Annotated in this window: 49 protein-coding genes and 1 pseudogene (2 of these 50 cut by a window edge); 11 read left to right on the top strand and 39 right to left on the bottom strand. The window is 27.4% G+C overall.

All coding sequences use genetic code 11. The features are described 5' to 3' along the window. From ACYUET_RS11440 to ACYUET_RS11415, 6 genes are all read right to left on the bottom strand, one after another. A protein-coding gene (locus tag ACYUET_RS11440) for a flavin reductase family protein (protein ID WP_460279727.1) crosses the window boundary here: on the bottom strand, positions 1-158 show its 5' end (the start). Its footprint begins 346 nt before the window's first position; the window shows 158 of its 504 coding nt (coding positions 1-158); its start codon is at positions 156-158; the stop codon falls past the left edge of the window. A gap of 51 nt (positions 159-209) precedes the next feature. After that, positions 210-707: a GNAT family N-acetyltransferase gene (locus ACYUET_RS11435; protein ID WP_460279725.1), complete on the bottom strand. Its 498-nt coding sequence runs from the start codon at positions 705-707 to the stop codon at positions 210-212. A gap of 33 nt (positions 708-740) precedes the next feature. Then, positions 741-1,670 (bottom strand): tetratricopeptide repeat protein, encoded by a 930-nt coding sequence (locus ACYUET_RS11430; RefSeq protein ID WP_460279723.1) that lies wholly within the window; start codon positions 1,668-1,670, stop codon positions 741-743. Between the two features lie 374 nt (positions 1,671-2,044). Then, positions 2,045-2,467, bottom strand: coding sequence for a MarR family winged helix-turn-helix transcriptional regulator (locus tag ACYUET_RS11425; RefSeq protein WP_460279722.1), 423 nt, complete (start codon positions 2,465-2,467; stop codon positions 2,045-2,047). Positions 2,468-2,730: 263 nt separating this feature from the next. Then, positions 2,731-3,660: a 2-dehydropantoate 2-reductase gene (locus tag ACYUET_RS11420; protein WP_460279720.1), complete on the bottom strand. Its 930-nt coding sequence runs from the start codon at positions 3,658-3,660 to the stop codon at positions 2,731-2,733. Between the two features lie 35 nt (positions 3,661-3,695). After that, positions 3,696-4,745 (bottom strand): PTS sugar transporter subunit IIC, encoded by a 1,050-nt coding sequence (locus tag ACYUET_RS11415; protein ID WP_460279718.1) that lies wholly within the window; start codon positions 4,743-4,745, stop codon positions 3,696-3,698. A gap of 919 nt (positions 4,746-5,664) precedes the next feature. Here ACYUET_RS11415 and ACYUET_RS11410 point away from each other — a divergent pair. Beyond that, complete coding sequence (locus tag ACYUET_RS11410; RefSeq protein ID WP_460279716.1) at positions 5,665-6,129, top strand: hypothetical protein; 465 nt, start codon at positions 5,665-5,667, stop codon at positions 6,127-6,129. A gap of 172 nt (positions 6,130-6,301) precedes the next feature. Here ACYUET_RS11410 and ACYUET_RS11405 read toward each other — a convergent pair whose 3' ends face one another. Next, positions 6,302-6,553 (bottom strand): hypothetical protein, encoded by a 252-nt coding sequence (locus ACYUET_RS11405; protein ID WP_460279714.1) that lies wholly within the window; start codon positions 6,551-6,553, stop codon positions 6,302-6,304. Between the two features lie 302 nt (positions 6,554-6,855). On the opposite strand from ACYUET_RS11405, the gene ACYUET_RS11400 reads away from it, so the two are divergent. Further along, on the top strand, positions 6,856-7,659 hold the full coding sequence (locus ACYUET_RS11400; protein WP_460279712.1) for a hypothetical protein: 804 nt from the start codon (positions 6,856-6,858) through the stop codon (positions 7,657-7,659). A gap of 83 nt (positions 7,660-7,742) precedes the next feature. Here ACYUET_RS11400 and ACYUET_RS11395 read toward each other — a convergent pair whose 3' ends face one another. The 16 genes and pseudogenes from ACYUET_RS11395 to ACYUET_RS11320 form a co-directional block, all read right to left on the bottom strand. Then, positions 7,743-9,161 carry an acetate--CoA ligase family protein gene (locus ACYUET_RS11395; RefSeq protein WP_460279710.1) on the bottom strand — a complete coding sequence of 473 codons (1,419 nt, stop codon included), beginning with the start codon at positions 9,159-9,161 and terminating at the stop codon, positions 7,743-7,745. Further along, complete coding sequence (locus tag ACYUET_RS11390) at positions 9,162-10,376, bottom strand: AsnC family transcriptional regulator (protein WP_460279708.1); 1,215 nt, start codon at positions 10,374-10,376, stop codon at positions 9,162-9,164. Between the two features lie 288 nt (positions 10,377-10,664). Further along, the gene (gene purD, locus ACYUET_RS11385; RefSeq protein ID WP_460279706.1) at positions 10,665-11,915 is read right to left on the bottom strand and encodes a phosphoribosylamine--glycine ligase; all 1,251 of its coding nucleotides are present in this window, start codon (positions 11,913-11,915) and stop codon (positions 10,665-10,667) included. Between the two features lie 151 nt (positions 11,916-12,066). Further along, positions 12,067-13,572, bottom strand: a complete 1,506-nt coding sequence (gene purH / locus ACYUET_RS11380) for a bifunctional phosphoribosylaminoimidazolecarboxamide formyltransferase/IMP cyclohydrolase (RefSeq protein ID WP_460279704.1) — start codon at positions 13,570-13,572, stop codon at positions 12,067-12,069. A gap of 39 nt (positions 13,573-13,611) precedes the next feature. Further along, positions 13,612-14,226, bottom strand: coding sequence for a phosphoribosylglycinamide formyltransferase (gene purN, locus ACYUET_RS11375; RefSeq protein ID WP_460279702.1), 615 nt, complete (start codon positions 14,224-14,226; stop codon positions 13,612-13,614). Continuing rightward, on the bottom strand, positions 14,214-15,215 hold the full coding sequence (gene purM, locus ACYUET_RS11370; RefSeq protein WP_460279700.1) for a phosphoribosylformylglycinamidine cyclo-ligase: 1,002 nt from the start codon (positions 15,213-15,215) through the stop codon (positions 14,214-14,216). Before purM ends, purN begins: the two co-directional genes overlap by 13 nt. A gap of 9 nt (positions 15,216-15,224) precedes the next feature. Beyond that, positions 15,225-16,652, bottom strand: coding sequence for an amidophosphoribosyltransferase (gene purF, locus ACYUET_RS11365; protein WP_460279699.1), 1,428 nt, complete (start codon positions 16,650-16,652; stop codon positions 15,225-15,227). 94 nt (positions 16,653-16,746) lie between these two features. Beyond that, a complete protein-coding gene (gene purC, locus ACYUET_RS11360; protein ID WP_460279697.1) occupies positions 16,747-17,454 on the bottom strand; it encodes a phosphoribosylaminoimidazolesuccinocarboxamide synthase in 708 nt (235 codons plus the stop codon). Next, positions 17,454-17,918 (bottom strand): annotated as a pseudogene (gene purE / locus ACYUET_RS11355) (5-(carboxyamino)imidazole ribonucleotide mutase); the annotation flags it as partial. The pseudogene purE and the gene purC, both read right to left, overlap by 1 nt. A 252-nt stretch (positions 17,919-18,170) precedes the next feature. Continuing rightward, positions 18,171-21,917 (bottom strand): phosphoribosylformylglycinamidine synthase, encoded by a 3,747-nt coding sequence (locus tag ACYUET_RS11350; RefSeq protein ID WP_460279696.1) that lies wholly within the window; start codon positions 21,915-21,917, stop codon positions 18,171-18,173. Positions 21,918-22,511: 594 nt separating this feature from the next. Further along, the gene (locus ACYUET_RS11345) at positions 22,512-23,786 is read right to left on the bottom strand and encodes a chloride channel protein (RefSeq protein ID WP_460279694.1); all 1,275 of its coding nucleotides are present in this window, start codon (positions 23,784-23,786) and stop codon (positions 22,512-22,514) included. A gap of 93 nt (positions 23,787-23,879) precedes the next feature. Further along, positions 23,880-24,044 carry a zinc-ribbon domain-containing protein gene (locus ACYUET_RS11340; protein WP_219778932.1) on the bottom strand — a complete coding sequence of 55 codons (165 nt, stop codon included), beginning with the start codon at positions 24,042-24,044 and terminating at the stop codon, positions 23,880-23,882. A gap of 144 nt (positions 24,045-24,188) precedes the next feature. Then, on the bottom strand, positions 24,189-24,872 hold the full coding sequence (locus ACYUET_RS11335; RefSeq protein ID WP_460279693.1) for an amino acid ABC transporter ATP-binding protein: 684 nt from the start codon (positions 24,870-24,872) through the stop codon (positions 24,189-24,191). 15 nt (positions 24,873-24,887) lie between these two features. Continuing rightward, complete coding sequence (locus ACYUET_RS11330) at positions 24,888-25,529, bottom strand: amino acid ABC transporter permease (protein ID WP_460279691.1); 642 nt, start codon at positions 25,527-25,529, stop codon at positions 24,888-24,890. 17 nt (positions 25,530-25,546) lie between these two features. Then, positions 25,547-26,356 (bottom strand): amino acid ABC transporter substrate-binding protein, encoded by an 810-nt coding sequence (locus ACYUET_RS11325; protein ID WP_460279690.1) that lies wholly within the window; start codon positions 26,354-26,356, stop codon positions 25,547-25,549. 225 nt (positions 26,357-26,581) lie between these two features. Further along, the gene (locus ACYUET_RS11320) at positions 26,582-27,100 is read right to left on the bottom strand and encodes a hypothetical protein (protein ID WP_460279688.1); all 519 of its coding nucleotides are present in this window, start codon (positions 27,098-27,100) and stop codon (positions 26,582-26,584) included. Positions 27,101-27,335: 235 nt separating this feature from the next. Here ACYUET_RS11320 and ptsG point away from each other — a divergent pair, with 235 nt between their 5' ends. Then, positions 27,336-29,384, top strand: coding sequence for a glucose-specific PTS transporter subunit IIBC (gene ptsG, locus ACYUET_RS11315; RefSeq protein WP_460279686.1), 2,049 nt, complete (start codon positions 27,336-27,338; stop codon positions 29,382-29,384). Between the two features lie 103 nt (positions 29,385-29,487). On the opposite strand, the gene ACYUET_RS11310 is transcribed toward ptsG, so the two are convergent. Then, positions 29,488-30,429, bottom strand: coding sequence for an SPFH domain-containing protein (locus ACYUET_RS11310; RefSeq protein ID WP_460279684.1), 942 nt, complete (start codon positions 30,427-30,429; stop codon positions 29,488-29,490). Then, positions 30,429-30,866, bottom strand: a complete 438-nt coding sequence (locus ACYUET_RS11305) for an NfeD family protein (RefSeq protein ID WP_460279683.1) — start codon at positions 30,864-30,866, stop codon at positions 30,429-30,431. The genes ACYUET_RS11310 and ACYUET_RS11305 overlap by 1 nt, the downstream gene beginning before the upstream one ends. Before the next feature lie 279 nt (positions 30,867-31,145). On the opposite strand from ACYUET_RS11305, the gene ACYUET_RS11300 reads away from it, so the two are divergent. Beyond that, entirely contained in the window at positions 31,146-33,044 is a 1,899-nt protein-coding gene (locus ACYUET_RS11300; RefSeq protein ID WP_460279681.1) for an NAD(+) synthase, read from the top strand. 159 nt (positions 33,045-33,203) lie between these two features. Then, entirely contained in the window at positions 33,204-34,232 is a 1,029-nt protein-coding gene (locus ACYUET_RS11295) for a branched-chain amino acid aminotransferase (protein ID WP_460279679.1), read from the top strand. A gap of 139 nt (positions 34,233-34,371) precedes the next feature. Here the strand turns inward: ACYUET_RS11295 and ymfI are convergent, their stop codons facing one another. From ymfI to glyA, 9 genes are all read right to left on the bottom strand, one after another. Further along, complete coding sequence (gene ymfI, locus ACYUET_RS11290; protein WP_460279677.1) at positions 34,372-35,115, bottom strand: elongation factor P 5-aminopentanone reductase; 744 nt, start codon at positions 35,113-35,115, stop codon at positions 34,372-34,374. Between the two features lie 144 nt (positions 35,116-35,259). Next, the gene (locus tag ACYUET_RS11285; protein WP_460279676.1) at positions 35,260-36,195 is read right to left on the bottom strand and encodes a dipeptidase; all 936 of its coding nucleotides are present in this window, start codon (positions 36,193-36,195) and stop codon (positions 35,260-35,262) included. Between the two features lie 191 nt (positions 36,196-36,386). Beyond that, positions 36,387-37,307 (bottom strand): metallophosphoesterase, encoded by a 921-nt coding sequence (locus tag ACYUET_RS11280; protein ID WP_460279674.1) that lies wholly within the window; start codon positions 37,305-37,307, stop codon positions 36,387-36,389. Positions 37,308-37,855: 548 nt separating this feature from the next. Continuing rightward, positions 37,856-38,566 (bottom strand): ABC transporter ATP-binding protein, encoded by a 711-nt coding sequence (locus ACYUET_RS11275; protein ID WP_460279673.1) that lies wholly within the window; start codon positions 38,564-38,566, stop codon positions 37,856-37,858. Next, a complete protein-coding gene (locus ACYUET_RS11270) occupies positions 38,559-39,329 on the bottom strand; it encodes an ABC transporter ATP-binding protein (protein WP_460279671.1) in 771 nt (256 codons plus the stop codon). The genes ACYUET_RS11275 and ACYUET_RS11270 overlap by 8 nt, the downstream gene beginning before the upstream one ends. Before the next feature lie 3 nt (positions 39,330-39,332). Then, the gene (locus ACYUET_RS11265; RefSeq protein WP_460279670.1) at positions 39,333-40,388 is read right to left on the bottom strand and encodes a branched-chain amino acid ABC transporter permease; all 1,056 of its coding nucleotides are present in this window, start codon (positions 40,386-40,388) and stop codon (positions 39,333-39,335) included. A 3-nt stretch (positions 40,389-40,391) separates the two neighbouring features. Further along, a complete protein-coding gene (locus ACYUET_RS11260) occupies positions 40,392-41,285 on the bottom strand; it encodes a branched-chain amino acid ABC transporter permease (RefSeq protein WP_460279668.1) in 894 nt (297 codons plus the stop codon). A gap of 15 nt (positions 41,286-41,300) precedes the next feature. Further along, a complete protein-coding gene (locus ACYUET_RS11255) occupies positions 41,301-42,470 on the bottom strand; it encodes an ABC transporter substrate-binding protein (RefSeq protein ID WP_460279666.1) in 1,170 nt (389 codons plus the stop codon). Between the two features lie 719 nt (positions 42,471-43,189). Beyond that, on the bottom strand, positions 43,190-44,425 hold the full coding sequence (gene glyA / locus ACYUET_RS11250; protein WP_460279664.1) for a serine hydroxymethyltransferase: 1,236 nt from the start codon (positions 44,423-44,425) through the stop codon (positions 43,190-43,192). 332 nt (positions 44,426-44,757) lie between these two features. On the opposite strand from glyA, the gene ACYUET_RS11245 reads away from it, so the two are divergent. Both ACYUET_RS11245 and ACYUET_RS11240 read left to right on the top strand, forming a co-directional pair. Continuing rightward, entirely contained in the window at positions 44,758-45,522 is a 765-nt protein-coding gene (locus tag ACYUET_RS11245) for a threonine/serine exporter family protein (RefSeq protein ID WP_460279662.1), read from the top strand. Between the two features lie 4 nt (positions 45,523-45,526). After that, complete coding sequence (locus ACYUET_RS11240) at positions 45,527-45,976, top strand: threonine/serine exporter family protein (protein ID WP_460279660.1); 450 nt, start codon at positions 45,527-45,529, stop codon at positions 45,974-45,976. Between the two features lie 146 nt (positions 45,977-46,122). Here ACYUET_RS11240 and ACYUET_RS11235 read toward each other — a convergent pair whose 3' ends face one another. Next, on the bottom strand, positions 46,123-46,539 hold the full coding sequence (locus tag ACYUET_RS11235) for a GNAT family N-acetyltransferase (RefSeq protein ID WP_460280052.1): 417 nt from the start codon (positions 46,537-46,539) through the stop codon (positions 46,123-46,125). 916 nt (positions 46,540-47,455) lie between these two features. Between ACYUET_RS11235 and ACYUET_RS11230 the strand changes: the two genes are divergently transcribed. Both ACYUET_RS11230 and ACYUET_RS11225 read left to right on the top strand, forming a co-directional pair. Further along, complete coding sequence (locus ACYUET_RS11230) at positions 47,456-49,012, top strand: ABC-F family ATP-binding cassette domain-containing protein (RefSeq protein ID WP_460279659.1); 1,557 nt, start codon at positions 47,456-47,458, stop codon at positions 49,010-49,012. Between the two features lie 409 nt (positions 49,013-49,421). Next, entirely contained in the window at positions 49,422-50,699 is a 1,278-nt protein-coding gene (locus ACYUET_RS11225; RefSeq protein WP_460279658.1) for an N-acetylmuramoyl-L-alanine amidase family protein, read from the top strand. 38 nt (positions 50,700-50,737) lie between these two features. Here ACYUET_RS11225 and ACYUET_RS11220 read toward each other — a convergent pair whose 3' ends face one another. Further along, positions 50,738-52,198 (bottom strand): hypothetical protein, encoded by a 1,461-nt coding sequence (locus tag ACYUET_RS11220; RefSeq protein WP_460279656.1) that lies wholly within the window; start codon positions 52,196-52,198, stop codon positions 50,738-50,740. Between the two features lie 161 nt (positions 52,199-52,359). Here ACYUET_RS11220 and ACYUET_RS11215 point away from each other — a divergent pair, with 161 nt between their 5' ends. Together ACYUET_RS11215 and ilvA are read left to right on the top strand one after the other, a co-directional pair. Continuing rightward, positions 52,360-53,058, top strand: a complete 699-nt coding sequence (locus ACYUET_RS11215; RefSeq protein ID WP_460279655.1) for a hypothetical protein — start codon at positions 52,360-52,362, stop codon at positions 53,056-53,058. Positions 53,059-53,467: 409 nt separating this feature from the next. Beyond that, positions 53,468-54,688 (top strand): threonine ammonia-lyase, encoded by a 1,221-nt coding sequence (gene ilvA / locus ACYUET_RS11210; protein ID WP_460279654.1) that lies wholly within the window; start codon positions 53,468-53,470, stop codon positions 54,686-54,688. A gap of 156 nt (positions 54,689-54,844) precedes the next feature. On the opposite strand, the gene ACYUET_RS11205 is transcribed toward ilvA, so the two are convergent. From ACYUET_RS11205 to ACYUET_RS11195, 3 genes are all read right to left on the bottom strand, one after another. After that, positions 54,845-55,150 (bottom strand): hypothetical protein, encoded by a 306-nt coding sequence (locus ACYUET_RS11205; RefSeq protein ID WP_460279653.1) that lies wholly within the window; start codon positions 55,148-55,150, stop codon positions 54,845-54,847. Positions 55,151-55,325: 175 nt separating this feature from the next. Continuing rightward, positions 55,326-55,652: a thioredoxin family protein gene (locus ACYUET_RS11200; protein WP_460279651.1), complete on the bottom strand. Its 327-nt coding sequence runs from the start codon at positions 55,650-55,652 to the stop codon at positions 55,326-55,328. A gap of 345 nt (positions 55,653-55,997) precedes the next feature. Continuing rightward, positions 55,998-57,671, bottom strand: the 3' portion of a protein-coding gene (locus ACYUET_RS11195) for a methyl-accepting chemotaxis protein (protein WP_460279649.1). The gene runs 387 nt beyond the window's last position; 1,674 of the gene's 2,061 nt are visible here — the last part of the coding sequence; its start codon lies off the right edge, out of view; it ends in the stop codon at positions 55,998-56,000.

The following is a 57,671-nucleotide window of genomic DNA, read 5'->3' as shown; positions in this document are numbered from 1 at the left end:
AAAGCCATAAATATTGGTCTTCTCCAAATATATCCTATTGTTCCCCAACTTATAGTCATCGCATTAGCTTTTTTCTCATCTCCTGCTGTTAAAAATGCTCCTGTCTTATAAAGATTATCCATTGATATTTCTAATCCATCTGTAAAAGTATTTTTCATATTTATACCTCCCAATTGTTCTTATATATTATTAAAATAATATTTATTATTTTATATTCCAACTTTTTTACTTCTTCTTTCCATCACTACTACATCGTGCCAAATTCCATCTTTCATTTTCCCTGCTTTTTCCCAATACCCAACCTTTCTAAACCCACACTTACTATGTAAATTTATACTTGCTTCATTTGTTGAAATTATTAAAGATTGAAGAGACCAGATTCCTTCCCGTTCTGATTCTTCTATAACACTATTTAATAACTTTCTTCCAATTCCATTTCCCTTATAACCTTCTTTAATATATATACTTAATTCTAAAAATCCATTATATACTTCCCTTGTAAAAATCTTAGATAATGCTACCCACCCTACTATTTTTTCATCACTTTTAGCAATTAATCTACAGGTTTTTATATGCCCTTCATTCCATTGATTGTATGATGGAAGCTCTGTTTGAAATGTTGAAATTCCTGTTTTTATTCCTTCATTATATATATTCATCATTTCATTAAAATCTTCTTTTTTCATTTTATCAATTATAATGTTCATTGCCCCTCCAAATAATAAAAATTATCTTATTGCTTATTCATATACTACATCAAATAAATCTTTATACTCTTTTAACTCTCTTATTGAATCTAGCTCAGTATCTTCTTTCATATATTCTAAAAATAAATCATTTAATTCTATACTTTTTTGTACATCTTTTAAAGCTTTTAATTGTTCTCCTATATTAACATAAAAACAAGCCCTATTATAATACAAGAAACCTTCATCTAAATTTTCTTTTATCCCTTCATTTATTATATTTATTGCACTAGTAAAATCATTATCTTCTCTATAAATAACAGCCAAATTTAAAAAACTGTAAGGATATTTAGGATTACTTAATATAGATTTTTTATAATATTCTACACTTTCTTCTCTTCTGTTTAATTTATTTAATATTACCCCTTTATTAAACAATATTCTATAATGATATGAATCAATTTCTAATGCTTTATTAATATATCTTAATGCCTCTTCATTTTTATCTAATTCTTCTAAAATACATGCTATATTTGCATATCCCCATAAATCCTTTGGATTTAATTCAATAGATTTATTATAATATTCTATTGCCTTATACATCTCTCCTAATTCATCATATATATTAGCTAAGAAAAAATACGCCTTATCATAAGATGCATCTTTTTGTATTGCCTTTTTATAATACTTCTTAGCATTTTCTAAATCTCCCAACTCATCATATATTGTTCCCAAACCATAATAAGCTCTCGAATCATTTCCATCTAAATTTATTACCTCAAAATATTTTTCTTTTGCTTCACTTTTAAGGCCTATTTCATCACATAACAATGCCATATCAAGCAAAAATTCTATATCTTTTTTCCCTATATTTAATGAATAAGCTTTCTTGTAAAATTTAAGAGCTTTTAATAAGTTTCTTTCACTTTTTAAATTTCTAGCCATATTTAAATAATTATCATACAAATAATTCTTATTTTCCATTCAAAATTCATCCTTGCCATAAAAGTTTTCTAATAACTCAGGCACATGAAATAAAAAAATAGACAAAATATACGTGAATACTAATCTATTATTTTCTTGAATGTGCCTAAAAATAAGTATATCACTTAAAAATTTAAAAATAAAATGCTTTTATAATAATTTATTTCTTCATTATAAAAGCATTTATATTAACTGTATTTTTAAATCCTGCTATTAAATATTTTTCAACATCTTACATTTAACAGTTCTATTTTTTACAATATTCTTTATCTTACATATATTTTACCTTGTACATTATTGATTGTTGATATTAACATTTAATATTCTTACTAAATACAAATTAAATACTTGTTAATTATATTAAATATGCATAATTACTTAGATTCTAATATTCTTGCAGACTCATTTGTTATCTTAGTTAACAAATTATACTCTTCTCCTAATATTTCTCTATAACGATTATGTAACTTTAATCTATATTTTTGTATATCTTTTTGTATTTTTTCACCTTCATCAGTTAAACATATATGAGATAGTTTTCCTTCAGTTTTTCTCTCAACCAAACCATTTATAACTAATTTATCTATAAGTCTAGTTATTGTAGATGGTTTTAAATGTAATTCTTCACTCAATTCCTTTTGTGTTATTCCTGGTTTAAACTTTACACCAAGAAGTATGTATACATATGTAGGAGACAATCCTAATGGTTTCAATTCATCTTCAGCTATTTTAGCTGCTATCTTTTTTAATCTAGTTGCAGTGAAAAATAAACATTCGCAGAAATTTTGTTCAAGCATTATGTCCTCCGTTCTAAATTCTTATAATTTAATATGTTATAAATAATATATTAAAGATAATTTGTAAAATTTGCAACTAAATTGATTCCAGTATTTTATATAAGGTATAATCAAAAAAACAACAAGTCCATCTGCTAAGCCTATTTTTCTTCATATTCCTAAAAATATTTCTTTATCCTATATTTATGTTATTAAAATGCTTTATTACTTATATAATAAAAAAGTTGATTACTATTTAAATAATCAACTTTTTTAACTTCTATTTATTTAACAAGTAATTGTTCCTTTGCGTGAACCATTGATGTAAATAAATCATTATATTGTGTATTTATATTAAATTCTTTTCCTTTTCTAGATACGTATCCATTTATATAATCAATTTCTGTAAGACGGTGATTTTGAATTAAATCTTGGTGCATTGATGGATAGTGTTCTCCAGCTTGACTTGGATCATATATTGCTTCTATTCCATTTGCAACTTTTTCAACATTTAATTCTACTCCATATTTAGTAGCAACGTCTGAAAATTCTTTTATTATATTACGAATAAGTTGAGGTGCTTGTTTTAATTCTCCAAACTCTTTGATATTACAATCTAAAATTGTACAACAACTATTTAAAGTTCCATTTACACAAGCTTTACGCCAAATTGAAAATATAACATCTTCACTATAATGCGCTTTTAATCCTGCTTTATTTAATACATCACAAATTTCTTTTGCTTCTACTTCCATACTTGGATCAATGTTTTGTACTTCTAAACTTCCATCTCCTGATAATACAACATGTCCAGGTCCAGCTAATCCCGCTGTCCATAAAGTTACTCCCATAAGTATATTTTTGCTATCAACATATTTTTCAAGAGTTTCATTATGACCTAGTCCATTTAATAAACATAATACTTTAGTATTTTTTCCTAAAATATTTTTCACAGATTTTAGCATAGGTTCTAATCCCATTGATTTTGTAAATAAAATTGCTAAATCCGGAATTTCTACAGCATCTTCTGGTAACATTGCTGGTATTTTTACCTTCTTAAGTTGTCCATTTTCTTCTACTATCAATCCTTGATTATTTATGTTATTAATATGATCCTTCCACCCATCTATTAAAAAAACTTCATTTCCAGTCTCATGCAACATATATCCATAACGTGAGCCCATAGCTCCAGCTCCAACAATTGCAATTTTCATTTTAATCCACTCTCCTCTTTTGCATATATTACAAATTAAATATATTTATAAATATTTTCATCATATAAATGTAGAACTTTTCTACAGAACCAGTCAATAACAAATGCACCTACAAAAGGTATAACAACAAATGCTACTAAGACTCCAATAATTGATCCTGTTGAACCATTTATAGCAGCTAAAGGACCAACTAATCCTACTAATCCAAATCCAGCACTATTAGGTGTACCTACAATATTAAATATATAACAACCTACTCCACTTAAGATACCATTTGCAATAATAGGTACGGCTATTATCGGGTATTTAACTAAATTTGGCATCATCATTTTCATGGCTCCTAACAATACTGATAACGTAACTCCACTTTCATTTACTCTCTTTGATCCAATTACCAAAACAGCTGTACAAGCAGTAACACCAATAGCTGCCGCTCCAGCACCTAACCCTGTTATACCTATTGCAATACCTATTGCTACAGTTGAAATTGGTGAAATAATTAAAATTGAGAATGAAATACTAATTAAAATACACATTAACAATGGTTGTAATACTGCAAAGTTATTAATTAAACTTCCTATTATTGCAGTAATTTGTCTTACATATGGAAGCATAAGCATTCCAACGACACCAACGCCTGCTCCAATAATTGGTAATAATAATATTGTTAATGATCCTAGTTTATTTCCTATTAGTCTGACAACATATACAGCTATACATGCAACTAACATTATATTTATCAGATCACCTATACCAACCATTTGTACCCCATGTTCAGTAACCTTATAAGCACCTGATCCCAAAAATACCGCTGCTCCAACAATAACTGATTGCATAGGATTAAGATTGAATTGTAATCCTACTAACACACCTACAATAACCGGCACTATGAATTGCATAATGTTTACAGCATTATAAAGAGTAGCAAATATTGGAGAAACATCTATTAACCCTTTAAATATTGAACCTAAAATTGCATTTGGAATTAAGCCAACAACAATTCCAGTTGCAGTTCCAGCCAAAACTTTATTTAAATAATCTTTAGGTGTTAATTTAACTTTTTCTATACTATTCTTTTGTTTCATATTTCTCCTCTTCCTATTTATAAATTTTTAAAACTATTGTTTATTTTTTATCATTCTAATTTTTACTTTTTTAAAGTTATGTATTGGATAAATTACTAGTAATTCATTAAAAGTTAGTTATATTGATTTAAAACTTAATGTATAATTTCTCATTTGTATGTACAACTAACTTTGCGAAAGTAAATATATCATATTTGAAAACAAATTTCAACAAAGCAAAATTATAAAAGTTAAAAAAATAACAATATATTATATAAATCAACAATATTAGAACACTTTTATAAATAAATGTTAAAAATTTCTCAATATTTTTTTATATTTAAATAAAAAAACTAAAAATTAAATGCTTTTCTAATAACTTATTTTGTCATTAAAAAAGCATTTATTATAATATCTATTAATAATTTTTATAATTCTTAAATTTTACTTTATTTTTTTATTAATCCAATTAATAATAGTATAAGAAAAGATTAAATTCTTCTTTTTATAAACAATTCACATATTGATAATAATACTACAATTATTTCTATATAATTACTCAATAACTATTTTAATTCTTTATATAATAATTTTCCTTTAACTTTAAACTTAAAATAATTCATTCATATTTTCTTCTATTTAATTATTCAACATTATACTTATTTAGTTCATTAATAAAATTATAAATTTCATTATAATACATAAAAAAAATATTTTAATATTTAATTCTTTTATATCAATAATTATTCTTATATTTTTTGACATATATCTCATAATAATATTGGTTAAGCTTGGGTTAATAAGAAAAAAATATATTAATTGATAAAAAATATAAAGAAATATATATAATTAGTCGATAATAAATATGTTTTTATATTTATGTTGGAATTATAATTAATAAATTTTAAAAAACACATTTTAAAAATTTGGAGGAAATAGAATGAGAAACTGGAAAGTAGACGTTGATGGCATAAGCCATACTATAGAATATAAGAAAGGATTCAAAAATAAAGTTATTATAGACGGTGAAGTACAAAAGTTAAAATCATCTAGTTCTTTAATTAATTTAATTGACTATGAAATATGTTTTGGTGATACAAAATGTAATTTAGTGGCAATAGGAGGTAAAGTTGATTTAGCTGTAAATGGAGTGTTTTTAAATAAAGGAACCAAATATGAACCAGTAAGTGGTTTACCTTCTTGGATATGGGCACTTTTAGCTATAAATGTAATAGGAGGATTTCTTTTAGCAGGAGTATTATGTATGTGTATAGGATTAATATTTAGTATGCTATATATACAAGCTGCACTAGAAAAGAAAAAAAGTTCTGTTATAATGTGGTTTATCCTTAGCTGTATTTTACAAGTAATACTAGCATTTGGAATAGCAGCAATGCTTTTTTAATTTATAAATTAACAATATTGTGTTATCAATCATAAAAATTTAAATAAAACAATAACTAATAAAAACTTTAAAGCTAAAAAAACTGTATAAGTATTTTTTAGCTTTAAAGATAATTATATGTTATTTAAATTATTTTAAATATATGTATGCATCATAATGCCTTTAAAACATTTTATATCAAATCTATCGGATTATGAACATACCATCTTTTAGCCATTCTATCGGTAAATTCATCTGTCACTAATTCAAATTTACTATTTTCTTCTTCTAATTCTTTTTCTATACCATATTGAACTTTTTCTCTCATTAAAGCAATACTCATCATACCTTCTATATCTTCTAAAGAAAGCTTATCTTGCTCATCTTTTATAGATAAATTTAATTTACCTACATATTTAATAAATTTTGGTTTTAATTCATCCAATATTATCCTTACTTAGTTTATTAATAAAATCATAAATTTCCTTATACTAATATATTTTAATTTAACATTATTAAGTTATATCTAAGAATAACTTTAAAGTATAATCTTTTTATACATCATTTAAAAATTAAGATTAAGTTTCTTGATCTTAATTATAAAAGTAAAGAAAAAGTTGCTTTAATCCTAAAAATTTACTTTTTGTTTATTTTTCTTTATTTACATTTTATTGTATATTTTTCTTTTTTATGGTATAATTCAAAATGTTTCGAGTCAAATATTTGTTTTAAAGGAGATATATGTAAATGAAAAAATTTAAAAAAGCACTGAGTATGTTAATGTCTGTATGCATTTTCACTGGTATGCTAATAATAAGTGGTTTTACTCAAAATGTACAGGCTGTTGAAACTAATCAAACTAATGTGGTAAATAATGATGTAACAAAAGAAGATAATCCAGTAGAATTATACTATGCAAAATTTGAATTCATAGGGTATTATGCTGGTAGCACACATGGCTATATACGTGTAAAAAATCTTGCATATGATAAAAAAGTTATAGTACATTATGCTGAAAATTATGGTAAATCATGGCAAGATAAAAATGCAGAATATGTAAAAACAAATCCAGATGGTTCGGAAATTTGGCGTTTTAATATAACTACAAAATATCAAGGATCCGAATTCGCAATAAAATATGAAGTAAATGGTAAAACTTACTGGGATAATAACAATGGTAAAAATTATAGTGTTGGTCTAACATACCACGACGTTCAATTAGGTAGAAATAATATCTGTGTAAAACTGTCAAGCTTTTCTCCAGATAGTGAATATGAAAAACTTTCAGCAAAAATCTGTGTACGAAATACTGGTAAGAAACCAACTAATGTAAAACTTCGTTATAGTCAAGATAACTGGAAAACTTATAAAGAAGTAGATGCTGAACCAGCACAAAGCTATGGTAATGAAGTTTTAGATTACATTGCTCGTACAAATGATGTTGATAAAACTTCAAAAGATATTAAATATGCAGTATATGCTGTAATAGACGGTGTCGAATATTGCGATGACAACTTTGGTTCTTATTATTCTGAAGATGTACGTTATTAATACAAATCCTTATAAATAAAGAAATAGAGATCAATTGCTTGCATAATGTTGCTAAATAATTGACCTCTATTTTTTTATAATTATTATTTAATATCTCCTTTAATCTTTCCGTATTTCCATAATGCTAACATTGCATTTACTGATTGTTCTGCTGTTGAATAAGCTGGTATACCATGATCTCTTAATTTCATTATTGCTCTATGACATTCTTCTCCACCTTGGCATTCCATAATAAATGGTTTATTTAAATGTTTATAAGTCTCATGAATTTCAATTACAATATCAACTACTGCATCAACATCAGTTACCGCTGTTGGACAAATTGATCCTAAAATGCCATTAACATTTGGATCTCGCATTGCTTGAGTAAATGCACCTTTATATTGTATAGGAGATGCTGTTCCAGAAATATCTACTGGATTTAATGGAGAACCAAACATAGGCATATATGCTTTAATTCTTTCCCCTAATCCTTCTGAGATATCTTTTAATTCTCTAAGTGGCATTCCACATCTTTCAAAATGATCACAACTTAATAAGCCTGAACCTCCACCATTAGTTATCATAACAATATTTTCACCTTTTAATGATGGTTGACTTCCTAATGCTAGAGAAATATCTAAAAACTCCTGCCATGTTGTAGCTCTTATTGCACCTGCTTTTTTAAATATTTCATCATAATATGAATCATCTGTTCCCTCATTTTCTGATGCAGTATGAGCAAATGCAGCTTTAATTCCAATTTGAGAGCCTCCAACCTTTATTGTAACTATTGGTTTTATAGGATTAATTTTTTTACATATATCTATAAATGCTTCAGGACTATCTAATCCTTCAATATATACAGATACACATTTAGTGTTATCATCCCTACCGGCATAGCTTATAAATTCACAAAAATCTACATCTGCTTTATTTCCTAATCCTACAAAGAAACTCATCCCAAAATGATCTTTTTGAGAAGTTCCAAGTGCTGCTAAAAGATTAGCACCTGATTGTGATATCATAGCCACAGGCCCCTTTATAGGTAAATAAGGTATAAATCCACAATTAAAATTTAAGTATGGACTTCCCATTCCAACAAGATTTGGCCCTATTAATGGTAATTCATTATCTCTACAATATTGAGTTAATTCATTTTGAAGCTCTCCTCTTCCAATTTCTTTAAAAGCACTAGTTGCTATAACTACTATTTTAACCTTTTTTTCTACACATTGTTTAAGTATCATTTTTACAATATGGGCTGGAACTGCTACAAACACCAAATCTATTCCATCAGGAATATCAATTACTCTTTTATATGATTTTAATCCACATACATAATCTGCTCTTGGGTTTACTGGATATATTTCCCCTTTATATCCCCAATTATTTAAACCTTCAATTACTTTATATCCAACTTTAGTATTATATCTACTAGCTCCTACAACAGCTATTGATTTAGGATTTAAAGCATACTTTAAATTATTGACTACATATTCACGAGTAAATTCAACCTTCATTTATTTTCCCTCCTTTGAACTATTACAACACTTAACATTATTTACATGTGTTCTATCTTGAAGGAAATCATCAGTAAATACACATTCTTCCCAATATCCATTTTCATCATCTAAGCGACATACCCATCTTCTATACTGCCTCTTAGTATCAGCTTCTTTAATCTCTTCAATCTCTCCATATCCATCTAATATCTTTCTTATTTTATTCAAATCAGTTAATTCATTATAAGCCGTAATCATAATGTCATATAAAGAATCACTAAATTCAAACACATTATTTAACTCTGATATTTCTGATAATTCATCAACAATTGCAGCTTTTCTAGCACTAGGTATTATTTGGAACAATCTTATTAAATACATCTTCATACTCAAACCTAAAGCTCTAAAGTTTAAATAAATCATTGGAAGTATTATTCTCTTTTCATCCACTATTTTCATAAAATCTTTTTTCATAGTTTCACTATCTAATCCTGATAATTCAGCTAAAACATCATAATCTAGCATATCACTAACTGATTTTGTGCTATTTATAGCATCTATTATTGAAAAATCTATTTCATTTATCCTATCTTGAACTTTAAATAATTTTTCTATTTGTTCTTTTCCCCATACATGCTTTCTATAACCATCACCTGGTGCATCCCACATGTTCACATTTGATTCTCTTACGTCTCTTCTTATAGGACATAAATTAACATAATCAACATAATAACTATTTTTCCATGGAGCTATTACATCTGATAATAAATTATCTAATACTCTCATATGATTTCCATTAAAAAAGTCAAAATCTCCACTTGTTTCATATCCTGTACAAATATCATCTTTATTTTGGAACCACTTAGAAAGAACTTCTTTTTGCTCCTTAGTTGTACATTCTTTTAATTTAACTACCCAATAATAAAGCCCCCAACCATAAACTTGGGTAGCTGGATTCATAACAAACATAATTAAATGCTCATCATACATTCTTTTAAGTCTATTTTTTATTTCTTCTTCCTCTACTCCAGTAACTTGTGAAATATAATTTAAATTAAAAACTTCAGGATATATTTGATAGCAAGACTTAGCAATATTGTACGCGCTCATTTCTGCACTATCTAAAGGTACGGTACCATTTTCAGTAAATCCAATGCCTCTAGGCTTAAAAAAGTAATTATCCATCCAACCTTGTCTTCCTTCAGTGCCTAATTCATAATTTTTATCTGACATACCTTCAACTCCTTATTTTTTTATAAAACAGCTGATTAATAACTTATACATTTAATAAATTTCGCTATGTTTTAAATGTATATATAATTAGATAAAGTAAGATAATCAACACGCTCCTAAAACATAGCTTATATTGAATATAACTTATTAATAACTGATATATTAATTTTTAATATTTTTTTAATATTCATACAGTATATACATACTATTAATAAAAAAAAATATGCAGTTGATTTTTTTACTAATCAACTGCATTATTCTATACTTTACTATTTTTATAATTATTATTTAATAAGATATTCCTATATCTTTTCTATAATAAGCATCTTTAAATGTAACACCTTTAATATTTGAGTAAGCATTTTCTCTAGCTTCCTCTACATTATTGCCAGTTCCAATTACAGATAATACTCTTCCACCATCAGTTTTTAAAATATTGTCTTCTAATTTAGCTCCAGCTAAAAATACTTTATCTTTTACATTTTCATCTATTTCTATTTTATATCCTTTAGTAAATTTTCCTGGATATCCATTTGAAGCTAAAACTACATTTATACATACACCAGTATTCCATTTTATATCTATATTAGCTAGTTCTTCACTTAAAGCTGCTTGAATAACTTCTAAAAGATCACTTTCCATTAAATAAAGTACTGATTGTGTTTCTGGATCTCCCATTCTAACATTATATTCTAAAAGATATGTTCCTTTTTTAGTAATCATAAGACCAAAAAATATGATTCCTTTAAAATCAAATCCTTCTTCTCTAATACCAATTAAAGTTTTATCCATTATATTTTCTTTAAAATCTTTTAAAATTTCTTCAGTCACATATGGATTTGGTGCTAACACCCCCATGCCTCCTGTATTAGGCCCTTTTCCACCATCAAAGATTTGTTTATGATCTTTAGCAGATATAAATGGAATTATTGTCTTTCCATCAGTTATTGATAGTATTGATGCCTCAACACCTTCTAAAAATTCTTCAATTACTATTTTTTGTCCTGCTCCATTAAATATATCATCTAACATATATGAGTTTACTGCTTTAACTGCATCTTCTTTAGTTTCACATATAGCTACACCTTTACCAGCTGCTAATCCATCAGCTTTAATTACTGTTGGATAAGAACACTTTTCTAAATATTTTAACGCCTCTTCTGCATTATTAAATGTTTCATATTCAGCAGTTTTAACTCCATATTTTTTCATAAATTCTTTAGAAAAACTTTTACTACCTTCAAGCATTGCTCCATTTTGTGCTGGCCCAAATATTTTTAATCCCTCTTTTTGAAACTTATTAACAATTCCTTTTGTTAAAGGTTCTTCTGGACCTACTATTGTGATATCTATAGCTTCTTTTTTTGCAAAATTAATTAATTCTTCTATGTCAGTTATATTTATATTTTCACATTTATTTTCTATCGCAGTTCCTCCATTGCCCGGTGCTACAAAAATTTTTTTAACTTTTGGACTTTTTGCAAGCTTCCACGCTAATGCATGTTCTCTACCACCTGAACCAATTAAAAGTAATTTCATATATGTTTCCTCCCAAAATTCAAAAGTTAGATATTTAATTTACGCTATGTTTTAACTGAATGTTGATATTTTAGTATAAGGTTGAACTAGAATGCAAATTTCTCTATCTATGACCTTATACTACAATATCAACACGGTTTAAAAAAATAGTTTAATGTTTAAAGTGTCTAAGCCCTGTAAACACCATTGCAATTCCATGTTCATTACAAGCATCTATTGATTCTTGATCTCTCATGGAACCACTAGGTTGAATTATCGCTTTGATTCCAGCCTTAGCAGCTTGATCAACTACATCTCTAAATGGAAAGAATGCATCTGATGCAAGTATTGTAGCACCTTTTCCTCTTCTCAAAGCATCTTCTGTTGGCCAAATTCTATTAACTTGACCTCCTCCAATTCCAAGTGCTATTCCATCTTTAGCAACGACTATAGCATTAGATTTAACATATTTAACTACTCTCATTCCAAATAATAAATCTTCCATTTCCTCTTCAGTAGGTTTAACTTCAGTTACAACTTTTATTTCATCAACTAATTTATTATCCTCTTGTTGTACTAGCATTGCTCCATCTACTGTAACCATGTACTTTTCTGACTTTGGAATACTATTAAATTTAAGAACTCTTAAGTTCTTTTTAGTTTTTAATACTTCTAAAGCATCTTCATCATAACCTGGAGCTGCTATAACCTCTAAGAAAATTTTAACCATTTCTTCTGCGGTTTTCTTATCTACCTTTCTATTAAATGCAACTATTCCTCCAAATATAGAAGTTGGATCAACTTCATATGCTTTCATATATGCTTCATAAGCATCTTTTCCTATAGCCACACCACAAGGAGTATTATGTTTTAATGCACAACATGATGCTTTATCAAACTCATTTGCACACTTCCAAGCTATATCAACATCTTTAAAGTTATTATAAGACAACTCTTTACCGTTTAATGTATCAAAAGTATTCATAGCACCATCAAGCATTGTTGAAGAATAAACAGCTGCACTTTGATGAGAATTTTCACCATATCTTAATCCTTGCATTTTCTTATATGAAACTGAAAGATATTCTGGATACTCTTCTTCATCTTCTAATAAAAAGTTTGAAATAGCTCCATCATAAGCGCTCATAAGATTAAATACTTTGCCAGCTAATTTTTTCTTAGTCTTTAAGGAAGCCTCTCCATTTTCTTTTATTTCATCCATTACAGTCTTATAGTCATTCTTATCTGAAATTACAATAACATCTTGGAAATTCTTAGCAGCAGCTCTAAGCATTGTAGGGCCACCAATGTCTATGAATTCCACCTTTTCTTGAAAATCTAAATCTTCATTAACTTTTTCAAAGAATGGATAAAGATTTACAATTACATAATCTATTGTATGAATTTCTCTTTTCTTTAAAGTATTCATATGTTCTTCATTATCTCTTATAGCAAGTATTCCTGCATGTACTAATGGATGAAGTGTTTTAACCCTTCCATCTAACATTTCTGGAAAATTAGTAACTTCATTTATTTCAATTACATTTACTCCATTTTCCTTTAAATATCTATAAGTACCCCCTGTTGATACTATCTCAACATCTTTAGAAATTAAAAATTCAGCAAAATCTAAAACTCCATCCTTATCAAATACACTTATTAAAGCTCTCTTTTTCACTAGAATACCTCCCATTATTTAATTAATAATTGTGGATTATTAATTTTCAATTATCTTAGCTTTTCCATCTATAAATTCAACCTTATTTTCACTAATTAATTTAATTGCTTTAGGTAAAATAATATGTTCTTTTTCTAATACCCTTTTTTGAAGAGTTGCTGAATCATCCTCAAAATAAACTGGAACAACCTCTTGAAGAAGTATTGCTCCCCCATCAACTTCTGAATTTACAAAATGTACTGTACATCCTGAAAATTTTACTCCACTCTTAATTGCTGCTTCATGAACTTTTAATCCATACATACCAGCTCCACAAAAAGATGGAATTAATGATGGGTGTATGTTTATTATCTTATTATTAAATTCTTCTAAAATTTTTCCTTCCAAAATTGATAAAAATCCTGCAAGTACTATTAAGTCAACTCTTCCTTTGGTTAACTCTAAAATCTTATCTGAAAACTTTTCTCCATATATCTTTTTATTAACAACAAAAGTATCTATATTATGCTTTTTAGCTCTTTCAAATCCATAAATACTTTCTCTGCTTCCAATAACCATTTCAATTTTACAATTAATTTGTTTACTTTCAATTGCATTTATTATTGATTGAAGATTTGTTCCTCCTCCAGAAATCAAAACTGCTATTTTAAACAAACACCCTCACCTCCAGAGGTTACATAACCTATTTCATAAGCCTTTTCTCCCATTTCTATTAAAGTTTTTATAATAGGCTCAGCATCCTCTTCTTTAACAGCAAGTACAAATCCAATTCCCATATTAAAAGTATTATACATATGTTCTTTATCTACACCTTTTTCAATGATTCTTTCAAATATAGCTGGCAATGGGTAAGAATCTTTATTTATTACAGCTGTAAAATCCCCTCCATTAAACATTCTTGGAACATTTTCAATAAATCCTCCACCTGTAATATGAGACATTCCCTTAATTTCAAAATTCTCTAAAAGTTTAAGTATTGGTTTAACATATATTTTAGTTGGAGTAATCAGTGTTTTCCAAACTTCCTCTCCATTAAACTCTTCATTTAAATCTGGGAATATTTTTCTTATTAATGAGTATCCATTAGAATGTATTCCTGAAGAAGCAATACCAATTAATTTATCTCCCTCTTTAATAGCTTTTCCATTAATAATCTTATCTTTATCAACAATACCAACTGCAAAACCTGCCATATCATATTCGCCTTCATCATAAAAACCTGGCATTTCTGCAGTTTCCCCTCCTATTAATGCACTTTTCGCTTCAATACAACCATCAGCTATACCTTTAACTAAATCAGAGGCAACTTCTGCTTCTAATTTTCCACATGCAATATAGTCTAAGAAAAATAATGGTTTTGCACCATGACATAGAATGTCATTAACACACATAGCAACACAATCAATTCCAACTGTATCATACTTTTTATTTTTAAATGCTATTTCAAGCTTAGTTCCAACTCCATCTGTTCCTGAAACAAGTACTGGTTTTTCATATCCAGATGGAAGTTCAACCATTCCGGCAAAACTTCCAAGACCATTTAAAACATATTTACTCATAGTTTTAGCTGCATACTCTTTTATTAATTTAACTGATTTGTATCCTTCTTCTATATTAACTCCAGCTTCTTTGTAAGTAATCATTTATTAATCCTACCTTTCAAGATCTTTTGATATTTCTATAGGTGTAGCTACTGGATAAACTCCATTAAAACACCCCATACAAAATCCTTTTTTACCTTCACAACTTCTATAAATTCCTTCTTCACTTAAATATCCTAAATAATCTGCTCCAATCATATCTTTTATTTCTTCTACTGTATTAGTTGAAGCGATAAGTTCACTTCTATACGGAGTATCAATTCCAAAATAACAAGGATATTTTACACTTGGAGAAGCGATTAAAAAACTGATTTCTTTAACTCCAGCTTTCCTTAATGATTCAACTAAATGTTTTGATGTTGTACCTCTTACAATTGAATCATCTATTAGTATTACTCTTTTACCTTGAAGATTTACTTTTAATGGATTTAATTTTACTGCAACTGCTCTCTCTCTTATTTCTTGAGATGGTGATATAAATGTTCTTCCAACATATCTATTTTTAATAAATCCTGTGTCATAAGGAATTCCTGATGCTTTTGCATATCCTATTGCTGCTGGTATTCCTGAATCTGGAACAGCAATAACTAAATCTGCATCTATTGGATGTTCCCTAAATAATTCTTCTCCAGCTCTTACTCTTGTTGTATGTACTTCTAACCCGTCAATTCTTGAATCTGGTCTTGCAAAATAAATATATTCAAATGCACAAGTTTGACATTGAGTATTTTCAGAGTACCTATATGAATTTATTCCTTTATCATCTATTACAACAATTTCACCTGGTTCTATATCCCTTATAAATTCAGCGCCTATTGCATCTAAAGCACAACTTTCAGAAGTTAATATATATCCTTCTTCAATTTTCCCCAAAGAAAGTGGTCTAATTCCGTGTGGATCCCTTGCTCCTATCAATTTATTTTTTGACATAATAACTAGTGCAAATGATCCTCTTATAGCTTGCATTGCATCTACTACTGCTTTTGCAATCCCCTTTTTAGCACTTCTTGCTATAAGGCAAGCTATTACTTCAGAATCACTTGAAGTATGAAATATATGCCCCGCATCTTCAAGTAATTCCTTTATTACATCATCATTTACCAAATTTCCATTATGAGCCATAGCTATTGAACCCACTTTTGAAGTGCTCAATATCGGTTGAGCATTTTCTATTCCTTTGCCCCCTGCAGTTGAATATCTTACATGACCTATAGCAATATGCCCCTTTAATTTTTTTAAATCCTCTTCCTCAAATGCTTCTGTAATTAACCCTAAACCTTTGTGTATATCAATTTCTTTTCCATCAGCTACTGCTATTCCTGCACTTTCTTGCCCCCTGTGTTGTAGTGCATAAAGTCCATAATAAGTCATAGTTGCAACATCTATAGGTGAATTTGCATAAACACCAAAAACTCCACATTCATCTTTAAATTTATCCATACTTGGATCCAGTATTAATTCAAAATTTGGATTACTCATATACACAATCCTTTCATACTTGATTTTTATTAAACACTTGCAAATAAATAATAAGTCCAAAGTTGCAATAGACTTGTTATTTTTTGATTGTGCCTTATTTAGAAATTCTCTTTAATATTTCAACATATGCATCTTTAACATTACCTAAATCTCTTCTAAATCTATCTTTATCTAGTTTTTCTCCTGTAGTTGCATCCCAAAATCTACAAGTATCTGGTGAAATTTCATCAGCTAAAACTATTGTTCCATCTTCACATTTACCAAATTCAATCTTAAAATCAATTAGATTAATATTTTGTGCTAAAAATACTTCTTTTAATACATTATTTATTTCTGCTGTCATTTTAAGAATTGTATCTATTTCTTCAAATGTAGCTGCACCAATTGCTACAGCATGATAACTATTTATTAGTGGATCTCCTAATTCATCATCTTTATAAGAAAATTCAAATACTGTAGTTTTAAGCTTAAACCCTTCTTCAAGACCTAATCTTTTTGCCATACTTCCGGCTGCTATATTTCTTACAATTACTTCAAGCGGAATTATTTCTACTTTTTTACATAATTGTTCTCTATCATTTAATTTCTTAATAAAATGAGTATTTATACCTTTCTTTTCTAGTAATTCGAATAAAATTGAAGTAATTTCATTATTCATAACACCTTTATCTTCAATTTGACCCTTTTTTTCTCCATTAAATGCTGTAGCATCATCTTTGTAATATACTATTACCTCATCTGATTTATCTGTTGCATAAATTTTTTTAGCTTTTCCTTCATATAGCATTTGTAATTTTTCCATTATAGTTCTACCCCTTCCCCATTTTCCTCTATAAATTTTTTCTTCATATTTAATCTAAAGTCAATTAATTTATCTTTTAACTTTTCATCTTTAAGTGCTAACATTTGTAATGCTAGCATTCCAGCATTATAGCTATTATTTATTCCAACTGTTGCTACAGGAATTGCTTTAGGCATTTGTACTATTGAATATAATGAATCTAATCCTTGAATAGCTGCATTAATAGGAACTCCTATTACAGGAAGTATTGTTTTTGATGCAATTACTCCTGGTAAATGTGCTGCAAGTCCTGCTCCTGCAATTATTACTTCACAGCCCTCTTTTTCTACCATTTTTAATGTTTCATATAATTTTTCTGGTACTCTATGAGCTGAAAGAATAAATGCTTTATAGTCTATATTAAATTCTTTTAATGCATTTGCTGCTCCTCTCATTACCTCGGTATCAGATTTACTTCCAAAAAATTCTTAAATTCTTAAATTCTTAAATTCTTAAATTCTTAAATTCTTAAATTCTTAAATTCTTAAATTCTTAAATTCTTAAATTCTTAAATTCTTAAATTCTTAAATTCTTAAATTCTTAAATTCTTAAATTCTGGGTATTTTATCATTCTTTATTAGTTAATACCTAAAAATTTTTAATTTTTATTTATAAAACTTAATTTATATTCTTCTATTAAATTAAGTGATTCACAGAAAATCATAGATTTAAATTTACTACTTGAAGTAATTAACTCCTGATTTAAATATTTTTTGATCAAAGTCTCCTGGTATATTTTTGTATAGATTTTCTCCTATTCTTTCTGAATGAGCCATCTTACCTAATACTCTTCCATCTGGACTTGTTATGCCTTCTATGCCATACATTGATCCATTTGGATTAAATGGCATATTAAGAGCAACCTTTCCATCAAAGTCAACATATTGAGTTGCTACTTGCCCATTTTCTATCAACTCTTTAATTAATTTTTCTGGAGCAACAAATCGTCCTTCACCATGTGAAATTGCTACTGAATGAATATCTCCTAAATTCGCTTCACTAAACCATGGTGATTTCTTTGAAACAACCTTTGTGTTAATTATTGAAGACATATGTCTATTTATATTGTTATAAGTTAATGTTGCCATATCTTCTTTAATATCTACTATCTCTCCATAAGGTACCAACCCTAATTTAATTAAAGCTTGGAAGCCATTACAAATACCTAACATTAATCCATCTTTATTTTTTAATAATTCCATAACAGCTTCTTTAATTTTTTCATTTCTAAATACAGTTGCTATAAATTTTCCTGATCCATCTGGTTCATCACCTGCTGAAAATCCTCCTGGAATCATAATTATTTGAGATTTATTTATTTCATTTTTAAGACTTTCTATTGATTCTAATAAAGCTTCTTTTGTAATATTTCTAAATACTACTTCTGATACTTCAGCTCCTTCTTTTTCAAAAGCTCTCTTGCAATCATATTCGCAATTATTTCCTGGGAAAATTGGAATAACAACTCTAGGCTTACTAACTTTAATAACAGGAGAACTATACCCTTTTTTATCATATAATGATGTTTCTATTTTTTCTAAAACATCATTAGTCTTAATTTTAAATACACTATTTAATTTTTTCTCATAAACTTCTTCTAAAACTTTTATTGATAATTTAAAATCAAATTCTTCTGAAACTATAGCTAAATCTTCTATTGTTTTACCTACTTCTTTATAAAAACAATCCTTAAATTCTTCGTTTATATTTACATTTGATTTTACTTCTAATAATATACTTCCATAACTAAGTCCAAATAATTCTTCTTCAGTTAGATTTTCAAATTCAACACCAATTTTATTACCAAATGACATTTTAGTAATAGCTTCTGAAACTCCTCCGAATTTAATAGTACATGCGGAAACTACTTTTTCCTCTCCTATTAATTTATAAAGAACTTCTAAATTATTTTTAAACTTATCTATGTTAATAGTTTTATCTTCTAACTCTTCAGTTTTAAGTAAAACTAATTTTGAACCTACTTCTTTAAATTCAGGTGATATAATTTTACTTGCTTTTTCAACCCCAACAGCAAATGAAATTAACGTTGGAGGAACATCTAAATCTCCAAAACTTCCTGACATAGAGTCCTTGCCCCCAATTGCAGGAATTTCAAGTTGCATTTGAGCTTCATAAGCTCCAAGCAATGCAGCAAAAGGTTTGCCCCATCTTGTTTCATCCTTACCTAGTCTTTCGAAATATTCTTGAAATGTTAATCTTGCCCTTTTATAATTTCCACCCATAGCTGAAAGTTTTGCGATTGATTCTATTACTGAGTAATAAGCCATATGATATTGACTCCAAGTACCTAAGTTTGGATTAAATCCAAATGTCATTAATGTTGCATCCTTGCTTTCTCCTCCAAGCACTGGAATTTTCGCTGCCATTCCTTCTGCTGGTGTATTGGCATATTTTCCGCCAAATGGCATTAGTACTGTTCCAGCACCAATTGTTGAATCAAATCTTTCAACTAAGCCTTTTTGAGATGTTACATTTAATTTTTTTAAATTATTAATCCACTCATCTTTAACATTCACATTAGATATCTTATATGGATATTCACATGGTGCTTTAACCTTAACATTTGTTTTTTGAGTTGCTCCATTTGTGTCTAAAAAGCTTCTCTTTAAATCAACAATGTTTTTACCTCTCCAATACATTCTTAACCTATCAGTATCAGTAACATTTGCTACTAAAGTTGCCTCTAAATTCTCTTTATTTGAAAGTTTTATAAATTCATTTGCATTTTCTTTTTTTACAACTACTGCCATTCTTTCTTGTGATTCTGATACTGAAAGTTCTGTTCCATCTAATCCCTCATACTTTTTAGGAACTTTATCTAAATCTATATCTAATCCTCTACAAAGTTCTCCGATAGCAACTGCAACTCCACCTGCACCAAAATCATTACATCTTTTAATCATTTTAGCTACTTTAGGATTTCTAAATAATCTTTGGATTTTTCTTTCAGTAGGTGCATTACCCTTTTGAACTTCTGCACCACATTCATTTATTGAGTCTACAGTATGTTCCTTAGAAGACCCTGTTGCACCACCAACTCCGTCTCTCCCAGTTCTACCACCTAATAGTATTATTGCATCTCCAAGTTCTGGTTCTTCACGTACAACATTTTCTTTTGGCGCTGCTGCAATAACGGCCCCAACTTCCATTCTTTTTGCCGCATAATTTGGATGATAAACCTCTTGAACTTGACCTGTTGCAAGACCAATTTGATTTCCATATGAACTATATCCATGTGCTGCACCTAAAGTTATAGTTCTTTGAGGAAGTTTTCCTTCTAATGTTTTCTCTATTGGAACAGTTGGGTCAGCAGCCCCACTAACTCTCATTGCTTGATATACATAAGTTCTTCCTGATAATGGATCTCTTATAGCACCACCTAAACAAGTTGCTGCACCTCCAAAAGGTTCTATTTCTGTTGGATGATTGTGTGTTTCATTCTTAAACATCACTAAGTAATCTTCCATACCTTTATCTGTTTCAATTTTTACGTTAATTGAACAAGCATTTATTTCTTCTGATACATCTAAATCATCAAGTTTTCCTTTTTTTCTTAATTCCTTCATTGCAATAACTGCAATATCCATAAGAGTTTTTTTTCTTTCTTTCTCTCCATATACATACTCTCTTGATTTTATGTATTTTTCATAACTTCTTTTAATTGGATGTGTATATTTATTTTCTTCAATTTCTACATCATTTAATATTGTTGAGAATGTTGTATGCCTACAATGATCTGACCAATAAGTATCAATAACTTTAATTTCAGTAATTGACGGATTTCTTTTCTCCTTATTAAAATACTCTTTAATCATAACAAGGTCATCTATACTCATCGCAAGTCCTTGTTCACTGTGAAATTCCTTCAATTCATCCAGACTCTTAGTAATAAATCCATTTAAGATTTGAATATCTTTAGGTGTGTTTGAAGTTGATGATATATCTTTGCTATTTATATCCACTTCTCTTGAATCAACGGGATTTATATAATATTTCTTTATCTTATTAATTTCTTCTTTTGTAATATTCCCTTTTAATATAACTATTTTAGCAGATTTAACTTCTACTTTATCCTTCGCTGTTAAAAGTGATATACACTCTGATGCTGAGTCTGCTCTTTGATCATATTGTCCTGGTAAAAACTCCACACCAAAAGCTATCTCTCCTTCATTAATTTTCAGTTCTGATTCATATACATTATCTACTGTTAGTTCTGAAAAGATAGTATGAAGTGCTTTTTTATAATTATCTTCACTTATATCTGAAATAATATATTTATTTATAAGCCTTACTTTTTCTAGACCCTCTATACTTAAATTTTCTTTAAAGTCTCTTAATAAGCTCTTAGCTTCTACATCAAATCCATCTTTCTTTTCAACGAATATGTTTTTAATATTTAACATTGCAATTCCTCCAAAAATTATTAATTTAACCTTTAAACTAACTACCTTTCCCGAACTTTAAAATTTCTTTTAATAATAATTTTCGTGTTTATGTTTTAAGATTAGCATTAAATACGTATATTGTCAACCAAATTAATGTAATTACTTTAAATTTTCGACTATTTCACGAATTATACATAATTTATTTAATTATAATATTCGTTTATTTCTTTGTTTTGAGCTATTGATTCTTAATATTAAAATTATACTCACACCAATGCTAATTTATATTCTAATTATCCTTTGCTTAAATTTTTTTAATGTATCTGACTATTTGAACACATATTAATTTAAGCAATATAGTTACTTTTTGTTTTTTAATCCCTCTTTATTCTTTTAAACTATATTTTTATATAAATTACTTAAATATATTCAATTTATATAATCCATGCATCATTTCCAAACATAGTTCAGAAAAAAACAATGCAAAAATATAATCTGAGTTATCCATATATTCTTTAGAAATATAAATTCTTAAAGAATAAAAAATATCACTGTATTTATTTATACTTTATTATAAACAAATACAGTGATATTTAAATTTTGCTAAATCTATTATAAAGCATTTTTGTTAATAAATTCAGCTTTAATCTTAGAATAAACAATTTTTTGACTACTATAAAGACTATAATATCCCGATAACATATAACTAACACCACAGGCAATTGCAAATAAAATTAACCCCTGTGCACCAAAAAGCTCAATACTAAGTATTATAGAAGTAATTAAGGTGTTAACTACTCCACAAAATAATGCTATCAATCCAATAGCAGCACCAAATCCTGGGTCAATGCCCAGAAGTTTTCCCGCAACACATCCAAATGTTGCCCCAATAAAAAATGTTGGTACAATTTCTCCACCTTTATAACCTACACTTATAGTAATAGCTGTAAAAATTATTTTTAAAATAAATGCTTCTGGTTTTGAATTTCCACTTATAGCATTCGTTATAACATCCATTCCTGCTCCATTATAATCTCTAGTATGTACAACAAATGTAAGTATTATAATAATTAATCCACCTAAAAATACTCTAAGATATGAATTTTTGATAAGGTTTGATAAAAATGTATTAGTTTTATGTAGTGACTGACAAAATATAATGCTTACTACTGCACATAATACTCCTAAAATAGCAACCTTTATCATATTCTCTGGAGAAATATTAGGTATAACTGATAAATTAAATCGAACAGGTTGAATTCCAAAAAATATTGACACTTCATATGCAACAATAGATGAAACAATGCATGGGATAAACGCAGAATAATGTATAATTCCTACACTAATAACTTCCATCGAAAAAAAAGTTGCTGTTAATGGTGTTCCAAATAATGCTGCAAAAACTCCGCTCATTCCACATAATGTAATTAAATGCATGTCTTTCTCATCTAATTTAAAAATTTTTCCTACTTGTGTTCCTATACTCCCTCCTAATTGCAATGCAGCACCTTCTCTTCCTGCAGAACCTCCAAAAAGATGTGTAATCACAGTACTTACAAAAATAAGAGGTGCCATCATAAATGGAACTTCATCATCTGTACGTACAGATTTTATAACCAAATTTGTACCTATATTTTCACTCATTTTTAATAAATTATAAAGAGCTATTATTACGATTCCTCCAATTGGCAATAAAAATATAATCCAATCATTTTTCACACGAAAATCTGTAGCATATTCAACACTAATATGAAAGGCACTCCCTACAAGCCCACCTACTAAACCAGTTATTCCAGCAATAATTACCCATTTTAAAAATGTTACTATGTATTTTTTCGTTATTTTTACGTTCTCGATTATTCTTAATTTTTCTATTAATACTTCCATTTTCACCTCTCCACTTTATTTTATTAGACATATAAAACAAAAGACCATAAGATAAATCTTATGGTCTCTAAAGAAAATACGTATCAGTAAATTCTAGTAATTTCTGTTGTTGTTTCTTTGTTGTTTTCTAGCTCTTCTACAATCTGGACATCTAACTGGTTCGTTATCAAATCCTTTTTCTTTGTAGAATTCTTGTTCTCCAACTGTGAAAACGAATTCCTTTCCACAATCTTTACATACTAATGTCTTATCTTCCATTCTAATTTCCTCCCTTTTCATAGATTATAACCCGATACTAGAACTAATCTCTGAAACAGAGGAAACTTATAGTACTGATTAAATCTTGAATTATCTTACTTATTTATGATATCACATTATAATTTATAATTCAACATAAATTAATTATTCTTCAAAAATTAATCCTTCTTGAATTTTACCTTCATTCATAGAAACTATCCTACTTGATACAGCTTTTGCAAACTCCATATCATGTGTTATTATAAGCATTCCCATTCCAGTATTACTTAAACTCTTTATTAAATTTGTAACTTCACCTGTAAGTCCTGGATCTAAAGCTGATGTTGGTTCATCAAAACACATTATTTTAGGTTCTAATGCTAATGCCCTTCCTATAGCAACTCTTTGTTTTTGTCCTCCTGACAATTCAAAAGGATAGTTATTTTTCTTATCTCCTAAACCTAAAAAACCTAAAATTTCATCTGCCTTCTTTATTGATTCATTTTTACTTAATCCTAATACTTTTTGTGGAGCTTCTATTATATTTTCTAAAACAGTCATATGAGGAAATAAGTTAAAGCTTTGAAATACCAATCCAATATCTTTTCTTATTTCAGACATTGCTTTTTTATCAGCATATTTTCCATCTTTACATATATATTTACCATCAATTTCTATACTTCCATTATCACATTGTTCTAATGCATTTATACATCTAAGTAATGTAGTTTTACCACCGCCTGAAGGACCAACAATAACTAAAATCTCACCTGCTGCAATCTTTAAGTCAATACCTTTTAATACTTCAGTATTTCCAAACTTCTTTCTAATTCCACTGACATTTAACATATTAATTGCTCCTTCCTATTTGTAATACTCATACCTTTTTTCTATTTTTTCTAAAACTTTACTTAAAACACCTATTACAATTAAATAAACAGCTCCTGCTAATATTAATGGCATTAATGTAACATCTCTATTAGATGCTATTTTAGCTACTTTTAATAATTCGTCTAATCCTAAAATGTATACTAAAGAAGTATCTTTAACCAAAGTAGTAATTTCATTTGCTACTGGAGGAATAACTCTTTTTATTGCTTGAGGTAATATTATTCTAAAAAATGTATCTTTTTGAGTAAAACCTAATACCTCTGCTCCCTCATATTGTCCTCTATCAATTGATATTATTCCTGCTCTAAATATTTCCCCAAAATAAGCAGTATAATTTAATACAAAAGCTAAAATAGCTGCTGTAAATCTATCAAATGTTATTCCAACTAGAGGTAATCCAAAAAATATTATAACTATTTGTAATAACAGTGGAGTTCCTCTCATTACAAGTATATATGCTCCTACTATCTTTTTTAATATTAAAGATTTTGATGTCCTTGCTAAAGCAACTATAATTCCTAAAGGAATAGATAATATCAATGTCAATGCAAAAACTTCTAATGTAACCTTTAGCCCATCTAATATTTGAGGCATTAATGATAAAATGTAATTCAAGGTAACTCCTCCTTTTTTTATTTAACTATTATATCTTCTCCAAACCATTTCTTTGATACTTCTGAAGCACTACCATCATTTATTGCTTCATCAAGAGCTTTATTAAATTCATCTACAAATTTCGTATCGCCCTTTCTAATTCCGACTGCATAAGTTTCCTTACCAAAGTCATCATTTAAAACTTTATATTTATCTTGTCCTCTTTCTTTTATATAATATTTAGCTAAGATTTCATCAGCAACAACTGCATCTATTCTTCCTGCTTCTAAATCCATTAATGCATCATTATTTGTTTCAAATGTAACAATATTTCCACCATCAAATGTATTAATTATATCTCCATCTGCTTTTATTGCATCTACTGCACTTGATTGATTTTGGGCTCCAACCTTAGCACCAGCTAAATCTGATTTTGTATTAATTTTAGAATTTGCTAAAGTTACTATTACTTGTCTATTATTTAAATAAGCTTTTGAAAATTCTACTTTTTCTTTTCTTTCATCAGTAACTGAGTATCCATTCCAAATTAAATCTATATTACCATTTTTAAGTTCAGCCTCTTTCATGCTCCAATCAATTGGCTGAAACTTTATAGTCTTGCCTAATTTTTCTGCTACTTTCTTAGCAAGTTCTACATCAAATCCAGTTAATTCCCCATTATCATTTCTAAATCCCATAGGTACAAAAGTATCATCAATCCCAATAATCAATTCATCTTTTTCAGACGTACTCTTGCTCTCGCTATTCTTACATGCTACTAAACTAATTCCAAGTACAATAACACATGATGCTATAAAAACTTTTTTTAAAATTTTATTTAATCTCATTATTCCATCCCCCTTGTTTCACTTTCCTTATTTATTACTTTATCATGATAAAGTAATAAAGTCAATATTCTTTATTATAAATTTTTATAACTTAAAAGTTTATAGTTTTGATTTTATTTTAAAATTATCTATTTATGTATTAATATAATTTGTATACTAATTTAACTTTTTATAATTTCTTAAAAATAAAAAAGGATTCTATTAATCATAGAATCCTTTTTTATATTAATGATTTCCAAGTCTATTTAATGCTTTTTGTAAATTATCTATATGTGAATTAAAATCATCTTTTATATCACTTACTTTAGTTTCATCAATAATGTTATCATCCTTTTTTTCTTCGATTTTATCTTTAACATCATCAGTCTTGTCCTTAAGTTCATCTAATTTATCAGTTAATTCTTCCATATTTTTCTTAACGTCTTCACTCTTACCTTGTAAATCTGCTTCATTTAACTTATCAGTTAATTCATCAGCCTTATCTGTAAACTCTTTAATTATTCTTTCTTTATCTTCGTCCATATCATCTAATTTATTAGCAATTTCTGCTGGTTTATCTTTTAGCTTGTCTTCTAATTCTTTAACTTTATCAGAATCGAAAATATCATCTACTTTCTCTGAAGACGGTACTTCATCCTCATTTTGTTTTGTTACAAGTATATAATCATCTTGAAATTTACATCCCATTAAACTAAAACTCAAAAATATACACAGAAAAAAGCATATAAAATTCTTATTTTTCATCTTTTCACCTCAAACAAGATAGTATTTCGCGTATCTTTAATATAAGCTTATGTATCCTATTTTAATACTTTTTTAATAATACTTCAATAATTTTTTAGACTAATCAGTATTAAAATTTATATATCTTATTAAACATATTTCTTCTATATTCTACAATTTCATTATGTTTTTTAAATATTTTAAGTATATTAGGTAATACTAAAATTAAAATTTAAAAGAAAAGGAGTAATTATTTATGTGGAAGAAAAGTTTTGGTGTTCTGCAAAAAATTGGAAAAGCATTAATGTTGCCAGTAGCACTTTTACCTGCAGCTGGTATACTTCTTGCATTTGGAAATATGTTTCAAAACCCCGATTTTTTAGCTTTAATGCCATTCCTTAAATCTAGTGGTTTCCAATTATTCGCAACAGTAATTGAACGTTCTGGTGGTATTATTTTTGATAATTTACCTTTATTATTTGCTGTTGGTGTTGCTGTCGGTTTAAGCGATGGTGATGGTGTTGCTGGACTCGCAGCTATAGTTGGATTCTTAATTATGAATGTAACAATGAGTAAAATGATTGGTGTTACAGCTGATAATTTAGGTGATCCAATGTATGCTTTAGTTCTTGGTGTTCCAACATTACAAACCGGAGTATTTGGAGGCATAATTATAGGTGTTATAGCATCATCATTATATAAAAGATTCTTTAATATAGAACTTCCTTCATACTTAGGATTCTTTGCCGGTAAAAGATTTGTACCTATAATAACAGCTGCATCAGCAGTGCTTTTAGGTATTCTTATGACATTTATTTGGCCACCTATTCAAAATGCTTTATTTGCTTTTTCAAGAAGTATGATAGATACTAATAAAACAGTTGCAGCCTTTGTATTTGGTGTTATTGAAAGAGCATTAATACCATTTGGATTACATCATATTTGGTATAACCCATTCTGGTATCAATTTGGAGAATATGTTGATAAGGCTGGAAACTTAGTTTTAGGAGACCAAAAAATATTCTTTGCTCAACTTAAAGACGGAGTTCCTTTTACTGCTGGTACGTTTATGACTGGTAAATTCCCTTTCATGATGTTTGGTTTACCTGCTGCTGCACTTGCAATGTATCATGAAGCTAAACCTGAAAAAAAAGCTTTAGTTTCTGGTATATTATTTTCTGGAGCATTAACAAGCTTCTTAACTGGTATTACTGAACCAATTGAATTTACATTTTTATTTATAGCACCAATTTTATTTGGAATTCATTGTATTTTTGCCGGTCTTTCATTTATGATAATGCAGATACTTAACGTAAAAATTGGTTTAACATTTTCAGGCGGTGTTATAGACTTTATATTATTTGGAGTTGTACCGAACAGAACTAAATGGTGGTTAGCTATAGTAGTAGGATTATGTTTCTCAGTAATATACTATTTTGGTTTCAGATTCTTTATTAGAAAATTTGATTTAAAAACACCTGGTAGAGAAGAGGATGAAGTCGGTGTTGTTGATAGTACCCCTGGTTCTAGAAAACAAGGTGCCGCTTTAGCTAATAGTATTATTCATGCTTTAGGAGGAAAAGAAAATCTAGATAATCTTGATGCTTGTATTACAAGACTTAGAGTAATTGTTAAAGATAAAGATAAAGTTGATAAGAGTAAACTTAAAGAATTAGGTGCTGCTGGAGTCATGGAAGTTGGAAATAATATTCAAGCAATATTTGGTCCTAAATCTGATAATATTAAAAATCAAATGAAAGATATTATTTCTGGTAATTTAGCTGTAGATGAAGATGACTCTACTGAAATAATTGTCGATGAAAAACCTACTTCTAATAGTGATTCAATAAACTCTAGTATTATTTGTCCTATTGAAGGAAAAGTAATCGAATTATCAAAAGTTCCAGATGAAGTATTTTCACAAAAAATGATGGGAGATGGTTTTGCTATAGTTCCTGAAGGTAACATTGTTTACTCTCCTATAGATGGAGAAGTAGCCACTCTCTTCCCAACCAAACATGCAATTGGATTAGTTGGAAATAATGGAATTGAAATTTTAATTCATGTTGGAATGGATACTGTAAGTTTAAAAGGAGAGGGTTTTAAATCTTTTATAAATCAAGGTGATAAAGTAAAAGCTGGAGATAAATTACTTGAAGTTGATTTCAATTCAATTAAAGATAAAGTACCATCAATAATAACACCTATAGTATTTACAAACTTACAAGACAATGCTGAACTTAAAGTTAACTATGGAAAACATAAAGCTAGAGATAAAAATATTGCAACTGTAAAACAGTCTTAAAATAACTAAATAAAAATAGGATAATACATATATGTATTATCCTATTTTTTACTCAAAAATTCTAAATATAAAACAAGAACTATTTTTTTGATTATGCCTTATATTATTTTTTTACAACATCTTTTAATGTATCAGCTATAGCTGCTAAACTACCTAATGATGATAGTGTTTCATTAGGTAAGATAAGCTTGTTAGCTGGGTTTTTAGCCATCTCTTTAAGGGCTTCAACTTGTTTTATAGCAATAACTCTTTCATCTGTTCCTGATTCAATAATTGCTTTATTTACTTTTCTTATAGCTTCTGATTCTGCAATTGCTATTTGTTCTATAGCTTTAGCCTTACCTTCAGCTTCTAATAATTGAGATTCTTTTAAACCTTCTGCTCTTCTAATATTAGCTTGTTTTTCTGCTTCTGCTCTAAGTATTTGAGATTGCTTTTCACCTTCTGCTTTTTCAATTTGTGATTGTCTAAGACCTTCTGCTTGAAGGATCATAGCTCTCTTATCTCTTTCAGCTTTCATTTGTTTTTCCATCGCTTGTTGAATCTCTGCTGGTGGAACTATATTCTTAATTTCTACTGAAAGTATCTTTATACCATAAGCATCTGTAACTTCATCAATAATACTTAATAAATCTTGATTTATTCTATCTCTTCCTGATAATACTTCATCTAGAGTCATATTACCTACTATGTTTCTCATATTAGTTGTAGATGAATAAACTATACCTGATCTATAATCTTCAATATTATATACAGCATCTTTTACATTTAATACTTTATAGAATATAACATTATCAACTGAAATTTTAACATTATCTTTAGTTATAACTGATTGTGGTGGTACATCTAATATTTGTTGTTTTGTTGAAATCCTTTTTCTAACAAAATCTACGAATGGAATAAGAAAATGCCATCCTGGTTCTAATACTCTACTAAATTGACCAAATCTTTCTACAACACATAAGTATCCTGTATTTACAATTTTAATTGAAGAAAAAATTGTAAATATTATAAATATTAATATTATTGGTAAAATAATAAACATTATTTTTTCCCTCCCTGTATTTTTTTAATTTTTAACTTTGTCCCTTGAATTCCTGTAATGCAAAATTTTTCTCCAGCGTTTATTGAATCACCTAAATTTATTGCTGTCCAATAAATTCCCCCTACTTTTATAATTCCTTTTTCGTGAATTTCCTTTTCTGCTAACAGTTCTTTTCCTATATATGTTTCTTCCATAAGAGGCATTCTATGTTCAGCGTTCTTATATTTCTTTTTTATCAATGGATATCCAATCGATGTTGCAATAATACTTACTACTAAAAATACTACTGCTTGAATTAAAAAAGATGCATTTAAAGCCCCTGCAATAATAGCTGTTATTGCTCCTATTGAAAACCATACAAATAGAAAACTACTAGTAAAAATATCTATTAAGAATGTAGAAACTCCTAATATAATCCAAAACACCAGACTTGTCATTATATTTCCCCCTTCTTTATCTTAGTTTTCTAATATTTCATTTATCAGTATATCATTAATTGGTATATTATCCAATCAAAGTATTAGGTTAATATGATTATACAGTATTAAAAACCTTTTTACAATATATTTTTTATCTTTTTATAAGTTATATTTTTATGCATTTCAAAACTATTTTAATTATATTGATTTTAATTTACTTTTAAAATATCATGGTTATATATAACAAATATTCTTGGTTATAATAAAAGTATTAATAGAAATTGGAGTTGATATAATATGGATTTTATTAAAGTTGCATCTGCATGTCCAAAAACTAAAGTTGGAGATGTAGATTATAACATATATAATATTCTAAAATGTATAGACGATGCAAAACAAAAAAATAGTAAATTTATAGTTTTTCCTGAACTTTGTGTAACATCATATACATGTGGTGATTTATTTTTACAAGATTATCTTTTAAGTAAATCACTAAATGGAATACAACAAATATTAAGTGCAACTGAAGATTGTGATATGTTAATAGCAGTAGGAGCACCTTTATTAATTGATAGTATTTTATATAATTGTGCCTTTTTATTATTTAAAGGAAAGATATTAGGAGTAGTTCCTAAATCATACATACCTAATTATAGCGAATTTTATGAAAAAAGATGGTTTACTGAAGGTATTTCTGTAGAAACTCATGAAATAGATCTTCAATTCCAAAAAAATGTTCCTTTTGGAACAAATCTTATTTTCTCTTCAAACATAGCAAATTTTGGTGTTGAAATTTGTGAAGACTTATGGGTTACAATTCCACCTAGTTCATATTTAACACTTATGGGTGCTAATATAATAGGAAATTTATCTGCTTCAAATGAGTTAGTAAGTAAAATGACTTATAGAAAAAATCTTATATTAAATCAAAGTGCTAGAGGAATATGCAGCTATATTTATTCTTCTGCTGGAGTTCATGAATCTTCTACTGATTTATCATTTAGTGGACATTTATTAATATCTGAAAACGGCTCTTTATTAAAGGAAAATAAAAGATTTCAACGAGATAATGAAGTTATTTATTCTTGGGTTGATATTTTTAAATTAAAATCTGAAAGAATGAAAAATCTTAGCTTTAGAGATGCTTCTAAATTTACTGGTAAAAAACCTTGTTTTATTAAGTTTAAATTTAGCAATAATAATATAGATAGTTTTGATAGATTTATAGATAAACATCCATTTGTACCTTCTTCTAAACAAGAAAGAGAAGATAGGTGCAAAGAAATTTTTAATATTCAAAGTTCTGCTTTAGCAAAAAGGTTGGAACATACTGGTTTAAAGAAAGCTGTTATTGGTATTTCAGGTGGACTAGATTCAACACTTGCACTTCTTGTAGTAGTTAAAACTTTTGAACTTCTTAATTTAGATAAAAATAATATACTTACTATAACAATGCCTGGATTTGGTACTACTGATAGAACTTATAATAATGCATTAACTCTTTGTAAAGAATTAGGATGTGATTTAAGAGAAATAAACATCGTAGACGCATCACTTCAACATTTTAAAGATATTGGTCATGATAAAAATATACATGATGTTACTTATGAAAATGTTCAAGCAAGAGAAAGAACTCAAATTTTAATGGATTTAGCAAATAAAGAAGGTGGACTTTTAATAGGTACAGGAGATTTATCTGAGCTTGCACTAGGTTGGTGCACTTACAATGGAGATCACATGTCTATGTATTCAGTAAATCCTTCTATTCCTAAAACTTTAGTAAGATATTTAGTAAAATATGTTGCTGAAAAAGAATCCAATGGTGATGTTGCTTATACACTTATGGATATATTAGATACTCCTGTTAGTCCAGAATTATTACCAAAAGATTCAAATGGTGAAATTGCTCAAAAGACAGAAGATATAGTTGGACCTTATGAACTTCATGATTTCTTCTTATATCATTTTATAAAACATGGTTCATCAAAAGATAGAATATTATTCTTAGCAACAGAAGCTTTTAAAAATGATTATACAAATTCAGAAATAGAAAAATGGCTTAATAAATTTATGTGGAGATTCTTTACGCAACAATTTAAAAGGAGTGCTTTGCCTGATGGCCCTAAAGTTGGTAGTATATCTCTAAGCCCTAGAGGAGATTGGAGAATGCCTTCTGATGCAGTACCGTGGAAATAGCATATTACCATTTTACTATTATCTTTTTACTTATTTTGATAATGTAGTAATATAATTACACTTTTTATATCAAATTGTAGATTTTTTCTTTAAGTAGTGCTACAATATATCATATTAAATAAAGGTAATTTTAAGCCTATTAGATATGGAGGAATTAATATGGGGAAAAAAATTGATATTGATTGGAACAAACTAGGATTTAATTATATAAAAACAGATTTTAGATATGTCTCAGTTTGGAAAGATGGTAAATGGGATGATGGTAAACTTACAGAAGATAATATGCTTCGTATGAGTGAAGCTTCTACTGTTCTTCACTATGGCCAAAGTTGTTTTGAAGGACTTAAAGCATATTCAACAAAAGAAGGTAAAATTCAATTATTTAGACCAGATAGAAATGCTGCTCGTATGAATGAAAGTTGTAAAAAACTTCTTATGCCTGAAATTCCTGAAGAAAAATTTATTGATGCCGTTATGCAAGTGGTAAAGGCTAATATAGATTATGTACCACCATATGGTAGTGGAGCTACTTTATATCTAAGACCTGTTATGATGGGTGTTGGAGATAATATAGGTGTAAAACCTGCTCCTGAATATATATTTACAGTGTTCTGTATGCCAGTTGGACCTTACTTTAAAGATGGTTTAACACCTTGTAATTTCATTGTTTCAGATGAGTATGATAGAGCGGCACCTCATGGCACAGGCGGACAAAAAGTAGGTGGTAACTATGCCGCTTCTTTACAAGCACATGCTGAAGCTGTAGAAAAAGGATTTACTGATTGTATATATCTAGATCCTGCAACTCATACTAAAATTGAAGAAGTAGGTGCTGCAAATTTCTTTGGAATAACTAAAAATAATGAATTTGTTACTCCAAAATCTCCATCTATATTACCAAGTATAACTAAATATTCTCTTCTTCATATTGCAGAACATTACTTAGATATGCCTGTATACGAAAAAGAGGTATCAATTGATGAATTAGATCAATTTAAAGAAGCTGGTGCATGTGGTACTGCTGCTGTAATTACTCCTATCGGAGGTATTCAATACAAAGATAAATTACATGTATTTTTCAGTGAAACTGAAGTTGGTCCAACAGTTCGTAAATTATATGATATACTTTGCGGTATTCAAGTTGGTGATGTTGAAGCTCCTGAAGGTTGGATATACGAAGTAAAATAATTTTATTAAGACACATGAAAATAAATAACAAGTCCAAAATTACAATGGACAATAGGTAGGCAAGTGGATTGGTTATTTTTTGATTGTGCCTAAAATACAAAAGGTGTGATATAAAAACCTCTATATCACACCTTTTATTTTAAATATATCCACCATCTGCTCTTATTATTTGTCCCGTAATATATGAAGAATCATCACTACATAAAAATGTTACAATTTTACCAATCTCACTAGGCTTCCCAAATCTCCCCATAGGAATCTCTTCTTCTAAAGACTTTCTTTCATCTTCTCCTAAAAATGAATTCATCTTTGTATCTATAACACCTGGTGCAACTCCATTAACTCTTATATTTGAAGGTGCCATCTCTTTTGCGAGTGACTTAGTAAATAAATTTATTGCACCTTTAGTAGATGAATATAAAACTTCACATGATGCTCCAACATCTCCCCACATAGATGAAATATTAACTATATTTCCGCCCCCATTCGAAATCATATAAGGAAGTACATGCTTACTCATATATATACTACCTAAAAAATTTGTATTTATAATTCCATTAATCTCTTCTTCACTTGAATCCATAAATAACCCAATAATACTCTTAGCTGCATTATTCACTAAAATATCTATTTTTCCTAATGTATTTATGGTGAATTCTATTATTTTTTTAGTTGATTCATAAGATGATATATCTTCCTTACATAAAACAGCATATCCTCCAATACTTTTTATATGATTCAATGTTTCTTGTGCCCCTTCATCATCTTTAGAATAATTTATAACTATATTAACTCCCTCTTTAGCTAGCTCTATAGCAATGTCCCTTCCTATTCCTCTTGAAGCACCAGTAACAATTGCTACTTTTCCTAATAGTTTTCCCAATTTTCCTCTTCTCCTTTTCATTATATCTTTCTCAAAAAGCATCTCTATTTTACGCTATGTTTTAAAATAGTGTTGATATTATAATAAGGGTAAACTAGCATTGAAATTTATACTATAATATCAACATTCAACTTAAACATGGCATTATTTTAATACATCATTAAAAACTCTAAGAGCATTTTTATAAAATATTTTTTCTATTTCAGAATCTTTGAATCCATTAATTTTAAGATATTTATATAATTTATTAAATTCCGAACAATTTTCTATTTCAACTTCATTATCTATTCCGTCAAAATCACTACCGAGTGCTATAACATCAATCCCACCAATATTTTTTATATGTTTTATATGAGTTATTATTTCTTCTAATGAAGATATTTTTTCTGTTCCTAAAAAATCAGAACAGAAATTTATTCCCATAACGCCTCCGTTATTTGATAATAATCTTATCATTTCATCAGTTAAATTTCTCGGATGATTAGTTACCTCTCTAGCATTAGAATGTGAAGCTATAAAAGGTTTTTTAGAAAACCTAACCAAATCATAAAATCCTCCATCAGATAAATGTGATACATCTAGTATAATACCTAATTCTTCTGCTTCTTTAATAAGTTCTATTCCTCTTGTAGTTAGTCCATTATTTTTATATCTATAATTTGCATTAGGATATCCAAGAGCATTAGGATAATTCCAGGTAATTGTCAATATTCTAATTCCCATTTCATATACTTCTCTTAATTTTTCACTTTCTCCCTGAATTACTTCTCCTTCTTCTATTGATAAAAATGCTCCTATTTTATTATTTTTTTTACATTTTTCTAATTCATTTAAATTCGTTACTATATTTATTTCATTATCATAATTACTAAATTCCAATTTAAAATTATTATAAAGTTTTATAAACTCTTCATAAGGTGATCTTGTTATATCCTGATCAATAAAAAAAGCAAATACTTGTGCTAATGACTCTCCTTTTTTTAATTTATCAATATTAACCTTACATATATCATTTTCAAAATTTAATTTATTATAATATATTTTACTTGCCGTATCACAATGTAAATCAATAAACTTCACTGTTAGTGACCTCCTCCATTTTAAATATATATCCCCCCTGTCTATGGGGTTTATTCGATATCTATCACCTGTAATTCTATAACAATTGCACAATCATGAATAATAATTTCTAACCTTCAGATGAAAGCAAGTTTCACTGAGACTAAGAACTTTGTTTATACTATAATATCAACACTATTTTAAAAGATAGTCTAAATTTTTAATCTATCTGCATAGTATAGATAGTTTTCTATTTTTTCTGAACCTCTAATTTTCTCTCTTTTTATATATAAACTGTTATTCTCATCTACTTCTATACTCCATTTTACCAAAGAAATTTCTCCTTTTATAATCTCAATAGTAGTTATTGATGATGGAAATACACAGCAACCATCATTAAAATACAAACCTTCTCCTACTTGTGGAAATATATCATTATGAGTATGTCCACATATAAACATTTTTTTCTGTCTTCTTGAAATTATATCTAATATATCATCAATTTTACTACCTTTATTATAATTATTAGCTGGACTTATTGGAGCCTTAAATCCAGCAATCCCTTCTAGAAATCTCCATAAATACCTTACTAAAAATCTGCTCACTCTCCAAAGTTGACAATTCATAAAATCAACTTGATGACCATGAAAAACAAGTATATCCTTCTTCATGGGAATATATCTAAGTATAATACTTTCATAGAATGTTACATTATTATATAACTCCAATAATTCTTTTCCAATACCATGACCAATTTTATTAAAAATTTTTTCTTGTTTATAAACAAAATCTGGATTTGATTTTATCATATCATGATTTCCATAAATTAAGTATAATCTTTTATCTTTATTAAATTTATTTAATATCTTAAAAATTTCCTTATAATGAAATGAAATGTCTAAACAATTTTTATTTTTCCATAATTCATCACCATCTCCTACTTCGATTAATTTATATCCATCCCTAAAATAATATCCAAGAGCAGCTTTATATATATTTTTATTTATTCTTAAAGAATCTGCATTGCCTCCATCCCCTCTATGAACATCACTTATAAATACCAATTTAGAATTTTTATCAAACTCTACTACCTTTCCATTTTTTGATATTCTCTCAATAAATTTATCTCCCATATTCCTAACCTAACATAAATTAATTCTTTTCATTATATGAATAAAAAGAAAAAGTGATAAAATATATTTGATTTTATAAATTCTTAAAAGAAAAAGAAATGTGACTATAACAAGTTTTATTTGATATTTAATCAGAATTGCGGACTTATAAAACTCCATAAAAGATGATAAATATAATAACTTAATTAGAACATTTATATTATATAAACAAAAAAATAACTGTAATAAAAATTATTATAACTCAATTCTTATTACAGTCTCTATATTATTTATATTGAAAGAAATAATATATTCTATTTAGTTTATTTTTATTGATTATCAACTTTATATTCTTGAAACCATCTTATCCTATAAATATTTAATGTTCTAATAAAATTTATTGATTAATATAAATCTTAAAATATTTATAAATTATATAACTTACCATTATAGTAAGGAACTTATATAAAAAATTTATGCTATATATACTTCTAACTAGATATTGTTACTTAAATATATAATTCTCTATAAAATATTATAAATGTATTAACTTAATTAGAATATATATATTATAATGATTCACCAAGATAAGCTTTCTTAATTTCTTCATTATGTAGCAATTCTTTACCAGTACCTTTTAATATTATTCTTCCTGTTTCCATAATATATCCTATATCAGCTATTTTTAAAGCTGCATTTGCATTCTGTTCTATTAAAAGTACTGTCATACCTTCTTTATTAATTCTTTTTATAATTTCGAATAATTCTTTTACAATTATAGGTGCAAGTCCTAAAGAAGGTTCATCCATCATTATTAATTTAGGTCTAGACATTAGAGCCCTTCCTATAGCAAGCATTTGTTGCTCTCCACCTGAAAGAGTACCTGCTGCTTGCCAAGTTCTTTCTTTTAACCTAGGAAAAAGTTCATACATCTTTTCTAAATCCTCTTCTATACCGTTATGATCATTTCGAGAATAAGCACCTATTTTTAGATTTTCTAATACTGTAAGATCTGCAAAAACTCTTCTTCCTTCTGGTACTAAAGCTATACCCTTTTTAACCATTTGCTCAGTACTAATTTTTGTTAAGTCTGTCCCTTCATAATCTATATTACCACTTTTAGGTTTAACAAGACCTACTATAGATTTTAATGTAGTACTTTTACCTGCTCCATTAGCTCCTACTAAAGTTACTATTTTTCCACTTGGAACTTCTAAATTTATTCCTTTTAGAGCTTCTATTCCACCATATGCTACAACTAAATCATCTATTTTAATCATCTTCAGATACCCCCAAATAAGCTTCTATAACTTTTTTATCATTTTGTATTTCAGTAGGTGTTCCTTTAGCTATAGTTATTCCATATTCAAAAACTTGTATTTTATCTGATAATCCCATAACCATATTCATATGATGTTCTATCATAAATATAGATAATTTAAATTTTTCTTTTATTTCCTTAATAAATTCTGTTAGTTCATCTGTTTCTGTAGGATTCATACCTGCAGCTGGTTCATCAAGAAGAAGAAGCTTTGGATTAGTTGCTAAAGCTCTTGCTATTTCAAGTTTTCTTTGCTTACCATAAGGAAGAGCACTTGCTTTTTCATTTTTTAAATCTTCAAGCCCTAATTCTTTTAGCAATAAAATAGATTTTTCAACCATGTCTTTTTCTTCTCTTTTATATTTTGGTAATTTTAACATTGCTTCAATAAAGTTAGATTTAATATGAACATGATTTCCTATTAATACATTATCTAAAACACTTAAATCATTAAAAAGCCTTATATTTTGGAAAGTTCTTGCTATACCATTTTGAGTTATAATATCTTGTCTCATTCCAGTTATATCTATATTATTAAAAGTTATTTTACCTTTTGTAGGGGTATAGACATTTGTTATCATATTGAAAGCAGTAGTTTTTCCTGCTCCATTTGGCCCAATTAAAGAAACTATTTCACCTTCATTAATTTCAAGATTAAAATCTTTTACTGCAGTAAGACCTCCAAACTGCATAGTTGCATTTTCCACTTTAAGTAATGCCATTATCTATTTCCCCCTTTCTTCTAAAGTTTCTTTATTTGAAACTTTAAATATTTTATCCCATGTTAATTCTTTAGTTCCCATAATACCTTTTCTAAAGAATAATACTATTATCATAAGTAAAATTGAGAAAATAACCATTCTTAATCCTGGTATACCAGTAAAACTTATAAATCCTAAATTAAATTGTTTTTCCATATCTAAAAATCTTAAAGCTTCACCTGCAATTGTTACAACAAAAGCTGAAATTACTGTACCAGTAATGCTTCCCATGCCTCCAATAACTATTATAAGAAGTATATTAAAAGTAAGAACAAATTTAAACATATTAGGATCTATAGTACCAAGTAAATTTCCTAAAAGTCCTCCTCCAACTCCAGCAAAAAATGCTCCAATGATAAAAGCTATTGCTTTGTGTTTAAAAAGATTTATTCCCATACTCTCAGCTGCTATTTCATCTTCTCTAATAGCTTTTAAGGCTCTTCCATAAGAACTATTTATAAGTGATACCATTATTATTATTGTTATAATTGCTATTCCAAAACTCCAATATAAATTGGTTTTATGTGGTATTCCTCTTAGACCTAAAGCACCATTTGTCAAACTTTGAGTATTATTAATTACTATTCTTATGATTTCTGCAAAACCTAATGTAGCTATAGCTAAATAATCTCCTTTAAGTCTTAAAGCTGGAGCAGCTATTAAAAATGCTATCGCTGCTGAAATAATTCCTGCTAAAATTAATGATGGAAAAAATGGAATTGATATATGATTAAATGGTGCTATTAATGGTTCCATGAAAAAATTCTGAGTTTTAACTTTTTCAGACATAGTAAGAAGTGCTGATGTATATGCACCTATAGCTATGAATCCAGCATGACCTAATGAAAATAGTCCCGTAAATCCATTTATTAAATTCATACTAAGTCCAAGAACCGTATATATAGCACATAAATTTAAAATTCTAATTTTATAAGAATCTAAGCTATTACTTGCAGCTAATAATAGTAAAAATATAATTACAATAAGAGCTATATTTAAAACTTTATTTCTCTTCTTCATATGTTACACCTTCTCTGTTAAATTTTTTCCCATTATTCCTGTAGGTTTAAATAACAATATTATTATTAAAAGTATAAATGCAAAAGCATCTCTATATCCAGTTAATCCTGGAAGAAAAGCAATTATCATAATTTCACCTATCCCAAGAATAAAACCTCCAATAACAGCTCCTTTTATATCTCCTATTCCACCTATAACTGCAGCTATAAAACACTTTAGCCCAGGAATCACTCCCATAAGAGCAACTATTTGTGGATATTTAACAGACCACATAATAGCACCTACTGCTGCTAGCATTGAACCTATAGCAAAAGTAAATGAAATTATTCTATTTACATTGATTCCCATAAGCCTTGCTGTTTCAACATCTTTAGATACTGCTCTCATTGCCATACCAACATTTGTATTATTAACTAAATGTAATAAAGCATATAATAATATTATTGTTACCAAAGGTATTATAAATGTAAGTTTTTGTATAGAAACTCCACCAATAACAACTACATCTGTTAAAATTTCTGGTGTTGGAAATGCTTTAGGTTTTCCCCCAAATAACACAACTGCTAAATTTTCAAGTAAGAATGAAACACCAATAGCAGAAATTAAGATAGATATCTTTGGTGCACTTCTAAGTGGTCTATAAGCTGTAAATTCTATTACCATGCCTAGTGCTCCAGCCGTAATTATTGCTATTAAAAAAGCAAAATACCAAGGTAAATTAAATGTAGCTACTCCAAAAAATGCGAAGTAAGCAGCCATCATAAATATATCTCCATGGGCAAAATTTATAAGTTTTAATATTCCATATACCATTGTATAACCTATAGCTATAAGTGCATATAAACTTCCTAATGAAACTCCATTTGTTAAATGTTGCATAAATGTACTTAATGTCATATAGTCACCTCCTAATTATTTTTCTTCCGCTTTTATAGTATCTAGATAAGTAAACTTACCATCTTCTATTACTTTTAAAACTGCATCTTTTATCGCATTATTATTTTCATCTATTGTAATTACTCCTGCTGCACCTGGAAAATTCTTTGTTTTTGCTATCTCATCTCTTATTTTTACAGAATCTATTGAATTAGCTCTTTTTATTGAATCTAATATTAATAAATAAGCGTCATAAGATAAAGCTGCAACTGCTGATGGTTCCTTACCATACTTTTCTCTATAAGCATCAAGAAAAACTTTTGATTCATCAGTTATAGGGGTTTCACTTGCAAAAAATGTTGAAAATACACATCCTTCTACTGCTTCTTTTCCTATATCCACAAATTCTGGTGTTTCCCAAGTATCTCCACCTATTATAGGAGTTGTTATTCCTAATTCTCTTGCTTGTTTTACTATTAATGCTCCTTCTGTAAAATTACCCGGAGCGAATATTACATCTGGATTTTTACTTTTTATATTTGTAAGTTGAGCTGTAAAATCTTGATCTCCAGAATTATAATTTACTTTAGCTACAATTGAATTATCATCACCTGTAAGCTGTTTGAATGAATCAGTAAAAAATTTACATATACCAACTGAGTAATCACTAGAAACTTCTTGAATTATGGCTGCTTTTTTAGCTTGCAATTTTCCTGCTGCATATTTTGCCATAACAGTACCTTGAAAAGGATCTATAAAACATACTCTAAAATAATAATCATTTCCTGCTGTTACTAAAGGATTTGTACAAGAAGCACCTACTGCTGGAACTTTAGCTTCCATGACAATATCTCCTGCTGCCATAGAATTACCACTTCCCCAGCTTCCTATAATCGCATTGACATGTTCTTGTTCTATAAGATTAGATGCTGCATTAGCCGCTTCAATTTTATCAGACTTATTATCTGCAAAAACTAATTCTACCTTTTTACCAAGAACTATTGGATAAAGTTCATTAGCAAGTTTTATTCCTTCCACTTCAAGTTCCCCACCTGCCGCATTAGCACCTGTCATAGGTTCAAATACTCCAATTTTAACTACATCACTATCTACATTTGTTTTTAAATCCGATTTAGAAGTACAACCTGCCAAAATCATTGAAGTTGACAAAGCTAGAACCAAAATCAAAGAAATTTTTCTTTTCATAAAAATATCCTCCTATATTAGTTTAAATGTAAATACTTTGAAACATTTAATTAAAATATAGATTTTACAAAATATTGCACTAATCTATATCCTAATATTTTTAATATGTCTTAAAAGTATCTATTGGAAATAATTTATTGTTTTTAATAATTTTCTCGAATAATTAGTAATTTATTAAAAAACAGCAATAATTATTGATAATCTTAAAGTTATAAATATATTATATTATATGACTTATTGTGTCAATACATGACACAATATGTAAAACGTATTCAAAACTATCCTTGTTTAAAACACATGTGTATTTACCTGGATTACAGCTAAAATATTTTTCTTATATTTTTTTTAATATAAATTTATTAAATTTTAATTATTTTATATGTTTAAGTTAAACTAATAAATTTTACTAATTATATATATTTCTTATTTATTTTAAGTTTTAATTGTTTTCATATTTATTATAGATTTATACATAACAAAAACCACTCTTTTGCTTTCAACATATATAGTATTATCATCTGCATATCTTTAAATATTTATGTTCTCTTTCTCTAAGTTCTTTATCCAATTCAATGAACAAACTTTATTGGAACTTATATATTATATTAGCTACTATAATACTTTCAAACATTATATATGGCCATATTATTTTCACAAAAAAGAGATAGTTTTAAGTAAAGAATTACTTAAAACTATCTCTTATAATTAAAATTATTTTATTATTTGTATAATGGATATTTATCACATAAAGCTTCTACTCTAGCTTTAAATGGTGATAAACCTTCATCTCTATTTTCAATAGTATCATTGATTATTGCAGCAATTTCTTCCATATCTTCTTTTTGGAAACCTCTTGTTGTTATAGCTGCAGTACCTATTCTAACTCCTGAAGTTACAAAAGGACTTCTTGTTTCATTTGGCACTGTATTTTTATTAAGAGTAATTCCAACTTCATCTAATAATTTTTCAGCATCTTTTCCAGTGATGTCTTTATTGTTTAAATCTACAAGAATTAAATGGTTATCAGTACCATCTGATACTAATTTAAATCCTCTTTTAGAAAGTTGTTCGCCTAGTTCTTTACAATTTTCTACCACATTTTTAATATATTCTTTAAAACTTGGATCTAATGCTTCTTTAAAACATACAGCTTTTGCAGCTATAATATGCATTAATGGTCCACCTTGCATTCCTGGGAATATGTTCTTGTCTAAATCCTTAGCATATTTTTCTTTGCAAAGAATCAATCCACCTCTTGGACCTCTTAAGGTCTTATGTGTTGTAGATGTTACAAAATCTGCATATGGTACTGGTGATGGATGTACTCCTGCTGCAACAAGTCCAGCTATATGAGCCATATCTACCATGAAATATGCTCCAACTTCATCACATATTTCTCTAAATTTTTCGAAATCTATCACTCTTGAATATGCACTTGCACCTGCAACTATTAACTTTGGTTTATGCTTAATAGCAAGTTCTCTTACTGTATCATAATTAATAACTTCAGTTTCTTTATCTACTCCATATGATACGAAGTTAAATAACTTACCTGAAAAATTAACTGGTGAACCATGAGTTAAATGACCACCATGACTTAAATCCATACCAAGTACAGTATCACCTGGTTGTAAAACTGTAAAGTATACTGCCATATTAGCTTGTGAACCTGAATGTGGTTGAACATTTGCATGTTCTGCTCCAAATAATTCTTTTACTCTATCACGAGCTATATTTTCAACTTCATCTACTACATAACATCCACCATAATATCTTTTACTTGGATATCCTTCTGCATATTTATTAGTTAAATATGAACCCATTGCTTCCATAACTGCTTCACTTACGATATTTTCTGATGCTATTAATTCAATTCCTTTTTGTTGTCTTACTAATTCTTTTTCAATTAGTCCATAAATTTCATTATCTTGTCTTTGTATGTTTTCAAAATTCATTTTATCACCCCAAAATTTATTATACATTATTAAACAAATTTACGTTTTTTTAATAATATATTATATAATTATAAGTTTTCTAACTAAATTTATCAACCATTTTTTATAATAACAATTAAAGTTACATATAATAAAATATAACTTATCCATAAGATTTAACTTTTTGTAATTTACTAAAGAATTTAAAAAAACTTTGTGTTATAATACTTTCATTAAGTTGTTCTCTGTATGATTATAGCTTACTTTTAGACAGTTTCCTTATTACAAAAATTGTATAAAAATCATTAAATAATTAATATTTATTACATAGTTCATATGAGAGGAATAAAATTATGGATTTAAATAAATTGCTACAAATTTCTACTTTTGCAGGCAAAATAATGATTGAAAGTGGTGCTGAAACTTATAGAGTTGAGGAAACTATTTGCAGAATATGCACTTCCTTTGGAGTTGATGAAGCTGATAGTTTTGTAACTCCTACAGGTGTTATGGTTTCAATAACTTATAAAAATCAAGTATTAACTTTAGTTAAAAGGGTGACTTCTAGAGGGGTTGATTTAAATAAAATTGATAAGATCAATAGTCTTTCAAGAAGAACTCAAACTGACAAAATTACTCTTGATAATTTTAATAAAGAACTTATTAAAATCTCTAAAGGAGATAGATATTCTAACTTCTATACTCTAATTTGGTCTGCATTGTCAGCTGGATCATTTGCTATACTTTTTGGTGGTAACTATAAGGATTTTTTTGCAGCAACATTAATTGGACTCATAATAAAAACAATCTCTATTAAATTTGAAAACTTAAACTTAAATGAATTTTTTATAAATTGTTTGTGTGGTGCAGTATGTGCATTATTAACCGTATTATTTATAAAATTTAATCTTGGTAATAATCTTGATAAAACAATTATTGGTTCCTTAATGCTTCTAGTCCCTGGTTTAACAATAACTAATGCAATTAGAGATACTATAGCTGGAGATTTTCTTGCAGGTATAACTAAAATTTCAGAAGCATTTTTAGTTGCTGTTTCTATCGCTGTTGGTTCTGGTGCAGTTTTAAGTATATTTATAAATAAATTAGGAGGAATATAAATCCATGATTTATGAAACTTTATTTGCCCTTGTAGCTTCATTTGGTTTCGGAATAATTTTTAATATAAAAGGACGTAACCTTATTTTTGCTGCTATTGGTGGAGGATTAAGCTGGTTTGTTTATTCATTTTTAATAAAGTTTAATGTTAGCAATATTCTCTCGTTGTTTATAGCTTCAGTAAGCTTTAGCACTTATTCAGAAATTTGTGCCAGAATATTAAAAACACCTGTTACAACATTAGTAGTATGTGCTTTAATTCCTTTAGTTCCTGGTGCTGGAATGTACTATACAATGTATGAAACTGTAACTGGAGATATTATGCAATCTCTTGAATTAGGTCTTCATACATTAGCGAGCGCTGGAACATTAGCATTAGGAGTAATATCTGTTTCAACAATAACTAGGCAAATAACAAACTTTAGAAAAATAAAAAAACAAATTTCATGTAAATAACTATATCAAAAATGGACTATCTTAAAAACGTATTTATGAATTCAAGATAGTCCATTATTCAACTATATTAAAATATAATTTAAAATATCGCTATGTTTTAAGTGAATGTTGATATTTTAAAACATAGCCTAAAATATTTATATAAACTAAATAGCCTTTGCCATTTTTATAAATCTTTCCCCTAAAATAACTTTATCTAAAATAGTTTTATAATTTAACTTTTTATAAAAACTACTAACATCTTCATCTTTTGCTAATAATGAAATTCCATAGTACTTATTTTTTTTTGCTGTTTCTTCAGCATAATCCATTAATATCTTCCCTACACCAAGTCCTCTGACTTTTGTAGATGTAGCAACATTAGCTAAATATAATTCCCCTTCTTCACATTCCTTACATATTATAAGTTTTATACAATCTAATATAAAAGAACATTTATTTTTTAATCCCTGGAATTTATTAATTAATTTTAAATCTGTATTCATACTTAATACTTCCAATTTATTAGATGGTATAAGTACTATAGCACCTAATATTTCTCCAAATCTTTCTGCTACCGTAATATATTCTAAGCTATATCTTGATTTCTTTGTTAATATTAAAGTTTCAAGATTCTCAATACATTCTTTTTCTGTAGCTCCTCCTCAAACATCTTCAGGCACTGTTTCCGTATAATATATTAGGCTTGCAATTGTTTTACTATCTTCTTTTTTTGCCTTTCTTAATTTTATATTTTCCATAACTATATTCCTCCATTTTTGAGTTAAGTTAAAATTTAACTCCTTTAATGATATTATATATTAGTTATGTCATTAATATAATTGACACTCGTACTTATTAATAAGTATAGAATTACGCTTTTTTATATATGGAATATTCTTAAAACATACAAATGTACTTAAAATTTCTTTATATATGTACAAAAGTTATCTTAGCTTCAACCTTATAATATAAATCCAAGTAATAATAGTATGTAATTCATTCTTTTGTTTATTTGTAATTTATAATAACATCTATTTACTACTTTGTTGAATTTGTAATATTCTCGCAAAGATTTATTCCCCCGTATAATATTTATAAAACATTACTTTTATTTATATAAAATCTCTGATAACTACTAAATAAATTCTTATATTTTCATAAAAATTACTTTGACATAAAGGGTTTATATCACTTAAACTAATTAAAGATTATTTAGTTTATAGTATTATAAAATTAGTTAATATATAAGTTACAATAAAATTTAAAACTTATATGTTTATTAATAGTAAATTGTATGGATAAACCATATAAAAATAATATTTTCATTATTAAAAATAAAAAACAAAACGCATGTTACAGCGTAAAGTATCACTAAAATACTTAATAAATTAAGAAAGGAGAAAGTTACTAAAAAACAAGTAACATTATAGAAGTAGAAATAAACTTTATACATCTAAGTTTTTATATGCTTTTATAAGTTTTGGGTAACAAAAATAAATGAGCGTACTTATTGTTAAAGATATGAATCATGGATTTGGTGATAGAGCCATATTTGAAGAAGTTTCATTTAGATTATTAAAAGGAGAACATGTTGGACTTATCGGAGCTAATGGCGAAGGTAAATCAACATTTATGAATATAGTAACTGGAAAACTTCAACCAGATGAAGGAAAAGTAAGTTGGTCAAATAATGTTAGAGTTGGATATATGGACCAACATGCAGCCTTAACTAAAGGTCAAACTATAAGAGATGCCCTAAGAGATGCCTTTAAATATCTTTTTGAATTAGAATCAGAAATGAATTCATTATATGAAAAAATGGGCGATTGCAGTGAAGATGAACTAAATAAAATGCTTGAAAGAACTGCTGTAATCCAAGATATGCTTGATCATAATGGATTTTACGTTATAGATCCAAAAGTTGAAGAGGTTGCTAAAGGTCTTGGACTTTTAGATTTAGGCCTTGATAGAGATGTAGATGACTTATCCGGAGGACAAAGAACTAAAATTCTTCTAGGTAAATTATTATTAGAAACTCCTGATATATTACTTTTAGATGAGCCTACTAACTATCTTGATGAAGAACATATAGAATGGCTTAAGAGATATCTTCAATCATATGAAAATGCGTTTATCTTAATTTCACATGATATTCCATTTTTAAATTCAGTAGTTAATTTAATATATCATGTAGAAGACAGAAAATTAACTAGATATGTTGGAGATTATAATGAATTCCAAAGAATATATGAAGAAAATAAGAAGAAATTAGAAGCTGCATATGAAAAACAGCAAAAAGAAATTGCTAGATTAGAAGATTTTGTTGCTAGAAATAAAGCTAATGTTGCTACTGCTAATATGGCTAAATCTAGACAAAAGAAATTAGATAAAATGGATATAATTGAATTATCAAAAGAAAAACCAAAGCCAGAATTTAATTTTAAATCTGCCAGGGCTTCAGGTAAAGTTATTTTTGAAACTAAAGATTTAGTTATAGGGTATGACTCCCCTCTTACCAAACCTTTAAATTTATATATGGAAAGAGGACAAAAAATTGCTTTAGTTGGTGCTAATGGACTTGGTAAATCAACTCTTTTAAAGAGCTTACTTGGACTAATTAAACCATTAAGTGGTGAAGCTAATTTAGGTGATTATCAATACATAGGATATTTTGAGCAAGAAGATAGAACTGATAATAAAAATACATGTATAGATGAGGTTTGGCAAGAATTCCCTGGATTTACTCAATATCAAATAAGAGCAGCACTTGCTAAATGTGGGCTTACAACAAAACAGTTAGAATCTCAAATAAGAGTTTTATCAGGTGGAGAAGCTGCTAAGGTTAGACTTTGTAAAATCATAAATAATGAAACAAACATATTAATCCTAGACGAACCTACTAATCACTTAGATGTCGATGCAAAAGAAGAACTTAAAAGAGCCTTAAAAGAATATAAAGGATCAATACTTCTAGTATCACATGAACCTGAATTTTATAGAGACATAATTACTGAAACTTGGAATTGTGAAGATTGGACAACTAAGATTGTTTAAATAAGATAAATATAATTGGTATATTAAAGGAGACTAAATAAAATAATTATTTAGTCTCCTTTTTTATAAAAATCTAATAAATATAAGTACTAACTATATAATAAATAATAAAATTCCAAATATGTATCTTACTTAAATTATTTCATTACTTAAATAAGAACTTTATTGTTTTTTGATTTTTTTAATAGACTTAAATTTTACATAAAAACCATAAATCAAACCCATTTCCATAAATCAAATATTGTCTTCAAATTTAGAATATTATATTATTTGATTACAAAGTAAATACGGGGGAGACTTACTAGTAAACTATATAGAAATTTTATATTTAAACTAAATAATTATAATAAATAAATATTTTTAATTTAATTTTTATATAATAAATTTTAACAAAAGAGGAGAGTTATTAATGAGATCACAAAAATTAAAGAAAATAATATCTATTGCTATAATAGGAGCAACAATATTAACTGCATTTCCAACAGGAGCAAATGCTGCATGGAAACAAGATTCTCAAAATAATTGGACTTGGTTAGAAAATGGAACTGCTTCAACAGGCTGGAAATATATTCAAGGAACTTGGTATTATTTTAATAATAGTGGTATTATGAAAACTGGTTGGTTAAAAGATTCTGATGGTAAGTGGTACAACCTAGATGATAGTGGTGCTATGAAAACTGGTTGGATGAAAGGTGCTGATGGCAAATGGTACAACCTAGATAATAATGGTGCTATGAGAACTGGTTGGTTAAAAGATTCTGACGGGAAATGGTATAACCTAGATGATAGCGGAGCTATGAGAACTGGTTGGGTGAAAGATTCTGATGGTAAATGGTACAACCTAGACAATGGTGGTGCTATGAGAACCGGTTGGTTAAAAGATTCTGATGGTAAATGGTATAACCTTGCAGATAGTGGTGCTATGAAGACTGGTTGGATAAAAGATAAAGATGGTAAATGGTATTTTGCAAATTCATCTGGTGCAATGCTAACTGGCGTAGTTGAAGTAGATGGTAAAACATATATACTTGCAGATAGTGGTGCAATGAATACTGGAAATATTGAACTTAATGGCAAGAATTACACTACTGATGAAAGTGGTGCAATTATAGGAGATAAACCAGATTGTGGTGATAATAAGTTTACTAATGAAGGAACAACTATAACATTTAAAGCTACAACAAATAATTCAATATTAAATAATGAAGAAACTTTAGGATTAGTAGGAACAACTGCAACTAGTACTACTGGAGCAGCTGTAACAATAACAGATGGTAAAATAGCAATTACATCAGTAAGTCAAGGAACTTCAAAAATTACAGTAACAGATAATTTAAGCAATCAAGCAACAATAGACGTAACAATAGCAGCTAATGGAACAATTACAATAGGAACAATTACAAAATATGTTCCAGTATTAGATAAAACTGCAATAGATAATGCTTTAACAACTGCAGCAGCTGCTAAAGTTGATGTAGTAATAAGTGCTGATGGAACTGATGCGGCTACAACTTCTAAATGGGTAACTCAACAAGTTAACGATGCATTAGATGTAGCTATTACTGCAGCAACAAATGCTAAAACTTCAGCAGCAACTACACAAGACGTAATTGATGCTGTTACTGCATTAAACTCAGCTATTAACACATATAACTCAGCTAAAGCTGATGGATCAAAAGTACAATAAAGAAATTAAGGGTAGATCTTTTAATCTACCCTTTTAATTTATCTATTATTCCTTTTACTAGTCTTATCATATATTCTTGTAAGTTTAGCCTTTAAATTTCTAACTTCATTTGTAAGAATTAAAATTCTATCTTGTGATTTTAAAAATTTTTCTTTTAAAATAAGTATTTCTTTTTCTTTTTCTTTATTCATTCTCTCTAGTAATTTGATTTTTTCTTCTCTATCAATTAAATTTCCTTGAAGTAAATTTGCATTTTCGTTTAATTCACCCTTTAAATTTATAAATTTAGTATAAGCTTTATTTATAGTTTTAAATTTTCTTTCATAAAACTGAGTTTGCATTTTTTGTTCTTCTAAATTATATTTTAATTCAGCAATTGATTGCTCATTTTTTTTAAATGCTTTTTCATATAGTAAAATATTTAAAAATATTTGGGTCATATAATATTCCATACACAATAAATACTCATTGTTCTTTTTATTATTTTTAACACTTGGAGATAACTCAGTACAAATTAAATATTGTAAGCTATCATCATCAGTAACATATACTTCATTAACTAATAAACCTCTCCTATCTCTAGAATCATTTGATATATATGCTGCTTTATAAAGACATGAAGAACCTATTGATTGTTCATAAGGTGGATTACTAAAATTATTTCCATTATTTATAGAAAAACTACTATGAAGTTGATTGTTCATTACCCAAAAACACCATATCTCACCATACATTATAAAAATTAAACATGATTCTATATTTTCGCCTTTAAATAATTTATTATTTTTAAAATTAAAATTATTACCATGTATATAAATTAAATTATCTATATTCTCTTCTTTTTTTACATATAATGCATGTACACTCTTTTTAAACATTATTGCAGAATAGTTATTAAAAGGATTAATGCTTACATCTATTAAATTAAAATCAGACCATCTTTCAATATTATTATCAAAAAGTTTATATCCTATCTCATGCCTATCTCCAAATCTCTGATACATAAGAAATAAATTTTTATTATCTGGTGAATAAAAATTAAATGGAGATTTATAATTATATTTAATTGTATCTATTATTTTAGGATTAGATAAATTATTTCTTTCATCAAGACTTTCATGAAAAAGTGTTGTAGTATTATCTTTTCTGTTTAAAACACTAAAAATTATATGAATCCTATCTTTACTACCAACAGCCTTAAATTTTATACTAAAATCTTTACTTTTTTCATTTTTTAATATTTCTTTATTTCTCCAACCTATTCCATCATACTTACTTAGTATTATAGTTCCTGTTAAATCTTGATATAAAACGTTTATGCTATCATCTGAAAACAACATCACTGAAAAGTTCTTTGAAACTTTATCATTAATTACATAATATTCAGACCAACTATTATCTTTTAAAAATTTATATATTAGTCCTTTATCCTCTTTAAATAGAAAATTCCATATCATGCCATTATTTTGTTTTATAATATAAAAATTTTCGTTATTCATTAGCATTACTTTATTCCTTTCTAATAATATTTCTTTATATAAAATATGATTAAGTGACTAATATTGATAATTTAAAATCCAATTAAAATAGTAGCAATATTAAAAATTGCTCATAAAATACTAATATATAATTATTTTTTTTACAAAGGAGATACGTTAATATGAAAGATATACAAGAAATAATGACAGAAATGGAAACTTTAGATAAAGAAATTGCTGCTACTAATCAAGAAGAGACTGAAACTAAAGAAAGTTGTTTAGGATGTGGTCAAAAAGGTTCAGGAAATCGTTATTGTCCAAAAATTAATCCTTATGTAAAACTTTGTTGTACAACAGTTGTAAAAACTTTCAAAGTAAATGAAACTGCTCTTGCAGATCCTAAAAATTTAACATTTATCTACGATCCTAATTGTTTAAATGCCATTGTAGAAGAAATACAAGTTCCTATATGTGATGGTTGTTCAGAATGTACAGCATACTTTGTAAAGATAGTTGGTTGTATTCCATTTGCATTTAGTGCTAGAAAAGTCCTTTCAGGAACTTATAAGAATAAACCTACTTGCCCTACTGGAGCATTTAGTGATGTATGTTGCCAATGCTGTATATGTGTAGATAAATATGTTGCATGTTATCCTACTAGAAGAGAAGCTGAAAATGCAATTCCAGGAATTGTAGCTACAATAAAAGCTTGTAGTGCATCAATTATGGGCCCTGCTGCTGAGTTAGTTCACTGTGACGCTAAGGGTGGTCCTCTTTGTAATTGCTGGTTACACAAATGTAAAAATGAAACTTATGTAAAATTTGAAGCAACTCTTAACCTTCTACCAGCACCACCATGTGCTAGTGATAAAGTAAAATAAATCTCTTTAAACAGATAAAATCTAAAATTAAAGTTTCATTTATATACTTTATATAAAACACTTTGAAATTAATAAACAAAAGCTTATTAAAAAAACAAATCTAATTGTAAATAAATCATCAAAAGTTTATTTTGGAACTATAAAATAAACAGTTGTAATAAAAACCATAATAGTTAACTATTATGGTTTTTATTTTTTAATTTAAATTATTATTTATATATTAACTTAAACTTACTATACATTCTGTTTATAATAAATAGAATAATGTATTAAAATAAGAATAGAATATCATTATAATAAAAATACTTATATATTTTTTATTACTTGACATAATTTTTAATGGTGATATTATAAAACTAATAAATTTTAAAGGTATATTCTATATATTTTAAAAAGGGGGCATATAAAAATGATGACATTAGAAAAATTTGAACAAGCATACGATGCTGTACAAAAAGTAATTTTAAAAACAAAATTAGTCTATAGTGATTATTATTCAGATTTAAGCAACAATAAAGTTTACTTAAAAACTGAGAATCTTCAAAAAACAGGGGCTTATAAGATTAGAGGGGCTTATTATAAAATTAGTACTCTTGGGGATGAAGAAAGAAGCAAAGGATTAATTACAGCTTCTGCTGGCAATCATGCACAAGGCGTTGCATATGCAGCACAATTATATAAAGCAAAAGCAATAATAGTTATGCCTAAAACAACTCCTCTTATAAAAGTAAATCGTACTAAATCATATGGTGCAAAAGTAATTTTGCATGGGGATGTTTATGATGAAGCCTGCAATTATGCATTAGAGCTTGCAAAAGAAAAAGAATACACTTTCATACATCCTTTTGATGATTTAGATATAGCAACTGGTCAAGCCTCTATTGCAATGGAAATATTAAAAGAACTTCCAACAGTTGATGTTATATTAGTTCCAATTGGAGGGGGTGGACTTGCAGCTGGTGTTTCTACTTTAGTTAAACTTCTTAATCCAAATATAAAAGTAATAGGTGTAGAACCTGCTGGTGCTAATTGTATGCAAGAATCTTTAAAATCTGGACATGTTGTTACACTTCCATCTGTAGATACTATCGCAGATGGTACTGCTGTTAAAACTCCAGGAACAAAAATTTTTCCATATATTCAAAAAAATATTGATGATATTATTACTATTGAAGATAAAGAATTAATTGTTGCATTTTTAGATATGTTAGAAAATCATAAAATGCTTGCAGAAAATTCAGGATTATTAACAGTTGCCGCACTTAAACATTTAAACTTTAAAGGAAAAAAAATAGTTTCTATTATTAGTGGTGGTAATATGGATGTAATTACATTTGCATCATTAGTTCAACATGGCTTAATTGAAAGAGAACGTATATGTACTTTATCTGTTTTGCTTCCAGATAAACCTGGGGAATTAACAAATGTTTCTAAAGTAATTGCAGAATCTAAAGGAAATATAATAAAACTTGATCATAATCAATTTGTTAATATTAATAGAAATAGTGCTGTAGAACTTCAAATAACTATGGAAACCTTTGGACATGAACATAAAGAAGCCATTATAGAATCTTTAAAAAATAGTGGATATAATCCTAAAGAATTGAGGCCTAAAGTTATTTATCAATAGAATATGGGTTAGTAGGTATAAATATAATACTTACTAACCCATATTTTATTCTAGTGCACTTAAAACAGCTAATAATAGTTAAATAGAATTACAAAAACAAATTTTTGTAAAAAAGAATATAATAAATAAATCATTTTAAAATACAAACTTTACTTTCTAAATTCTCTTTATATATCCATTAAGTCTATTCTCTGCTAAAAAACTTATTTCTTGATGACAGTAGTTTAATTCATTTAATTCACCTGTTTTTATAGAAAGTATCTCTTCTGCTATTTCTGAACACTTGCATATAAAATCATCATAATTATTAGAATCTAAACTTTTTAATTTATCATTTATTGGTTTGGAAATATTTAATTCACTTTCATCTTCAAATCCATATAATTGATACACTTCTAATTTATCAACTAAATCCATAACAATCGCTATTATTTCATTTATTGTAAATATATCTACTTTCATAATTTTCTCCTACTAAATTTTAATATGTATTTAAATTTATCCTAATATTTTAATAAAACTATAAATTATATTTTTAATTATATAATTTATAAATCATTTTAAAAATATGTTAAAATAACCCTTCATCATTGTATTTTAACATATTTTTATCATCTATACTTTTACATCTATACTTTTATTTAAAATATAAACTATAATATCTATCTATTTTTTTCTTTATCTCTTCAATGCTAGAATATTTAGATTCTCTAAAAACCTCTTTTCCCTCAATAAAAAATATCATTATAGGAACAGAATATACATTAAAATATGCTGATATATCAATTGATATGTCTCCCAAAACTTCACACATTTTAATATTAGTATACTCATAAAGTAATTTTTTAATTTTTTCTTTTAGAATAATACATGCTCCACAAGTATTAGTAGAAAAATATATTACAGACATATTATTTTGTTTAATAAAATCTTTAACTTCTGTTTTATTTTTTAATATCTTCACTATATTTCTCGCCACTTTCTTAAATTATATTTTTATTCATTAAATAATCACTTCTAAAATTTTAGTTTTATATTAATTATAAAATTAATTCATTAAAAATAATATAATTTATTATAAAAGTTTTAATTTTTATGCTAAACTTACTATTAAATCATACTGAAATATAGCTTATGGAGCATTTTTTATAGATTACATAGAAAATAAAAATTGGTGAAATAAAAACTTAACTTCATATAAAATTTATAATTTTAAGAAAATAAGAAAAATCCTATCTCAAAAACCTTTTTTATATTTGAGATAGGACTTTATTCTTTCTGTTATAACATAATTTTTTTTAATAAAACATTACATTTTAAATTTTAATATCATATTTTCTAACTTTTCTACTAATCTATTAAGATCTTCAGATGAGTTTTTAACATGATTTACAGAACTTAATTGTTCATGTATTGTTGCTGAAACCTCTTCTGTTGAAGCTGCAGATTCTTCGCAAATAGCTGTTATTCCTTGTATAACATTTACTACTGATTCTTTGCTACTATCAACATTATTAATATTTTCTATTAAATTTTCTACTTGCTCTGTCATTATATCAAATGAATTTTTTATATCATTAAAAGATTTTTTAGAATCATTCATAAATGAATTTACTTCAAAAATAGTTTGTGTAGATTTTTCCATATTATCTTGAGTAGTTTCAATCTCAAACCTAATTTCATTTATTATTGATTCAATTTTCTTTGTTGCATCTGCTGTTTCTTCTGATAATTTTCTTATCTCATCAGCTACTACACCAAAACCTTTACCTGCTTCACCCGCTCTTACTGCTTCTATTGCAGCATTTAGTGCCAAAAGATTAGTTTGTTCAGATATATTATCTATAGTTAAAACAATTTCTCCTATTAATGATGATTTATTAGCTAGTTCAGACACACATTCTCTTGTTTTATATCCTATTTCAGTTGTTGCTTCAACTTTTTCTATTAGTCTATCTATAGAATTAACTGCACTATCATTATAAGCTTTTGATTTAAAGAAATATTCATTAAACTCTTTAGTAATTTCAATTATATTTTCTACTTTTTCAGATAACTCTGTTAATTGTTCTGATCCTATTTGTGCTTCTCTTGCTTGTTCTTCTGCTCCTTTAGATAATTCCAAAACAGTTTCATTAATTGCTGTAACTGATTCTTCTAATTGCTCAGTAATTAATTTTAAATTATTTGAATGAATTGATGTATCATCTGAACAAGATTTTATATCTATTAATGTATCCTTTATTATTTTACGTAAATTCAAGACTGCTTTTCCTATTATGCCTGTCTCATCTTTAAAAGTTTCAATTTTTAAAAATTCACTATTTTCCCTAAAATCAAGAGTAGACGTAATATTTACAAGTTTGGTAATAAAAATAATTGGATTGCTTATTTTTTTACCAATAATCAATGCTATTGTTGATACAATTATACAAACTATTAATGTTATTAATATACATAACATTATACTACTATTTATTTTCATAAAAATATCTTTTTCATTTGCTGTTATTGCTATTATATTTCCATTAATAAGTTTTGAATATGCTAATACAGATTCTTGACTATTTTTTTCGTAATATTGTATTCCTTGGTCATTAGATATAACATCTATATTATCACCTAATAAAGTTTTTATATTATCGGTATCTTTATATGTTCTATCAACTAAATAATCACCATTTTGATTAAGTAAAAAAGCATAACCATTATTATACACACTAACATCATTTATCATATTCTTATAGTTATCAAAAAATAAATCTATGGCTACTACTCCTACTAATTTATCATTTATGTATATTGGTCGTGTATATGCAATTCTCATACTTTCTGAGCTTCTATCTTTATGAGGATCACTCCAAACAGGACCTTTAATATTTATAGGCTTATAATACCAATTCATATCTTTATTAGATTCGTAAAATTCTTCTTTTTTAAATTTTTCTAGTTGAGATATTTGATTAGAACCAATATTTCTCTC

The organism is Clostridium sp. CTA-5 (assembly GCF_054768135.1).
Note: the sequence above shows the minus strand (reverse complement) of the source record. Positions and strands in the feature narration are given on the sequence as shown.

What these genes read in the sequence shown, in the direction of transcription:
- purF (WP_460279699.1), bottom strand. Translation starts at nt 16,652, where the DNA reads ATGAGTAATCCAAATTTTGAATTAATACTGGATCCAAGTATGGATAAA.
- ACYUET_RS11350 (WP_460279696.1), bottom strand. Translation starts at nt 21,917, where the DNA reads ATGTTAAATATTAAAAACATATTCGTTGAAAAGAAAGATGGATTTGAT.
- ACYUET_RS11225 (WP_460279658.1), top strand. Translation starts at nt 49,422, where the DNA reads ATGAGATCACAAAAATTAAAGAAAATAATATCTATTGCTATAATAGGA.
- ACYUET_RS11305 (WP_460279683.1), bottom strand. Translation starts at nt 30,866, where the DNA reads ATGACAAGTCTGGTGTTTTGGATTATATTAGGAGTTTCTACATTCTTA.
- ACYUET_RS11425 (WP_460279722.1), bottom strand. Translation starts at nt 2,467, where the DNA reads ATGCTTGAACAAAATTTCTGCGAATGTTTATTTTTCACTGCAACTAGA.
- ACYUET_RS11260 (WP_460279668.1), bottom strand. Translation starts at nt 41,285, where the DNA reads ATGACATTAAGTACATTTATGCAACATTTAACAAATGGAGTTTCATTA.
- ACYUET_RS11280 (WP_460279674.1), bottom strand. Translation starts at nt 37,307, where the DNA reads ATGGGAGATAAATTTATTGAGAGAATATCAAAAAATGGAAAGGTAGTA.
- purD (WP_460279706.1), bottom strand. Translation starts at nt 11,915, where the DNA reads ATGAAATTACTTTTAATTGGTTCAGGTGGTAGAGAACATGCATTAGCG.
- ACYUET_RS11220 (WP_460279656.1), bottom strand. Translation starts at nt 52,198, where the DNA reads ATGAATAACGAAAATTTTTATATTATAAAACAAAATAATGGCATGATA.
- ilvA (WP_460279654.1), top strand. Translation starts at nt 53,468, where the DNA reads ATGATGACATTAGAAAAATTTGAACAAGCATACGATGCTGTACAAAAA.
- ACYUET_RS11395 (WP_460279710.1), bottom strand. Translation starts at nt 9,161, where the DNA reads ATGAAGGTTGAATTTACTCGTGAATATGTAGTCAATAATTTAAAGTAT.
- ACYUET_RS11410 (WP_460279716.1), top strand. Translation starts at nt 5,665, where the DNA reads ATGAGAAACTGGAAAGTAGACGTTGATGGCATAAGCCATACTATAGAA.
- ACYUET_RS11390 (WP_460279708.1), bottom strand. Translation starts at nt 10,376, where the DNA reads ATGTCAGATAAAAATTATGAATTAGGCACTGAAGGAAGACAAGGTTGG.
- ACYUET_RS11275 (WP_460279673.1), bottom strand. Translation starts at nt 38,566, where the DNA reads ATGATTAAAATAGATGATTTAGTTGTAGCATATGGTGGAATAGAAGCT.
- ACYUET_RS11205 (WP_460279653.1), bottom strand. Translation starts at nt 55,150, where the DNA reads ATGAAAGTAGATATATTTACAATAAATGAAATAATAGCGATTGTTATG.
- glyA (WP_460279664.1), bottom strand. Translation starts at nt 44,425, where the DNA reads ATGAATTTTGAAAACATACAAAGACAAGATAATGAAATTTATGGACTA.
- ACYUET_RS11420 (WP_460279720.1), bottom strand. Translation starts at nt 3,660, where the DNA reads ATGAAAATTGCAATTGTTGGAGCTGGAGCTATGGGCTCACGTTATGGA.
- ACYUET_RS11310 (WP_460279684.1), bottom strand. Translation starts at nt 30,429, where the DNA reads ATGTTTATTATTTTACCAATAATATTAATATTTATAATATTTACAATT.
- ptsG (WP_460279686.1), top strand. Translation starts at nt 27,336, where the DNA reads ATGTGGAAGAAAAGTTTTGGTGTTCTGCAAAAAATTGGAAAAGCATTA.
- ACYUET_RS11215 (WP_460279655.1), top strand. Translation starts at nt 52,360, where the DNA reads ATGAAAGATATACAAGAAATAATGACAGAAATGGAAACTTTAGATAAA.
- ACYUET_RS11345 (WP_460279694.1), bottom strand. Translation starts at nt 23,786, where the DNA reads ATGGAAGTATTAATAGAAAAATTAAGAATAATCGAGAACGTAAAAATA.
- purM (WP_460279700.1), bottom strand. Translation starts at nt 15,215, where the DNA reads ATGATTACTTACAAAGAAGCTGGAGTTAATATAGAAGAAGGATACAAA.
- ACYUET_RS11295 (WP_460279679.1), top strand. Translation starts at nt 33,204, where the DNA reads ATGGGGAAAAAAATTGATATTGATTGGAACAAACTAGGATTTAATTAT.
- ACYUET_RS11230 (WP_460279659.1), top strand. Translation starts at nt 47,456, where the DNA reads ATGAGCGTACTTATTGTTAAAGATATGAATCATGGATTTGGTGATAGA.
- ACYUET_RS11400 (WP_460279712.1), top strand. Translation starts at nt 6,856, where the DNA reads ATGAAAAAATTTAAAAAAGCACTGAGTATGTTAATGTCTGTATGCATT.
- ACYUET_RS11435 (WP_460279725.1), bottom strand. Translation starts at nt 707, where the DNA reads ATGAACATTATAATTGATAAAATGAAAAAAGAAGATTTTAATGAAATG.
- ACYUET_RS11325 (WP_460279690.1), bottom strand. Translation starts at nt 26,356, where the DNA reads ATGAGATTAAATAAAATTTTAAAAAAAGTTTTTATAGCATCATGTGTT.
- ACYUET_RS11415 (WP_460279718.1), bottom strand. Translation starts at nt 4,745, where the DNA reads ATGAAACAAAAGAATAGTATAGAAAAAGTTAAATTAACACCTAAAGAT.
- ACYUET_RS11245 (WP_460279662.1), top strand. Translation starts at nt 44,758, where the DNA reads ATGGATTTAAATAAATTGCTACAAATTTCTACTTTTGCAGGCAAAATA.
- ACYUET_RS11270 (WP_460279671.1), bottom strand. Translation starts at nt 39,329, where the DNA reads ATGGCATTACTTAAAGTGGAAAATGCAACTATGCAGTTTGGAGGTCTT.
- ACYUET_RS11265 (WP_460279670.1), bottom strand. Translation starts at nt 40,388, where the DNA reads ATGAAGAAGAGAAATAAAGTTTTAAATATAGCTCTTATTGTAATTATA.
- ACYUET_RS11300 (WP_460279681.1), top strand. Translation starts at nt 31,146, where the DNA reads ATGGATTTTATTAAAGTTGCATCTGCATGTCCAAAAACTAAAGTTGGA.
- purC (WP_460279697.1), bottom strand. Translation starts at nt 17,454, where the DNA reads ATGGAAAAATTACAAATGCTATATGAAGGAAAAGCTAAAAAAATTTAT.
- ACYUET_RS11335 (WP_460279693.1), bottom strand. Translation starts at nt 24,872, where the DNA reads ATGTTAAATGTCAGTGGAATTAGAAAGAAGTTTGGAAATACTGAAGTA.
- ACYUET_RS11340 (WP_219778932.1), bottom strand. Translation starts at nt 24,044, where the DNA reads ATGGAAGATAAGACATTAGTATGTAAAGATTGTGGAAAGGAATTCGTT.
- ACYUET_RS11255 (WP_460279666.1), bottom strand. Translation starts at nt 42,470, where the DNA reads ATGAAAAGAAAAATTTCTTTGATTTTGGTTCTAGCTTTGTCAACTTCA.
- ACYUET_RS11430 (WP_460279723.1), bottom strand. Translation starts at nt 1,670, where the DNA reads ATGGAAAATAAGAATTATTTGTATGATAATTATTTAAATATGGCTAGA.
- ACYUET_RS11240 (WP_460279660.1), top strand. Translation starts at nt 45,527, where the DNA reads ATGATTTATGAAACTTTATTTGCCCTTGTAGCTTCATTTGGTTTCGGA.
- ACYUET_RS11320 (WP_460279688.1), bottom strand. Translation starts at nt 27,100, where the DNA reads ATGAAAAATAAGAATTTTATATGCTTTTTTCTGTGTATATTTTTGAGT.